The 57,505-nt window shown below is 34.7% G+C and carries 62 protein-coding genes and 1 tRNA gene (2 of these 63 only partly in view); 24 read left to right on the top strand and 39 right to left on the bottom strand.

Features of this window, described 5'->3' with window-relative positions; all coding sequences use genetic code 11:
- From GJV77_RS03785 to pdxA, 21 genes are all read right to left on the bottom strand, one after another.
- Positions 1-890, bottom strand: partial view of an NADH-quinone oxidoreductase subunit N gene (locus GJV77_RS03785; RefSeq protein WP_155035021.1) — the 5' portion only. It extends 487 nt beyond the left edge of the window; only the first 890 of its 1,377 coding nucleotides appear in the window; the start codon lies at positions 888-890; its stop codon lies off the left edge, out of view.
- A 54-nt stretch (positions 891-944) separates the two neighbouring features.
- Positions 945-2,378 carry a complex I subunit 4 family protein gene (locus tag GJV77_RS03780; protein ID WP_155035020.1) on the bottom strand — a complete coding sequence of 478 codons (1,434 nt, stop codon included), beginning with the start codon at positions 2,376-2,378 and terminating at the stop codon, positions 945-947.
- A gap of 9 nt (positions 2,379-2,387) precedes the next feature.
- Positions 2,388-4,271, bottom strand: coding sequence for an NADH-quinone oxidoreductase subunit L (gene nuoL / locus GJV77_RS03775; RefSeq protein WP_155035019.1), 1,884 nt, complete (start codon positions 4,269-4,271; stop codon positions 2,388-2,390).
- A gap of 6 nt (positions 4,272-4,277) precedes the next feature.
- The gene (gene nuoK, locus GJV77_RS03770; protein WP_155035018.1) at positions 4,278-4,598 is read right to left on the bottom strand and encodes an NADH-quinone oxidoreductase subunit NuoK; all 321 of its coding nucleotides are present in this window, start codon (positions 4,596-4,598) and stop codon (positions 4,278-4,280) included.
- Positions 4,599-4,600: 2 nt separating this feature from the next.
- The gene (locus GJV77_RS03765) at positions 4,601-5,116 is read right to left on the bottom strand and encodes an NADH-quinone oxidoreductase subunit J family protein (RefSeq protein WP_155035017.1); all 516 of its coding nucleotides are present in this window, start codon (positions 5,114-5,116) and stop codon (positions 4,601-4,603) included.
- A 2-nt stretch (positions 5,117-5,118) separates the two neighbouring features.
- Positions 5,119-5,664 (bottom strand): NuoI/complex I 23 kDa subunit family protein, encoded by a 546-nt coding sequence (locus GJV77_RS03760; RefSeq protein WP_155035016.1) that lies wholly within the window; start codon positions 5,662-5,664, stop codon positions 5,119-5,121.
- A 7-nt stretch (positions 5,665-5,671) separates the two neighbouring features.
- The gene (gene nuoH / locus GJV77_RS03755) at positions 5,672-6,703 is read right to left on the bottom strand and encodes an NADH-quinone oxidoreductase subunit NuoH (RefSeq protein ID WP_155035015.1); all 1,032 of its coding nucleotides are present in this window, start codon (positions 6,701-6,703) and stop codon (positions 5,672-5,674) included.
- Positions 6,704-6,714: 11 nt separating this feature from the next.
- Positions 6,715-7,740, bottom strand: coding sequence for a 2Fe-2S iron-sulfur cluster-binding protein (locus tag GJV77_RS03750; RefSeq protein ID WP_155035014.1), 1,026 nt, complete (start codon positions 7,738-7,740; stop codon positions 6,715-6,717).
- A 41-nt stretch (positions 7,741-7,781) separates the two neighbouring features.
- Positions 7,782-9,140 (bottom strand): NADH-quinone oxidoreductase subunit NuoF, encoded by a 1,359-nt coding sequence (gene nuoF, locus GJV77_RS03745; RefSeq protein WP_155035013.1) that lies wholly within the window; start codon positions 9,138-9,140, stop codon positions 7,782-7,784.
- 4 nt (positions 9,141-9,144) lie between these two features.
- A complete protein-coding gene (locus GJV77_RS03740; RefSeq protein ID WP_155035012.1) occupies positions 9,145-9,675 on the bottom strand; it encodes an NADH-quinone oxidoreductase subunit NuoE family protein in 531 nt (176 codons plus the stop codon).
- 4 nt (positions 9,676-9,679) lie between these two features.
- On the bottom strand, positions 9,680-10,915 hold the full coding sequence (locus GJV77_RS03735) for an NADH-quinone oxidoreductase subunit D (protein WP_155035011.1): 1,236 nt from the start codon (positions 10,913-10,915) through the stop codon (positions 9,680-9,682).
- A gap of 26 nt (positions 10,916-10,941) precedes the next feature.
- Positions 10,942-11,463, bottom strand: a complete 522-nt coding sequence (locus GJV77_RS03730; protein ID WP_155035010.1) for an NADH-quinone oxidoreductase subunit C — start codon at positions 11,461-11,463, stop codon at positions 10,942-10,944.
- Position 11,464: 1 nt separating this feature from the next.
- Complete coding sequence (locus GJV77_RS03725) at positions 11,465-12,016, bottom strand: NADH-quinone oxidoreductase subunit B (protein WP_155035009.1); 552 nt, start codon at positions 12,014-12,016, stop codon at positions 11,465-11,467.
- A 14-nt stretch (positions 12,017-12,030) separates the two neighbouring features.
- Positions 12,031-12,396, bottom strand: coding sequence for an NADH-quinone oxidoreductase subunit A (locus GJV77_RS03720; RefSeq protein ID WP_155035008.1), 366 nt, complete (start codon positions 12,394-12,396; stop codon positions 12,031-12,033).
- 210 nt (positions 12,397-12,606) lie between these two features.
- A complete protein-coding gene (locus tag GJV77_RS03715; RefSeq protein ID WP_155035007.1) occupies positions 12,607-12,807 on the bottom strand; it encodes a cold-shock protein in 201 nt (66 codons plus the stop codon).
- 215 nt (positions 12,808-13,022) lie between these two features.
- A complete protein-coding gene (gene accC, locus GJV77_RS03710; RefSeq protein WP_155035006.1) occupies positions 13,023-14,375 on the bottom strand; it encodes an acetyl-CoA carboxylase biotin carboxylase subunit in 1,353 nt (450 codons plus the stop codon).
- Positions 14,376-14,461: 86 nt separating this feature from the next.
- Positions 14,462-14,947, bottom strand: a complete 486-nt coding sequence (gene accB / locus GJV77_RS03705; RefSeq protein ID WP_155035005.1) for an acetyl-CoA carboxylase biotin carboxyl carrier protein — start codon at positions 14,945-14,947, stop codon at positions 14,462-14,464.
- 25 nt (positions 14,948-14,972) lie between these two features.
- Positions 14,973-15,971, bottom strand: a complete 999-nt coding sequence (locus tag GJV77_RS03700) for a beta-ketoacyl-ACP synthase III (protein WP_155035004.1) — start codon at positions 15,969-15,971, stop codon at positions 14,973-14,975.
- Positions 15,972-16,135: 164 nt separating this feature from the next.
- Positions 16,136-16,333, bottom strand: a complete 198-nt coding sequence (rpmF, locus tag GJV77_RS03695; protein WP_155035003.1) for a 50S ribosomal protein L32 — start codon at positions 16,331-16,333, stop codon at positions 16,136-16,138.
- Between the two features lie 9 nt (positions 16,334-16,342).
- Positions 16,343-16,930 carry a YceD family protein gene (locus tag GJV77_RS03690; RefSeq protein WP_155035002.1) on the bottom strand — a complete coding sequence of 196 codons (588 nt, stop codon included), beginning with the start codon at positions 16,928-16,930 and terminating at the stop codon, positions 16,343-16,345.
- 50 nt (positions 16,931-16,980) lie between these two features.
- On the bottom strand, positions 16,981-18,051 hold the full coding sequence (pdxA, locus tag GJV77_RS03685) for a 4-hydroxythreonine-4-phosphate dehydrogenase PdxA (protein ID WP_155035001.1): 1,071 nt from the start codon (positions 18,049-18,051) through the stop codon (positions 16,981-16,983).
- Between the two features lie 56 nt (positions 18,052-18,107).
- Between pdxA and GJV77_RS03680 the strand changes: the two genes are divergently transcribed.
- The 4 genes from GJV77_RS03680 to GJV77_RS03665 all read left to right on the top strand — a co-directional run bounded on the left by GJV77_RS03680 (position 18,108) and on the right by GJV77_RS03665 (position 20,400).
- Positions 18,108-18,701, top strand: coding sequence for a riboflavin synthase (locus tag GJV77_RS03680; RefSeq protein ID WP_155035000.1), 594 nt, complete (start codon positions 18,108-18,110; stop codon positions 18,699-18,701).
- Positions 18,702-18,768: 67 nt separating this feature from the next.
- Positions 18,769-19,347, top strand: coding sequence for an RNA polymerase sigma factor (locus GJV77_RS03675; protein WP_155034999.1), 579 nt, complete (start codon positions 18,769-18,771; stop codon positions 19,345-19,347).
- A gap of 2 nt (positions 19,348-19,349) precedes the next feature.
- On the top strand, positions 19,350-19,583 hold the full coding sequence (locus GJV77_RS03670) for a hypothetical protein (protein ID WP_155034998.1): 234 nt from the start codon (positions 19,350-19,352) through the stop codon (positions 19,581-19,583).
- Positions 19,576-20,400: a mechanosensitive ion channel family protein gene (locus GJV77_RS03665; RefSeq protein ID WP_155034997.1), complete on the top strand. Its 825-nt coding sequence runs from the start codon at positions 19,576-19,578 to the stop codon at positions 20,398-20,400. Before GJV77_RS03670 ends, GJV77_RS03665 begins: the two co-directional genes overlap by 8 nt.
- Positions 20,401-20,932: 532 nt before the next feature.
- On the opposite strand, the gene GJV77_RS03660 is transcribed toward GJV77_RS03665, so the two are convergent.
- Entirely contained in the window at positions 20,933-21,679 is a 747-nt protein-coding gene (locus GJV77_RS03660) for an endonuclease/exonuclease/phosphatase family protein (RefSeq protein WP_155034996.1), read from the bottom strand.
- Between the two features lie 237 nt (positions 21,680-21,916).
- Here GJV77_RS03660 and GJV77_RS03655 point away from each other — a divergent pair, with 237 nt between their 5' ends.
- Both GJV77_RS03655 and GJV77_RS03650 read left to right on the top strand, forming a co-directional pair.
- Positions 21,917-22,870, top strand: coding sequence for a bifunctional riboflavin kinase/FAD synthetase (locus tag GJV77_RS03655; RefSeq protein WP_162521557.1), 954 nt, complete (start codon positions 21,917-21,919; stop codon positions 22,868-22,870).
- On the top strand, positions 22,842-24,158 hold the full coding sequence (locus GJV77_RS03650; RefSeq protein ID WP_155034995.1) for an HTTM domain-containing protein: 1,317 nt from the start codon (positions 22,842-22,844) through the stop codon (positions 24,156-24,158). The genes GJV77_RS03655 and GJV77_RS03650 overlap by 29 nt, the downstream gene beginning before the upstream one ends.
- 31 nt (positions 24,159-24,189) lie before the next feature.
- On the opposite strand, the gene GJV77_RS03645 is transcribed toward GJV77_RS03650, so the two are convergent.
- The 7 genes from GJV77_RS03645 to GJV77_RS03615 all read right to left on the bottom strand — a co-directional run bounded on the left by GJV77_RS03645 (position 24,190) and on the right by GJV77_RS03615 (position 30,078).
- On the bottom strand, positions 24,190-24,972 hold the full coding sequence (locus GJV77_RS03645) for a UDP-2,3-diacylglucosamine diphosphatase (RefSeq protein ID WP_162521558.1): 783 nt from the start codon (positions 24,970-24,972) through the stop codon (positions 24,190-24,192).
- 9 nt (positions 24,973-24,981) lie between these two features.
- Positions 24,982-25,434 carry a 6-pyruvoyl trahydropterin synthase family protein gene (locus GJV77_RS03640; RefSeq protein WP_155034993.1) on the bottom strand — a complete coding sequence of 151 codons (453 nt, stop codon included), beginning with the start codon at positions 25,432-25,434 and terminating at the stop codon, positions 24,982-24,984.
- Between the two features lie 115 nt (positions 25,435-25,549).
- Positions 25,550-26,365 carry a hypothetical protein gene (locus GJV77_RS03635; protein ID WP_155034992.1) on the bottom strand — a complete coding sequence of 272 codons (816 nt, stop codon included), beginning with the start codon at positions 26,363-26,365 and terminating at the stop codon, positions 25,550-25,552.
- A 51-nt stretch (positions 26,366-26,416) separates the two neighbouring features.
- Entirely contained in the window at positions 26,417-27,184 is a 768-nt protein-coding gene (locus GJV77_RS03630; protein WP_155034991.1) for an enoyl-CoA hydratase/isomerase family protein, read from the bottom strand.
- A gap of 510 nt (positions 27,185-27,694) precedes the next feature.
- Positions 27,695-27,961: a hypothetical protein gene (locus GJV77_RS03625; RefSeq protein WP_155034990.1), complete on the bottom strand. Its 267-nt coding sequence runs from the start codon at positions 27,959-27,961 to the stop codon at positions 27,695-27,697.
- A gap of 224 nt (positions 27,962-28,185) precedes the next feature.
- On the bottom strand, positions 28,186-29,406 hold the full coding sequence (locus GJV77_RS03620) for an MFS transporter (protein ID WP_155034989.1): 1,221 nt from the start codon (positions 29,404-29,406) through the stop codon (positions 28,186-28,188).
- A 63-nt stretch (positions 29,407-29,469) separates the two neighbouring features.
- Positions 29,470-30,078, bottom strand: a complete 609-nt coding sequence (locus GJV77_RS03615; protein WP_155034988.1) for a thymidine kinase — start codon at positions 30,076-30,078, stop codon at positions 29,470-29,472.
- A 102-nt stretch (positions 30,079-30,180) separates the two neighbouring features.
- On the opposite strand from GJV77_RS03615, the gene GJV77_RS03610 reads away from it, so the two are divergent.
- The 5 genes from GJV77_RS03610 (at position 30,181) to GJV77_RS03590 (ending at position 35,353) form a co-directional block, all read left to right on the top strand.
- The gene (locus tag GJV77_RS03610; protein WP_155034987.1) at positions 30,181-31,398 is read left to right on the top strand and encodes a hypothetical protein; all 1,218 of its coding nucleotides are present in this window, start codon (positions 30,181-30,183) and stop codon (positions 31,396-31,398) included.
- A 2-nt stretch (positions 31,399-31,400) separates the two neighbouring features.
- Positions 31,401-32,075, top strand: coding sequence for a 16S rRNA (cytidine(1402)-2'-O)-methyltransferase (gene rsmI, locus GJV77_RS03605; protein ID WP_155034986.1), 675 nt, complete (start codon positions 31,401-31,403; stop codon positions 32,073-32,075).
- A gap of 96 nt (positions 32,076-32,171) precedes the next feature.
- Positions 32,172-32,594 carry an OsmC family protein gene (locus GJV77_RS03600; RefSeq protein ID WP_155034985.1) on the top strand — a complete coding sequence of 141 codons (423 nt, stop codon included), beginning with the start codon at positions 32,172-32,174 and terminating at the stop codon, positions 32,592-32,594.
- A gap of 5 nt (positions 32,595-32,599) precedes the next feature.
- Positions 32,600-34,300: a single-stranded-DNA-specific exonuclease RecJ gene (recJ, locus tag GJV77_RS03595; RefSeq protein WP_155034984.1), complete on the top strand. Its 1,701-nt coding sequence runs from the start codon at positions 32,600-32,602 to the stop codon at positions 34,298-34,300.
- A gap of 63 nt (positions 34,301-34,363) precedes the next feature.
- Entirely contained in the window at positions 34,364-35,353 is a 990-nt protein-coding gene (locus GJV77_RS03590; protein ID WP_155034983.1) for an aspartate-semialdehyde dehydrogenase, read from the top strand.
- A gap of 17 nt (positions 35,354-35,370) precedes the next feature.
- On the opposite strand, the gene GJV77_RS03585 is transcribed toward GJV77_RS03590, so the two are convergent.
- Positions 35,371-37,431, bottom strand: a complete 2,061-nt coding sequence (locus GJV77_RS03585; protein ID WP_155034982.1) for a sensor histidine kinase — start codon at positions 37,429-37,431, stop codon at positions 35,371-35,373.
- A 232-nt stretch (positions 37,432-37,663) separates the two neighbouring features.
- On the opposite strand from GJV77_RS03585, the gene GJV77_RS03580 reads away from it, so the two are divergent.
- The 4 genes from GJV77_RS03580 (at position 37,664) to GJV77_RS03565 (ending at position 41,152) form a co-directional block, all read left to right on the top strand.
- Positions 37,664-38,323 carry a response regulator gene (locus tag GJV77_RS03580; RefSeq protein WP_155034981.1) on the top strand — a complete coding sequence of 220 codons (660 nt, stop codon included), beginning with the start codon at positions 37,664-37,666 and terminating at the stop codon, positions 38,321-38,323.
- A 151-nt stretch (positions 38,324-38,474) separates the two neighbouring features.
- The gene (locus GJV77_RS03575; RefSeq protein ID WP_155034980.1) at positions 38,475-39,893 is read left to right on the top strand and encodes an MBL fold metallo-hydrolase; all 1,419 of its coding nucleotides are present in this window, start codon (positions 38,475-38,477) and stop codon (positions 39,891-39,893) included.
- A 54-nt stretch (positions 39,894-39,947) separates the two neighbouring features.
- Positions 39,948-40,799 (top strand): prephenate dehydrogenase, encoded by an 852-nt coding sequence (locus GJV77_RS03570; protein ID WP_155034979.1) that lies wholly within the window; start codon positions 39,948-39,950, stop codon positions 40,797-40,799.
- 65 nt (positions 40,800-40,864) lie between these two features.
- Positions 40,865-41,152, top strand: a complete 288-nt coding sequence (locus GJV77_RS03565; RefSeq protein WP_155034978.1) for a Dabb family protein — start codon at positions 40,865-40,867, stop codon at positions 41,150-41,152.
- A gap of 205 nt (positions 41,153-41,357) precedes the next feature.
- Here GJV77_RS03565 and GJV77_RS03560 read toward each other — a convergent pair.
- The 4 genes from GJV77_RS03560 to GJV77_RS03545 all read right to left on the bottom strand — a co-directional run bounded on the left by GJV77_RS03560 (position 41,358) and on the right by GJV77_RS03545 (position 44,436).
- Positions 41,358-41,442 (bottom strand) — tRNA-Ser (locus tag GJV77_RS03560).
- Between the two features lie 23 nt (positions 41,443-41,465).
- Entirely contained in the window at positions 41,466-42,491 is a 1,026-nt protein-coding gene (locus GJV77_RS03555; protein WP_155034977.1) for an asparaginase, read from the bottom strand.
- A complete protein-coding gene (locus GJV77_RS03550; protein WP_155034976.1) occupies positions 42,484-43,620 on the bottom strand; it encodes a 1-acyl-sn-glycerol-3-phosphate acyltransferase in 1,137 nt (378 codons plus the stop codon). The genes GJV77_RS03555 and GJV77_RS03550 overlap by 8 nt, the downstream gene beginning before the upstream one ends.
- 45 nt (positions 43,621-43,665) lie before the next feature.
- Positions 43,666-44,436: a TatD family hydrolase gene (locus GJV77_RS03545; RefSeq protein ID WP_155034975.1), complete on the bottom strand. Its 771-nt coding sequence runs from the start codon at positions 44,434-44,436 to the stop codon at positions 43,666-43,668.
- A 77-nt stretch (positions 44,437-44,513) separates the two neighbouring features.
- On the opposite strand from GJV77_RS03545, the gene GJV77_RS03540 reads away from it, so the two are divergent.
- Positions 44,514-44,951, top strand: a complete 438-nt coding sequence (locus GJV77_RS03540; protein ID WP_155035040.1) for a retropepsin-like aspartic protease — start codon at positions 44,514-44,516, stop codon at positions 44,949-44,951.
- Positions 44,952-44,957: 6 nt separating this feature from the next.
- On the opposite strand, the gene GJV77_RS03535 is transcribed toward GJV77_RS03540, so the two are convergent.
- Entirely contained in the window at positions 44,958-45,533 is a 576-nt protein-coding gene (locus GJV77_RS03535; protein WP_155034974.1) for a DUF3109 family protein, read from the bottom strand.
- Between the two features lie 866 nt (positions 45,534-46,399).
- On the opposite strand from GJV77_RS03535, the gene GJV77_RS03530 reads away from it, so the two are divergent.
- From GJV77_RS03530 to GJV77_RS03515, 4 genes are all read left to right on the top strand, one after another.
- Entirely contained in the window at positions 46,400-46,594 is a 195-nt protein-coding gene (locus GJV77_RS03530) for a hypothetical protein (RefSeq protein ID WP_155034973.1), read from the top strand.
- Between the two features lie 12 nt (positions 46,595-46,606).
- Positions 46,607-47,218: an FAD-dependent oxidoreductase gene (locus tag GJV77_RS03525; RefSeq protein ID WP_155034972.1), complete on the top strand. Its 612-nt coding sequence runs from the start codon at positions 46,607-46,609 to the stop codon at positions 47,216-47,218.
- A 222-nt stretch (positions 47,219-47,440) separates the two neighbouring features.
- Positions 47,441-47,824 carry a DUF805 domain-containing protein gene (locus tag GJV77_RS03520; RefSeq protein ID WP_155034971.1) on the top strand — a complete coding sequence of 128 codons (384 nt, stop codon included), beginning with the start codon at positions 47,441-47,443 and terminating at the stop codon, positions 47,822-47,824.
- 116 nt (positions 47,825-47,940) lie between these two features.
- On the top strand, positions 47,941-48,357 hold the full coding sequence (locus GJV77_RS03515; protein WP_155034970.1) for a DUF805 domain-containing protein: 417 nt from the start codon (positions 47,941-47,943) through the stop codon (positions 48,355-48,357).
- A gap of 70 nt (positions 48,358-48,427) precedes the next feature.
- Here the strand turns inward: GJV77_RS03515 and GJV77_RS03510 are convergent, their stop codons facing one another.
- The 4 genes from GJV77_RS03510 to GJV77_RS03495 form a co-directional block, all read right to left on the bottom strand.
- Positions 48,428-49,399 (bottom strand): PCMD domain-containing protein, encoded by a 972-nt coding sequence (locus tag GJV77_RS03510; RefSeq protein ID WP_155034969.1) that lies wholly within the window; start codon positions 49,397-49,399, stop codon positions 48,428-48,430.
- 15 nt (positions 49,400-49,414) lie between these two features.
- Positions 49,415-51,115, bottom strand: coding sequence for a phosphoethanolamine transferase (locus tag GJV77_RS03505; RefSeq protein ID WP_155034968.1), 1,701 nt, complete (start codon positions 51,113-51,115; stop codon positions 49,415-49,417).
- A gap of 22 nt (positions 51,116-51,137) precedes the next feature.
- Positions 51,138-52,304 carry a BamA/TamA family outer membrane protein gene (locus GJV77_RS03500; protein WP_155034967.1) on the bottom strand — a complete coding sequence of 389 codons (1,167 nt, stop codon included), beginning with the start codon at positions 52,302-52,304 and terminating at the stop codon, positions 51,138-51,140.
- A 145-nt stretch (positions 52,305-52,449) separates the two neighbouring features.
- The gene (locus GJV77_RS03495; RefSeq protein ID WP_155034966.1) at positions 52,450-53,649 is read right to left on the bottom strand and encodes an aromatic amino acid transport family protein; all 1,200 of its coding nucleotides are present in this window, start codon (positions 53,647-53,649) and stop codon (positions 52,450-52,452) included.
- Positions 53,650-53,851: 202 nt separating this feature from the next.
- Between GJV77_RS03495 and GJV77_RS03490 the strand changes: the two genes are divergently transcribed.
- The 4 genes from GJV77_RS03490 to GJV77_RS03475 all read left to right on the top strand — a co-directional run.
- Complete coding sequence (locus GJV77_RS03490) at positions 53,852-54,223, top strand: hypothetical protein (RefSeq protein ID WP_155034965.1); 372 nt, start codon at positions 53,852-53,854, stop codon at positions 54,221-54,223.
- A gap of 71 nt (positions 54,224-54,294) precedes the next feature.
- Positions 54,295-56,661 (top strand): TonB-dependent receptor, encoded by a 2,367-nt coding sequence (locus GJV77_RS03485; RefSeq protein ID WP_155034964.1) that lies wholly within the window; start codon positions 54,295-54,297, stop codon positions 56,659-56,661.
- Positions 56,661-56,981, top strand: coding sequence for a hypothetical protein (locus GJV77_RS03480; protein WP_155034963.1), 321 nt, complete (start codon positions 56,661-56,663; stop codon positions 56,979-56,981). The genes GJV77_RS03485 and GJV77_RS03480 overlap by 1 nt, the downstream gene beginning before the upstream one ends.
- A gap of 59 nt (positions 56,982-57,040) precedes the next feature.
- A protein-coding gene (locus GJV77_RS03475) for a DUF4625 domain-containing protein (protein ID WP_155034962.1) crosses the window boundary here: on the top strand, positions 57,041-57,505 show its 5' portion. Its footprint extends 72 nt past the window's final position; 465 of the gene's 537 nt are visible here — the first part of the coding sequence; the start codon lies at positions 57,041-57,043; its stop codon lies beyond the right edge, outside the window.

Raw genomic sequence — 57,505 nt, 5'->3', positions numbered from 1 at the left:
ATAAAACCAGCATGTGAAATTCCCGAATACGCTAGTAAGCGTTTCATATCGTCTTGACGCAACGCTATGATGTTACCTACTGACATTGTTAGAATAGTAATAACTACAATCGCTGTAGTATAACCTTCAGGCATTTGTCTAAGTAAGTGAAAACTCAATTTGTATAACGTAGCTACTGCTGCTACTTTGACTAATGTACTCATCATTGCAGTTGTCAATGTAGGTGCTCCTTGATATACATCTGGTGCCCAGAAGTGGAAAGGTACAGCTGCTATTTTAAATAGCATACCTACAATAATCATTACTACACCCAAGGAATACCAGATTGGTAGTGTACCTTGAGAGGTAATAGTGATAATTTCTGCAATATCGAATGATGAGGTTGCTCCATATACTAAAGCAATTCCAAAAAGAACAATACCAGAAGCAAATGATCCTAATAGGAAATACTTCATTGCAGCTTCGTTACTTTTAATATTTGTTCGATCTGATCCACAAAGGATATATAAAGTGATTGATAAAATTTCAAGTCCTAAGAAGAACATTGCCATATTACCAAAACAGACCATGCAGATAGCTCCCATAAGTAAAAATAATTTCAAGGAAATATAATCTGCTATCTTCGAAAATTGTGTCTGATAAAAGTCTTTACTTAATGCAACTAAGAAAATGGTTAGTGCAATAAATAAAGAGGTAAAAGCATTTGAGAATTTCTTAGTTATAAACATATTGTTATAATAAGAAACTTCTACATCGATATGACAAACTGTGTAGCCTAAAATCCCTAATAAACCAACGATGGTCATTGGAATAACAAGTTTACGCAGATTGATGATTTCTGCTATAAGTACTAAAACCGCTAATACTCCAATTGCTATTAATGTATTCATTTGTGATAATTTGGAATTAAGGGAGCTTATTAACAATAAGCTCCTTATATTTTATTACTTAATGTATGAGACGATTTCTACTAATGAAGGTGTGATTAAATCAGCTATTGGTTTAGGATAAATACCTAAAAAGATGATAGCAATAGCTAATATACCCAATATAGCACTTTCTCTAGTTGTAAGATCAGCAAATACTATTGTGTTTGTTTCTCCTAACATCGCTTTTTGGAACATTCTAAGCATATAAAAGGCTCCAAATATGATAGTAGTACCTCCAACGATAGCATACCAAATATTCACCTGAGAAAGTCCAAAAAGAAGGTTAAACTCTCCAATAAAGCTGAATGTACCTGGTAAACCAATTGAAGCAAACATTAAAATCATGAAAGCGGAAGCGAATTTAGGTGCTTGTTGACGAATTCCTCCCATTTCTCCAATCATGCGAGTTTGGTATCTTTTGTAGATAATTTCACCTACGTAAAATAGGCCTACAATAACAAATCCATGGGCAATCATCTGTAGTACCGCACCTTTAAGACCATCTAATGTCAAGGTGTATGCACCTGCTGCAATCAGCCCAACGTGAGCTAAAGAGGAGTAAGCAAAGAAACGTTTGATGTTTGCTTGCTTTAGCGCTACAATAGAACCATAAACTACACCGATAAGTGCTAATATGATAACTGTAGGCATTATTTCTTTAGCGGCAGAAGGCGTGATTGGTAATTGCCAACGAATGATAGAGTACAATCCCATTTTTAGCATAATACCAGCTAATAACATTGTTCCTACTGTGGGAGCTTTTTCATATGTACTCGCTTGCCAAGTGTGGAAAGGGAATATCGGAATCTTAATTGCATAAGCTAAGAAGAAAGCTAAGAATACCCAATACTCTTCAGTACTTGATAACTGTGCATTGTATAAGTCGTGTAGTAGAAAGCTACCTGTTTTTGTATATAGATAAATAAAACCTAATAGCATAAACAGAGACCCTGCAAATGTATAAATGAAGAATTTGAATATTACATTCTTTCTTATTTCAAAAGTGTCATTACCCCATAACAAAGCTAGAAAATAGATTGGCAATAGAGACAATTCCCAGAAGATATAGTATAAAAATCCATCCGCAGCAAGGAAAGTACCTGTCATGGCAAAGCACATAAACATGACTAGTGCGTAGAAGGTATTCGACTTTTCGATGTGATCACCAAATGATGAGAAAATGATGATAGGTGTTAATGCTGTTGTTAGCAATGTCAAGGCTAATGCTAATCCATCTGCTTTTAGTGCAATATGAATGTTTGGATTAGCTATCCATTGCGTCATATAACCAGCGTCTGTTCCTGCATTATGTTGGCAGATTAAAGCAATAGTTTCTACAAAAGCAACTAATCCGAAGAAAAGAGCAACTTTTGCAGCTGGTTTTTTACCTGATAAATAGGTCGCTATTGCACCAACTAATAATGTTAATAAAAGTATAGTTACGTTCATCTCTCTTAATTATCTAGCAATGAATAAATAGTAAAATAATATACAGATACCAAATACAAAGGCAAATAGGTAAAGACCAATGTTTCCATTTTGTGCTTTTTTACCTTGTAATGATAACTCATCTGCAATTTTTCCAAGTCCTAAAACTGTTCCTGATAAAGCAACTTCAACAAAATCTCTGAAGAATGTAGCGATAACATAAATAGGTTTTACGAAAATAACCATATAGATTTCATCGATATAGTATTTGTTGTATAGTACTTTGTGGAAACCAGTGATTTTTTCGTCTTCTTGAGGTACTTCCGAATTCTTGATATACTTGTAGAAAGCCCATCCTAATCCAATTAAGAAACCTGCAGTAGCTAAAGCCATTAAAATATAGGCTTCTGTACCTAATTCATGTGCTTTACCAGTGCTCTTCACAATGATAGGTTGCAAATAGTGATTTAACCAATTGCTACCAGGTAAATTAATAGCTCCTCCAACAATAGAGAAGAAAGCTAATATGATCAATGGTAAAGTCATTGATAAAGGACTTTCGTGTAGGTGATTCTTTTGTTCTTGTGATCCTCTGAATCCTTTTTTGAAAGTTAGAAATACCAATCTGAACATGTAGAATGCCGTCATAATTGAAGCAATAGAACCTACAATGTATAAGAATTTATTGTTTTCGAAAGCGACCATTAAAATTTCATCTTTCGAGAAGAATCCAGAAAGAAAAGGAAATCCTGAAATAGCTGCAGTAGCAATTAGGAAAGTAATGTAAGTCACTTTCATGTATTTGTCTAAACCACCCATTCTTCTCATATCTTGCTCTCCACCCATAGCATGGATTACAGATCCAGAACCTAAGAATAGACAAGCTTTAAAGAATGCATGAGTAATTACGTGAAAAACTGCAATTTCATATGCTCCAAAACCAATAGCCATAAACATTAGACCTAGTTGGGAAACAGTTGAATAGGCTAAAACCTTTTTAATATCATTTTGCACAAGACCAATTGAGGCAGCAAACAATGAAGTAAATGCACCAACGATAGCGATTGTGTTTTGAACTAATGGAGCAAGATCAAATACAAAGTTTAATCGTGTGATTAAGAAAATACCTGCAGTTACCATCGTAGCAGCATGAATAAGTGCTGATACTGGCGTAGGTCCTGCCATTGCATCTGGTAACCAAGTATAAAGTGGAATTTGTGCACTTTTACCAACAGCACCGATAAAAATAGCAAGAGCTGCAAATCCAATCCAAGTATTGATCTGATGATTTGTTCCAGTTGCTAAAGCTTCTTTGATAGTCATATAATCTAATGACTGGAATAAAAAGGCTAAAATGAATACACCAATTAAGAAACCTAAATCTCCAATACGGTTCATAATGAAAGCTTTTTTGGCAGCATCATTATAGTCTTGGTTTTTATGCCAAAAACCAATTAATAGGTAAGAGCACAGTCCTACACCTTCCCAACCGATAAAAGTAATCAATAGGTTACTTCCTGCTACAAGAACAATCATGAAGAAAATGAAAAGGTTTAAATAACCAAAGAACTTTGCGTAGTTCTCATCTCCTTTCATGTAGCTAGTAGAGTAAAGGTGAATCAATGTACCAATTCCAGTGACGAAGAGTAACCATAATAGAGATAGTTGATCTAATAAAAAACCAAAGGAGATAGTAAATCTATCTACGGCAATCCATTCGAACAAGTCTCCTTGTATGGCAACTTTTGTACTGTTTACTTGTACAAAAGCGATAACAGTAACGATAAATGAAATTAAAACAGCTATAGTAGCGATAATTCCTGAACCATTACCTAATTTTTTTCCGAAGAAAATATTAACTAAAGACCCAATCAAAGGGACTAATAATAAAAGTAAAATTACGTTTGTATCCATGCGGAATTATCCTTTTAAGTTTTTTAATTTATCTATATCAATTGATCCAATATTTCTGTAAATCGTTACCAAAATAGCAAGTCCTACTGCAACTTCAGCAGCGGCTACAGCCATGGTAAAGAAAACAAAAACTTGTCCTTCTGCATCTTGATGAAAGGTGGAAAAAGCGACTAATAACATATTAGCCGAGTTTAACATAATCTCAATGCACATGAACATGACAATTGCATTTCTTCTATATAATATACCCAATACTCCAATACAGAATAAGATGATAGATAGGTATATGTATTTTTCAATACCGATGATTTCAATTACATTTTCCATAATTATGCTTCTTTTTCGGTTTTATCTTTCTTTGATATTAGTACAGCACCAATCATTGCAAGTAATAATAACACAGCTACCATTTCAAATGGCATCACGTATTCGTTTAATAGGACTTTACCTAAAACACTTACTGATTGAAAGTCCTCTCCTGTTGAGCTGTATTCAATGTTGTATGCTTGGTTTCCACGCATAACGATAGTTAGCATTAAAATTCCAACTAGACAGAAAGCTACGGTTGCTACAAGTTTTGTAAAGAAAGGTTTAGATACTTCATGACTAATATTAAGGTTCATAAGCATGATCGTAAACAGCATTAAGATCATAATGGCACCTGAATAGACCATAATATGAACCATACCTAAGAACTGAGAGTTTAATAGGATATAGTGACCTGCTAGTGAAAAGAAACTAACAACTAACCATAAAGCACTATGTATAGGATTTTTGCTCAAGACTGTTAAAGTCGCACTTCCGAGTGTAATGGTCGAAAGGATGTAAAATAAAATTTCTATCATGATTAAGCTTGATTCTGTTGTTTAGTATTTTCTATAGCCATTTCTAGCGGCATAACTAATTTGTCTTTACCAAATATGAAGTTTTCACGACTAACATCTGCTTTAGCAATTTGTTTTGACTTTGTTAGGTAAATTGCCTGTTTCGGACAAGCTTCTTCACAAAGTCCACAAAAAATACATCTAAGCATGTTGATTTCATAGATCTCAGCATATTTTTCTTCTCTATATAAGTGTAGTTCATCTGCTGTACGCTCGGCTGCTTTCATTGTAATTGCTTCTGCAGGACAAGATAAAGCACAAAGACCACAAGCAGTACAACGCTCTCTTCCTTCTTCATCGCGCATAAGCATATGGCGACCGCGATAGACATCACTAAAAGGACGTGTTTGCTCAGGGTATGAGATTGTTACCTTTTTCTTAAACATATGTTTCAAGGTAACCATCATTCCTTTGAAGATTGCTACTAAATATATGCGTTCCGACCAAGTCAATTTTTTATCAGAGACTGTCTTCTTTCTTCCAGATAGTGAATATGTATTTGATGACATGTTTAATCTATTTTAAAAGTAAAATTACTACTGCTGTCACTACTAGGTTTAGTAATGCTAATGGAATTAATGTTTTCCATCCTAGGTTCATTAATTGGTCATAACGGAAACGAGGTAGAGTCCAACGTACCCACATAAATACAAATATGAAGAAACATATTTTGACGAATAAGGCTATAATACCTAATACGTTACCAATGTTTATTCCCCAGTTTTCTATAACCCAAGACATTCCTGGGTAGTTGTACGCTCCGAAGTACAATACTGACATGATTGTTGCAGAAATGAATAGGTTAGCGTATTCAGCGAATAGGTAGAATCCCATTTTCATTGAAGAATATTCCGTGTGGAATCCTCCAATAAGCTCTTGTTCACACTCGGCTAAGTCAAAAGGAGCCCTATTGGTCTCTGCGAACGAACAAATGATGAAAATTAAGAAACCGATTGGTTGGTAGAAAATATTCCAATTCATTCCACTTTGCTGTAAAGCAATTTCACGTAAGCTAAGTGTTTGCGTCATTAATAACAAGGCGATTAATGATAATCCCATTGCGATCTCATACGAAATCATTTGTGAAGCTGCACGAATACCACTCATTAAAGAGTACTTGTTATTCGAAGCCCATGCCCCAATCATGATACCGTAAACACCAACTGATAAAACAGCAAGGATATATAACACACCTACATTCAAATCAGCTGCTTGTAAGATTATATCTCTTCCAAACAGGTGGAATTTATCTCCCCAAGGAATAACAGCACTTGTCATTAATGCTAAAGTCATTGACAAGAATGGCCCAAATTTGAACAAGAATTTATTAGGAGTATTAGGTTCATACTCTTCTTTAGCAAATAATTTTAGACCATCGGCTAATGGTTGTAATAAACCACCTTTACCTGCACGGTTAGGACCTAAACGGTCTTGTATCCACGCAGCAATTTTACGTTCTGCTAACGTAGCATACATCGCCATTAACATTGTCACTGCAAATACGACAATGATAATAACCGCTTTATCTATAATAATAGTTTTATCCATTCTGAGCTGATTTATTCTTTAGATTCGTGTTCAGTGTAAGGAATAGCTTTCATACTAATCTTATTGCGGTCTTGTTCACGACCTTCTACGATTTGTTTTTCAGTATTCAATACTACTTTGTCTAACTTAGTTGTGTAATTGTTCTGATTGATAACAGAGAATTTTTCAAATTTTCTAGGACCTTCAATTATCCAATCTTTAGGGTCTTTATGGTCAAATCTACATGAATTACAGATGAACTCTTCTACTTCGTGAAATTCATCTTTGCGTGCAGTTACTCTTTGAATTTCTTCTCCAAACATCCATAGCGTAACTTTTCCAGAACATGTAGGACAGTTTCTGTGAGCATTATATGGTTTGTTGAACCAGACACGTGATTTGAATCGAAACGTTTTATCAGTCAAAGCTCCTACAGGACATACATCAATCATATTTCCTGAAAATTCATTATCTATCGCAGTAGAAATGTATGTGGAAATCTGGGCATGTTCACCACGGCCACAAACTCCGTGAACACGCTTGTCTGTTAGTTGCTCAGCTGTTTTAACACAGCGATAACACAGAATACAACGGTTCATGTGTAATTGAATATTTTCTCCTATATTTTCAGGAGCAAAAGTTCTCTTGTCCTCTTTGAATCGCTTTTGTTCTTTACCGTGATTGAATGCTAAGTTTTGTAAATCACATTCACCTGCTTGATCACATACAGGGCAATCTAATGGGTGATTGATTAATAAAAACTCAGTAACTGCCTTACGTGCTTCTAGTACTCTTGGGGAAGTGATACTTTTTACTTCCATGCCATCCATAACTCCTGTCTTACAAGAAGCCATTAGTTTTGGCATAGGGCGTGGATCAGCTTCACTACCTTTAGATACTTCCACTAAACATGCTCTACATTTTCCTCCTGTACCTTCTAATTTAGAATAATAGCACATTGCTGGAGGTACTGATTCACCTCCAATCATTCTTGCTGCTTGTAGAATGGATGTTCCTGGTTCTACTTCTATTTCATGTCCGTCTATAGTAACTTTCATAAACTGTGCTTTGTTTAAGCTGAGTATTTAGTCAGCGTATATTATTTATTAATCAAGTGTTTTACTGTAGAAAAAGGTTCATTGACAAAGTGATCTCTGTTTTTGACTTTTTCTGGGTATAAAACGTGATATTCAAACTCTTCTCTAAAGTGTCTTATGGCTGCTGCAACAGGCCATGCCGCTGCATCTCCCAAAGGACAAATAGTATTACCTTCAATATTGCTTTGGATATTCCATAATAGATCAATATCTTCCATAGTACCATTACCTATTTCGATACGATGTAATATCTTCTCTAACCATCCAGTACCTTCACGACAAGGCGAACATTGCCCACAGCTTTCGTGTGCATAGAATCGGGCAAAGTTCCATGTGTTTCTTACAATACAAGCAGTATCATTGTATACAATAAAACCTCCTGAACCAAGCATAGAACCTGTTTCGAAACCTCCATCAGATAATGATTCATATGTCATTAAACGATCTTCACCATTAGCGGTTTTATAAATAAGGTGAGCTGGTAAGATAGGTACAGATGACCCTCCAGGGACTAATGCTTTTATTGGTCGATCATCGATCATTCCACCACAGTATTCATCAGAATTAATGAATTCATGAACTGTGATTCCCATTTCAATTTCGTATACGCCAGGTTTTCTGATATGACCTGAAGCAGAGATAAGTTTAGTGCCAGCAGATCTTCCTAGGCCTAATTTTGAGTAAGCTTCTCCTGAGTTGTTTACTATCCATGGTACATTAGAGATTGACTCAACATTGTTTACCACAGTAGGGTTACCCCATAATCCACTAACCGCAGGGAATGGAGGTTTTATACGGGGGTTACCTCTTTTTCCTTCTAATGATTCAATTAATGCTGTTTCTTCTCCACAAATATAGGCTCCAGCACCACAATGCACGTGTAAGTCTAAAGAATAATCTGTTCCTAGAATATTTTTACCAAGCCATCCAGCTGCATAAGCTTCTTTGATTGCTCTTTCTAAAATTTTGAATACCCACATATATTCTCCACGAATATAGATGTATGAAAGGTTTGCTCCTAAAGCATAACTTGCAGTAATCATTCCTTCAATTAATAAGTGAGGAATGTGTTCCATTAAATATCTGTCTTTAAAAGTACCTGGTTCTGATTCATCGGCATTACAAACTAAGTGTCTTGGTTTACCCGATTTCTTGTCAATGAAACTCCATTTTAGTCCTACAGGGAATCCTGCTCCTCCACGACCTCTTAATCCAGAAGCTTTTACTTCCTCAGTGATTGCATCAGGAGTCATTTCTTTTAAAGCTTTTTCTACTGAAGCATACCCTCCATTTTGACGGTAAACTTCATAGGACTTTATCCCTGGAATATTGATTTTGTCTAATAATATTTTTGTTGCCATATTACTATTTGTCGTGAAGAATTATTTTACCAGCTTTACAATCTTCGATGATTTGATCTATTTTTTCTCTTGTCAGATGTTCTTTGTAGAAATCTCCTAATTGCATCATTGGAGCATATCCACAAGCACCTAAACATTGAACACCTACTACTGAGAACATTCCATCAGGTGTAGTTTCACCTGGAGCAATACCTAGTTTTTCGCAAGCGTATTCCATCATGTCATCAGCACCTCTGATGCCACAACATGAAGTTAAGCAGAATTCAAACATATATTTACCTACTGGTTTTTGGTTGTACATTGTGTAGAAGGTAACTACTTCATATACTTCAATAGGTGTTATGTTTAATATTTCTGCTACTTTGTCCATTAATTCAGCACTTAACCAATTGTCATGAGCATCTTGTACTTCATGTAGAACTGGTAATAAGGCTGATTTACTTTTATCAGCAGGGTAGTGGCTAATCAACTCATCAATGCGTGACTGCAACTCTGGTGTGATATTTATGTTTTGTTTGTATTTTTTAACTTCCATAATTTTAAGCGTCTAATTCTCCTGCGATAATATTCAAACTTGATAAAGTAATAATTGCGTCTGACAGCATTCCTCCTCTAACAATATCATTATATGCTTGGTATATGATAAAACAAGGTCTTCTGAAGTGTAAGCGATAGGGTGTTCTACTTCCATCAGTTATTAAGTAGAAACCGAGTTCTCCGTTTCCAGCTTCTACTGGATGATATAGTTCTGTGACAGGCACAGGAACTTCCCCCATGATTATTTTGAAGTGATAGATTAGCGCTTCCATATTTGTGTAAACATCTTCTTTCGGTGGTAGATAGTAATCAGGAACATCAGCGTGGTATGGACCTTCAGGCATTTTATCAATAGCCTGTCTGATTATCTTCATACTTTCCCAAATCTCCGCATTACGAACACAGAATCTATCATAACAGTCTCCATTTGTTCCTACTGGAATTTCAAATTCAAAATCTTCATATGAACAATATGGAGTAGCTACTCGAACGTCATAATCGACACCAGCAGCTCTTAAGTTTGGACCTGTAAAGCCAAAGTTAATAGCTTCCTCAGCGCTGATTCCTCCAACGTTGATTGTTCTATCCATGAATATTCTATTTCGGGTAAGTAGTCCTTCAAATTCGCTCCAAATAGCAGGGAATTCAGCTAAGAATTCTTCAATAAGTTGCCATACTTTTGGACTCCAATCTCTTTCAAATCCACCGATTCTACCCATATTTGTAGTTAGACGAGCTCCGCTAATCTCTTCAAATATTTCGTATATTTTTTCCCTGTATTGGAATACATATAGGAATCCGGTAAGTGCTCCTGTATCTACACCCATTACTGAGCTACATATAATATGATCTGCAATACGCGCTAGTTCCATAATGATAACTCGCATGTACTGTACGCGTTTTGGTATTTCAATACCTAGAGCTTTTTCTACAGTCATCCACCATGCTGTATTATTGATAGGCGATGAACAATAGTTTAAACGATCCGTTAATACATTGATTTGATAGAATGGTCTGTTTTCAGCAATCTTTTCAAATGCTCTGTGAATATATCCAACAGTTCCTTCACCATCAATAACTTTTTCTCCATCTAATAAAATGATATTTTGGAAGATACCGTGAGTTGCTGGATGCGTTGGACCTAAGTTCAAAATCTGTAGTTCTGTACCATCTTCTTGGAACTTCTCTTCAATAAGCTTAGCATAACGCTCCTCTGGAGGTAATAATAAGTTTGACATAATAATACTTTCTTTTACCAGTTTAATTAACAATTGTGAACAGTTCTTCCAAAGAATCTATCATCTTTGTCTGTACGCCCTCCATCTTCCATTGGGTGATCTTTTCTAAGAGGAAAAGATTCCATAGTGTCCATGTTTAAGATACGTTTTAGTTGTGGGTGACCTTTAAAGATAATCCCGTAAAAATCGTATGTTTCTCGTTCTTGCCAATTTGCACTTTTAAACAGATCTGTTACTGAGTCAACAGTTGGTGATTTTATATTTAAGTACGTTTTAATTCGGATTCTTACATTGTCAAACCAATTGTGCATATGATATACAACAGCTAATTGTCTTGACTCTACTTCTTCAGCATAGTTGATTCCACAAACATCAGTCAAAAAGTTGAAGTTCAATTCTGAGTCTTCTTTTAAAAATTTGATGATGTCGTGTACTTTGTCAGAAGTAGCTTCAAGCACTAGCATACCGTGTTGTTCGTGAAAATTAACTACGCTGTCATTAAATGATTCTTGTAATCTCTTCTGAATAGTGATATTATCTAGTGCCATACTATTTATTTATATTATATGATTTTAATAAGTCATCGTATTCTTGTGTACCACGTCTATTTGCAGCTTCTGATTTTACGATTTCCTGTAATCTTAAAACTCCGTCTAAAATTTGTTCAGGTCTAGGAGGACATCCAGGAACATAAACATCAACAGGAATTACTTTGTCAATTCCTTGTAGAACGGAATAAGTATCAAATATACCTCCTGAGCAAGCACATGCTCCAACAGCAATAACCCATTTTGGTTCAGCCATTTGTTCGTAAACTTGCCTTAGGATAGGCGCCATTTTCTTAGAGATAGTTCCCATTACCATCAGCATATCAGCTTGGCGAGGGGAGAAGCTCATACGTTCAGAACCGAAACGTGCAACATCATAAGTAGCTGCCATTGTTGCCATAAACTCAATACCACAACAAGACGTTGCAAATGGTAATGGCCACATTGAATTGGCTCTAGCTAATCCTACCACAGAGCTGAGTTTTGTAGCAAAGAATCCTTCTCCTACATAACCCTCTGGGGCATCAACCATATTGTAATTTTTTTCACTCATTTGTTTCGTAGATTTTAATCCCACTCAAGACCTTTTTTCTTGAATTCGTATAGTAAACCAATTAATAGTATAAATAGAAATACTCCCATTTTGCCTAATCCTTCCCATCCTAGTTCTTGGAAATTAACTGCCCATGGGTATAGGAAAATTACTTCAACATCGAACAGTACAAATAATATAGCGACTAAGAAGTACTTTACGTTAAATGGAATACGTGCATTCCCTAGCGATTCCAATCCACATTCCCAGTTGCTATCTTTTACTTTTGAGTGTTTTTTAGGTCCTAATTTTGATGATACCCAAATTGTTAAAGATACAAAGCCAGCTGCTAATGCTATCTGCATCAGTACAGGAATAAAATCAAGTTGACTTATTTGCATATAATATAGTATTTATGTTAATACAATATACAAATATAGTGCCTCGTATGCTTTCTACAAAGCTTTGGCTTTGTAGGTGTTGTCTCTATTCTTCTGATTAGCGAAATACATATTTAGATTAATTTAAAATAGAGTGTTAAGGTATATAAAAAGCCGTCTTAAATTTTAAGACGGCTTTCTGAAGCAGTATTTAATTATATAATGTTTTTCTTAACCTTCTATAATTGTAACTTCTGTAGCGATAAGGCCTTTTTTACCTTTTTCTTCAATGTATGATACTTTGTTACCTTGTTCGATATTTTTGCTATTTAATCCTGTGATGTGAACAAAAATGTCTTGTTTTGTTTCGTCGTTAGTGATAAATCCGAAACCTTTCTCTTCGTTGAAGAACTTAATTACGCCAGTTTGCATTTGTAAATAATATAAATTAATAATAATCAAATATAAGATTTGTTTTAATAATTTCGATTTTATATTTTATTTTTTTAAAAAAAATAGTCAAATGAAACTTTCTTTAGAGAGTATTTGATAGTTCTCTTGATTGTGCTGTGTGTTTTAATTTTATTGGCATATTTCAATAGAAACGTAAATGTAAAAAGCCATTCACTAGGAATGGCTTTTTACATTTATTCTTGTTCTAATGGTTTCATTTTGAATGTTTCCATAAAGGCAGTTGTGTAGTTTCCTGCAACATAGTTTGGATCGTCCATTAATTGTCTGTGGAAAGGAATAGTTGTTTTGATTCCTTCAATAACAAACTCGTCTAATGCACGTTTCATTTTATTGATAGCTTCTTCTCTTGTTTGAGCTGTTGTTATCAATTTGGCAATCATAGAATCGTAGTTTGGTGGAATAGTATACCCTGAATATACATGGGTGTCTAGTCTAACACCGTGACCTCCTGGGGCATGCAATGTTGTAATTCTACCAGGTGATGGTCTGAAGTCGTTGTATGGATCTTCAGCGTTAATTCTACATTCGATAGAGTGTAATTTAGGTGTGTAGTTTTTACCTGATATTGGTGTTCCTGCCGCAACTAATATTTGCTCTCTAATTAAATCGTAATCTATTACTTGTTCAGTGATTGGGTGCTCTACTTGGATACGAGTATTCATTTCCATAAAGTAGAAATTTCTATCTCTGTCAACTAAGAACTCAATAGTACCAGCTCCTTCATACTTGATGAATTCTGCTGCACGTACTGCTGCTTCTCCCATTCGATCTCTTAATTCATCTGTCATGAATGGTGAAGGGGTTTCTTCCGTTAACTTTTGGTGGCGTCTTTGAATAGAACAATCTCTTTCTGATAAGTGACATGCTTTACCATATTGATCTCCAACTACTTGAATCTCGATGTGACGTGGATCTAAGATTAGTTTTTCCATGTACATTCCGTCATTTCCAAAAGCAGCAGCAGCTTCTTGTCTTGCACTTTCCCAAGCTTTAGCTAAATCTTCTTCTTTGAAAAGCTCACGCATACCTTTTCCACCTCCACCTGCTGTAGCTTTCATCATAACTGGGTAACCAATTTCTTTAGCTGTCTTTTTGGCGTGATCTAGTGATGTTAATAATCCGTCAGATCCTGGTACTGTTGGTACTCCTGCTTTTTTCATAGTTTCTTTAGCAGTTGCTTTATCTCCCATTTGTTCGATCATCTCTGGAGCTGCACCAATAAATTTGATACCGTGCTCTTGACAGATTTTAGAGAATTTAGCATTTTCTGATAAAAAGCCATAACCTGGATGGATAGCATCAGCATTCGTAATCTCTGCAGCGGCAATGATATTTGCCATTTTTAAGTAAGATTGGTTACTTGGTGCAGGACCAATACATACAGCTTCATCAGCGAAACGTACGTGTAAGCTATCTGCATCTGCAGTAGAGTAAACTGCTACTGTTTTAATTCCCATTTCTTTACATGTTCTTATTACACGTAAAGCAATCTCACCCCTATTTGCAATTAATATTTTTTTAAACATCTCTTGAAATTTTGATTTAACTTTTGTTGTTCACTTTTTTACCTTTAATGGTGATCAGTGAAATTGAATTGTATGTATAAAATTTCTTAAGATGGATCAACTAAGAATAGTGGTTGATCAAATTCAACTGGTGACGCATCGTCAACTAGTACTTTTACGATTTTTCCTGAAACTTCTGATTCTATTTCATTGAATAGTTTCATCGCTTCAATCACACAAACTACATCTCCTGTTTTGATTGTTTTTCCAACTTCAGTAAATGGATCTTTATCTGGTGCAGGTTTTCTGTAGAATGTACCAATGATAGGCGATTTTACCGTGATGTATTTAGAATCTTCGTCAGCAGCTTTAACTTCTGTAGCTGGAGTAGTAGCAACTGTGTTTGCTTGTGCTGGAGCAGCTGTTTGAGGTAAAGATGAAGCAACTGGTACTTGTTGAATGTAAGTAGTTTCAGTGTTTCCAGTTTCAGTCGTTTTAATGGTGATTTTGAAATCATCCATTTCTAATTTTACTTCTGTAGCACCTGATTTTGCTACGAACTTAATCAAATTTTGAATTTCTTTAATGTCCATACCCAATGAATTGGTTAGTTGTTTTTTATTGTTTTGTATAAGCCCACTTTAGGTAAATTGAACCCCACGTGAAACCACCTCCAAAAGTAGCAAAAATTATATTGTCTCCTTTTTTAAGTTTGTTTTCGTAATCACAAAGTAATAGGGGTAAAGTGGCTGATGTTGTATTCCCGTATTTTTCAATATTCATAAGTACTTTATTGTCATCTAAGCCCATTCGATGCGCTGTAGCGTCAATAATTCGCTTATTTGCTTGGTGTGCAGCTAACCAAGTTACGTCTTCATGGCTTAGGTTGTTGCGCTTCATGATTTTTTCACTTACGTCAGCCATGTTTGATACAGCATATTTGAATACAGATTTACCATCTTGAAACACATAGTGTTGTTTATTGGCTACTGTTTCAGCGCTTGCAGGCATAATCGAACCTCCTGCATCAATTTTCAAGTACTGTCTTCCGATTCCATCACTTCTTAGGTATTCATCTTGAAAACCTAAACCTTCTGTATTAGGTTCGAATAATACTGCACCTGCAGCATCTCCAAAAATAATACAAGTGGCGCGATCTGTATAGTCAATAATTGAAGACATTTTGTCTGAGCCTATTAATAATACTTTTTTATATCTACCTGACTCAATATATGCAGACGCTACTGACATTCCGTAAAGGAAGCTAGAACATGCTGCTTGTAGGTCAAAAGCAAAAGCATTGGTTGCTCCAATTTGTGTCGCAACATATACTCCTGTGGTTGCTACAGGCATATCTGGTGTAGCAGAAGAAAGTATTACTAAGTCTATATCTTTAGGATCTAGATTAGCTTTTTCCATAAGGTTTTCCGCGGCTTTAATAGCCATGTATGAAGAACCTTCTCCAGGTACTTTAAGAATTCTACGTTCTTTAATACCTGTTCGTGTTGTTATCCACTCATCGTTAGTGTCAACCATTGTTTCTAAGTCCGCATTCGTTAGCTTGTCTTCTGGTAAGAAGCACCCAACTGCAGTAATGGCTGCGTGTATTTTTGTCATATGGTGTTGCTTTACTTTATAAAAACATTCCAAAAAGAAGCGAAAATTACAAAAAAAAAACCAATTCAAGTCATTTTCAGCTTATAAAGTGTGTTTTTTCGTCTTTTTTGACCAAAAAAAAAACTCTCACACATTGTGAGAGTTCTTTAATACTTTTCTCAAGGTTATGCCTCTACTTCAGTAGTTTTGTCGATAACAACTTGACCTCTGTAGTACATTTTCCCTTCGTGCCAGTAAGCTCTGTGGAATAAGTGAGCTTCTCCTGTTACTGGGCAAGTAGCGATAGTTGGAGCTACTGCTTTGTAGTGAGTTCTTCTTTTATCTCTTCTTGTTTTCGAGGTTTTTCTCTTAGGATGTGCCATTTTACTATATTATTTATCCGTTAATAGTTTTTTTAATTCTGCCCATCTAGGGTCTATTTCTTCATTATTGTCTTCGTCAAGATCTTCTTGATCGTCGAATTCATCATCTAATTCTTCTAAAAATTCATCTAAATCATCATCATTGCTATATCCTAAGATATCTAATGCTTCTGATTCTAATGTACCATCTAGTACACCAGGGTGTACTCTTTTTTGTGGAATAGATAGTACTAACATTTCATATACGTATTGACCAATATTGATTTGGTGCTCGGTAAATGGGATTATTAGTAGTTCATCGTGATCGTCATTGTATTCTTCTCCAAATTTCACAACTAAATCTAGTGTATTAGTTATGGGTAAATCGAAGTCTAAATTTGTAACATCACAAGGTACATTAGCTATTCCTTCACTTTTAAGATTTAACTCTAAAAGCGTGGTCTTTTTATTTAAAAGAACGGTTATGGTAGCATTGATGCTGTTGAAATCTCTGTAATCATAGCTTTCGAAAAAACTATTATCTACTTGAAATTCAAATTTATGCTCTCCATTTTTTAATCCTGTGAAAGGAATTAAAAATTTGTTTTCAATTTTCATGAAATACATGATTTGAGCGTGCAAAGATAAAAAAATATTATAATTACAAGCTAGTTATCAAATTTTTTTGTAGCAAAATCTTTTTCCTGAGGCTGCAATGGATTGGAGGAAGCTTCTAAATTAAAGTTGCGATTGTTGAAAATATCAATAGCTAAATAGATAGCTTCTCTAAATGATGTAGCATCAGCAATTCCCTTACCCGCTATTTCATAAGCAGTTCCGTGATCAGGAGAAGTGCGGATTTTATCTAATCCTGCAGTGAAATTTACTCCTTTACTAAACGATAGTGCTTTGAACGCAGTTAGGCCTTGGTCGTGATAGCAGGCTAAAACTGCATCAAATTTTTTATAGGTCTCCGAACCAAAGAATCCGTCGGCTGGGAATGGACCAGAAACTAAAATGCCTTCTTCATGTAGTTTTTTAATGGTTGGTGTCATTACTTCTTGTTCTTCAGTACCAATTAATCCATTGTCACTAGCGTGGGGATTTAGACCCAAAACAGCAATTTTTGGTTTAAAGATATTGAAGTCATTGATTAACGATTGGTTGACAATCTTTACTTTCTTCTCAATGAGCTCTGGTGTTATTGCAGCTGCAACATCTTTAAGAGGAATGTGATCCGTTAAAAGTCCTACTTTTAATTCATCAGTAACTAATAGCATTAAGGCTTCTCCTTCTAGCTCGCTGTCTAAATAACCTGTGTGTCCTGGGTGTGTAAACTCCTCATCGTTACTGTTGTATTTATTGATAGGAGCTGTGACTAGCAGATCAATTTCTCCATTCTTTAATGCTTGGGTCGCTTCTACAAATGATTTTATAGCATATTTACCAACTTGTGGGTCGTTTTTACCAAATGAAATGTTGATGTTCTCTTTCCAAAGATTATATACATTTAATTTGTTTGGTACAACTTGAGTTAAACTGTCAATTCCTTGTAAGGTTGTTGAGTTGTTTATACTCTTTTTTACATATGATAAAGGCTTTGAATTAGCAAATATGATTGGTGTACAGATTTCTAGCATTCTGTTGTCTTCAAAAGACTTAAGGATTACTTCGGCACCAATACCGTTCAAATCGCCTATTGAAATTCCGACTTTTATATTTTCCTTTTTTTGGGTCATAGTATCGCTTAATTATTGCTACTTTTGAAGCAAATTTAATAAAAATAAATGGAGTTATGTTTACAGGTATTGTTGAAAGCATCGGAAAAATAGAAAAAATAAATAGTGATCGCTCAAATTTGCATATTACGGTTGATTGTAATTTTACACAGGAATTAAAAGTTGATCAAAGTGTTTTACACAATGGTATCTGCTTGACTGTGGTATCTATTGAAGGTCAACAATATGTGGTGACAGCTGTCAAAGAAACAATTGATATTACCACAGTAGGTACTTGGACGGAGGGAATGCATATTAATCTAGAGCGTGCCATGTTGTTTAACGGACGCTTAGATGGGCATATAGTGCAAGGGCATGTGGATCATATCGGTACGTGTGTAGGGATAGAGGATGTAGATGGAAGTACGTACTATCATTTTGAATATAAAGCAGATTCGTTACATACAACTATTGAAAAGGGCTCTGTTACCATAGATGGAACTAGTTTAACTGTGGTTGATTCAGGTGTGAATACTTTTAAAGTAGCGATTATACCTTATACAAAAGCACATACTATCTTTCAATATTACCAAGTAGGTACACAAGTAAATCTAGAGTTTGATGTGATAGGTAAATATGTGACTAAATTAATGCAGCTAGGAAAGTTATAGTTTAGTAAAGTAAACAAACAAACAAAGGTATATGGTCTTATATTTGTAGTATAATTAAGGGGGGAATATGAAAGTTAATCTACAGAATAATAACTTTACCACCATGTCAGATGAGGACTTAGTTCAAATAATTGTACATAGTGGTAATACTAGTCTGTTCGGAATTCTTTATGACCGGTATGCACAGAAGGTTTATTCAAAGTGTTTAGGTTTTGCAGAATCTCGTGATGTAGCGGAAGATTTGACGCAAGATGTATTTGTGAAGTTGTATTTGAATTTAAAGAAGTTTAGAGGGGAGTCTAAGTTTTCCACTTGGCTATATTCTTTTACATACAATCATTGTGTGAATTACTCTAAATTGGTACTAAAGAAGAGAAGAAACGAGGAAGACCTAAATGATGAGTACCAGCATTTGATGGTTGATGAGGAGATTACTGATGAAGAAATTTTCTCTTTAAGTGTTGAGAAATTACAAGAGGCTTTGGCTAAGATAGATGCAGAAGATAAAATTATTTTATTGATGAAGTATCAAGATGATAAGTCCATTAAAGAGATTTCTCAGCTGTTAGAGTTAGGTGAAAGTGCTATTAAAATGCGTTTGCACCGAGCGAAAAAGAAAATTGTTGAAATATATAACTCACTGTAATTATGGATAATCCTTTCAAAAAAATACTTCAGGACGAAAAGTTACCTGTCTATATAAAGGATAGAGTAATTGATAATTTGAATTTTATCAAACTATCCTTAGATGTTTCTGAGTTATATGCTGTCAAAGTACCACAGGCATTGGGTAGTATAGCTTTAGATAACAATAAAAAGAGAGAAGAAGAACTTATTAAGAAAATTATAAACGAAAAAAACAACGAGAAAAAAGATGAATAAACTTACTGACTTTGAATACCCTACAGATATGCTGAATACAGTTGTCGATTCTTTCGTTAAAGGGGCACTTGGGTTTGTACTTATCTTAGGATATATTTTACTATGCTGGGTGTTGGTTAAATTTTTTGCTTATTTGTTGAAAAAGATTTTCCATTTTTTTCGCTTACAAAGTATCCAAAAATTGATTGATGAAAACGAGTTTCTGGCTCGTACAAATGTAAATATTAAAATAGACGCTGTCATAGTCTTTTTTATGAAGGTGTTTTTAATCTTCTTAATGGTTGTGATAGGAGCTGAAATGTTTGGACTAACCATTGTTTCTAAAGAGATTGGGAACTTAATGTTATACATCCCTCAGGTGTTTATAGCTTTATTAATTTTTGTTGGAGGTCTTTATTTAGCTACGTGGTTAAAGAAGGCAGTAGTAGGTGTATTGAAAGCTGTTGACTTCAGTGGAGCGCGCATGATAGGGAATATAGTGTTTTATTTTTTATTGGTTTTCGTTGTTATAACAACTTTAAATCAAATTGGTATTAATACATCCATTATTACGAATAACATATCGATTATTGTAGGTGCTGTTTTGTTGACAGTAGCGTTGTCAATTGGATTAGGTGCAAAAGATGTAGTTACACGTTTACTGTTTTCATTTTATACAAGAAAGAATTTAGAACTAGGTCAATTAGTTAAGATTAATGGATTAGAAGGATATGTAATCTCGATTGATAATATTTACCTGTGTTTACTAGTTGATGGTAAGAAGCATTACTTACCTATCAAAACTGTTTCGGAAAGTCATATTGAAATCGTTAAGTAGGTAAAGATGAAATAGTGGCTGATACTCTTGTCACTTTAAAAGAAAAAGTCGCTAGTTTTAATTAAAAGCTAGTGACTTTTTTTATAAATAGGCCTCTTTGTTTTTATCCTATTTTAGGAGTCAATATCATATGTATAGACTTTTTATAAAATGTTTATACAGAGATAATTGTCTCTGAAAGATTATTAATGTACTTTGGTTAGCGTTTTACAGGATTTGAATTTTCAATTTTGAAGAAGAAAGGTTGATGCTTTCTTTACTATTAATAGATGGGTTTTTCTAGTAGTCCTTTATCACCGATTGGCCTGTTAGTGAAGGGTGTTTTCTTCATGGATATCTTTTTTCCATGCTTTCTTGACCTATACTTGCAGTATACGAGCACTTTGCTTGCTAAGAGGTGCTTGTGGGCTAGTAAACTGCAGGAATGCTGCACCAATTGTGGAAACTTGGTAACAGCTGTAGTCTTTTAGTATATCCAATAACAAAAAAGATTGGTGTAAGTATTTAGAGGGAGTTATCGCGATAGGAGATATTATTGTTCTTTAAATTGAATTTTAACTAACAAAGGAATGTGGTCAGAGATTTTTCGAGCCATTTGTATATTCTCTAAGTTTTCAAAAAAATATATAGCCTTCGTTTCTATGATGTCAAATAGATAGAGGGGTATAAAAATGTTGTCATATTCAGAGGCAAGACAGTCACCATTGATACACTTTTGTTTTAGACTTGTTTTTTGATCAGTAAAAGCAGGAGTGTACCCTTGTTTTTTCAAAGGATTAAATACGTTGTTGTATTGAGGGGTGTTGAAATCTCCCAAAAAGATTAAATTCATGTCTGGGTATAAGTCTGGTAGGAATTTAAAATATTTAATTTCTTTTTCAGGCTGATGTTTTTTAGGAAGGGCGTGAAAATTACTCAAAGTAAATACGTTGTTTTTATAGCTAAATGTGGCGATATAGGGCTCTCTTTCTATTTCCTGTTGAAATGTTGGGTCTAGAAAGGCTTTCTTTTTCAATTTGACTTTATTCGTTTTCCAAATGTAAGCATATCTTTCAGAGCGATAGGGAGAACTATTGGTTGGATCACTCACGGTGTAATCCCATTTTACACCAGTAGTATTGTTTAGTGTCTGCTGTATTTTTGCAATTGTTTGTATGCCTGAGGGGTTGGTTACCACTTCTTGGATAGCTACAACATCTGTTTGACTAATGACTTTTGCTATGATCTCAATTTCTGCCGTAGATTTACTCTTTCCTAAGTTTTGTAAGTTCCAAGTCATGATTGATACTTGAGCATGTATGGAAATATTCAGGATTAAAAAAGTAGAAAAGATTAGTTTACAGAAAAGTTTAGTTAGCATATTGGATAATAATGTGTTAAACCTAAGAAGTAGAAAAGGAATTAAAAGGGTTTTATAAATGCAATTTATAAAAATGCCGTATTTTTACGTTCCCTGAATCTAATGAGGTGATATTGGGATAAAACTAAGACAACAAAATTAAATTAAATAATTCACGTGAGAACATTTTCTTCAATTAATGAATTTCAATCGGAAAAGAAAGTTGTAGCGACTTTGGGGACATTTGATGGAGTACACAAAGGGCATCAGAAGATTATACAGCGTATTGTATCTGCTGCGCAAAAAGAGGGTGCAGAGAGTCTTGTGCTTACTTTTTTTCCTCATCCAAGGATGGTGTTAAATCAAGATAATAGTATCCGGTTGTTAAATACTTTAGAGGAAAAAAAAGAATTATTAGAGCACTTAGGCTTAGATAATCTCGTTGTACAGAAGTTTGATTATGATTTCTCTCAATTAACAGCAGAGCAGTTTGTAAAAGAAGTACTGGTAGATACTTTTAATATCTCTAAGATTATTATAGGTTATGATCACCGATTTGGCAAGAATCGTACAGCTGATATTAGTGATTTAAAAGCGTTTGGTCAGAAATATGCTTTCGAAGTTGAAGAGATATTAGCAGAGGAAGTTGATCACGTATCCATTAGTTCTACTAAAGTGAGACAGGCATTAGCGATAGGTGATATGGCATTAGCTAATGAGTTTCTTGGATATGCTTACTATTTTACAGGAACTGTTATTCACGGTAAGAAGCTAGGGCGAACACTTGGTTTTCCTACAGCTAATTTTCGCGTTGATGAAACGTATAAATTGATTCCTAAGAACGGAGTATATGTTGTCGAATCCACAATCAATGGGAAGCGTGTAAAGGGAATGATGAGTGTCGGTATAAATCCTACTTTTAAAGATCATCCTTATAGTGTTGAAGTCAATTATCTCGATTGGGAAGGTGATTTGTATGGGCAAGTGCTAAAAGTTCGTATCTTAGATAGAGTTAGAGATGAATTAAAGTTTAGTAACTTAGACGAGTTGGTAAGTATGTTAAAAGATGATGAACGCATCACTCGTGAATTTTTTGAACAGTATGTGGAAAAAAGCACTACAACCTATTGATAATAGCCCACTAATTCTATTCCGTATTTTTTTTGGCTTTTTATTCGCTTGTGAGTCCTTTGGGGCAATTGCGACCGGCTGGGTTCGCACTAACTTAGTCGATGTACAATTGACCTTTTCTCATATTCATATGGATTTTCTGCAAGTATTAGTTGGTCCACAGATGTATATTTATTTTGCAGTTATGGGGTGTGCTTCTTTAGCAGTGATGTTGGGGTGGCGCTATCGATGGAGTATGATTCTATTGACTATTTTATGGGCAGGGGCTTATTTTATACAAAAGACTTCCTATAACAATCATTACTATATGCTGCTGGTGATTTGTTTTTATATGTGTTTTTTACCAGCTAGTTCTTATGCTTCTCTAGATGAACGAAGTCATCGGGTAACGCGAAGCCTAACCATGCCAAGGTACTTTTCGTGGATTTTTATTTTTCAGGTTTCAGTCTTGTATTTTTATGGAACAGTTGCTAAGTTTTATCCTGATTGGTTAGATGGTACATTCACTCGACTGATGTATGAGGGTGCTTATGTATCAGATACAATTAAAGAAGTATTAACGACCAAGTGGTTCACGATTAGTATCGCTTATTTAGGTGTTTTATTTGATGGACTGATCGTACCGATGCTTTTATGGAAGCGTACACGTACACTTGGGGTGGTAGCAGCGTTAGTTTTTCACTTGTTTAATTCTGCTACATTACACATTGGTATTTTTCCTTATTTTGCTCTGAGCTTCTCTGTGTTCTTCTATGAACCAGAGAAGATTCGCCGTTTGTTTTTTAAACGAAAGCCTTGTGTTTCTACAGATGTTTTAGTTGAGCGAATAAGATATGGACTGACAAAAGGACAATTATATGTAATCGCTGTGTTTATGTTCATTCAATTGGTATTGCCTTTACGTATGTATTATATTGAAGGAGACACATTGTGGACGGAGGAAGCTCACCGTTTGAGTTGGCGGATGATGTTGAGATCAAGGGGAGGGTACACAGACTTTATTGTTGAAAATAAACAGACAGGAGGAAGGAGTTACTACCCACTTTCGGACGTGCTAACCCCAAAACAAGCTGCTAGATTGACTTCACCTGATATGATTTGGCAAATGGCTCAGTATATCAAGAAAGAATATGCAGATAAGGGAGAAGACGTATCAGTATTTGCAGATAGCTTTGTGTCAATAAATAATAGGCCTTATCATCGATTTGTCGATAACACTGTAGATTTGGGTGCTGTCAAATGGGATTATTTTTGGCATTCGGATTGGATTCTCGATAAACCGTTTTAAAAGGATATAAAAGAAAAGAGGGCACTACAGGTTAGTCTGTAGTATCCCTTTGTTTTATTTCTTGCTCATAAGCGATGAGTTTTATGTCATTGTCAAAAACCGCATAGGTGAAATAACTAATCCAGTCCCCTAGGTTTACGTATTTTGCTTGTTTACCAAGGTCAAGTATCATTGGTAGGTGCCTGTGTCCAAAGACGAAGTAATCATAATGCGATGATTCTAGTTTTCTCTTTGCATACAAAATAAGCCACTCTTTATCTTCTCCTAGGTATTTAATGTCTTCATCTCCTGAAATAAGCTTATTTTTAACCGATAAGTATGAGGCTAATCGTACACCAATATCAGGGTGTAACCAGCGGAATAACCATTTTGAGAATCGATTTGTAAAGACCTTTTTCATTCTCTTGTATCCATAATCACCTGGGCCTAATCCATCTCCATGACCAATAAAAAAGCGTTTACCATTGATATTAAATATCTTTGGTTCGTGATAGACAGGTATTCCTAACTCTACTTGAAAGTAGTCATCCATCCATAGGTCATGGTTACCGACAAAAAAGAAAACAGGTACACCACTATCTTTAATTTCAGCCAGTTTTCCTAATATTCTAACAAAACCTTTTGGTACTACTGTTTTGTACTCGAACCAAAAATCAAATAAATCCCCCAAGATAAAGAGTGCGCCCATATCTTGTTGTTTTTCATTTAACCATTGGAGAAAAAGCTTTTCACGTGGGATACTTAATTCACGTGTAGGCGCTCCAAAGTGATGGTCAGAAGCGAAATAAACCTGTTTATTTGTTTGAATATTTATCTCCAATTCCTATAAATTGTCTGATTGATGCCATTCAGCATATGATGATTCTGTTTCTTGTAAGCGTAGCGTAACTAAGTCAATGTCTTTCGGTAATCGACTTTTAATGCGTTGTGCAAAATCAACAACCATGTTTTCACTTGTCGGTTGATAATCAACTAGTATTACGTGGTGTCCACGTTGTTCTAATTCTTTAGCTAGCTCTACATGAGGGGTATTCTTGTTAAAAACAGTTGCGTGATCAAATTGATCAACAACTTCCTCTTTTACTATCTTTTTTAAATCTCCAAAGTCGATAACCATTCCGAACTTTACATTATTAGTGTCTTCTATAGGGCTACCGATTACAGTTACTGCTAGTTTATAACTATGTCCGTGTACATTTTTACACTTTCCATCATACCCGTATAGAGCGTGTCCAGTTTCAAATGTAAATTGCTTTGTGATTCTAATCTTTGGCATAACTAAAAATTTTGGCAAAGGTAAGCAAAAAAAGTGCTCTTGTATAAGGAACTTATACAACTGTTTTTCCTTCTTTGCTGAAACTATTAAATGCTGTAAAGGTTGTTTATTATTTTTAGAAAATGCGATAGTTTAGGCTTAACGATACTTTTGGCCACCAATTTAGCCATTTTGTGTAATCTTCTGTATCAGTTACATAAAGGTCAGCTTCTGTTCCACTTGGTTGTGTGTTAGCGTGTTTTGTAATTGTGTAATCTCCTTGATACAAAACACCAAGTTCAAATTTTACTCCGAACCTTCTTTTTGAAACAGCTCGTCCTAGTCCAATCCCTACATATGGCTTTATAGTGTTTCCTAAGACTATTTCTTCGTTTAGTTTTCCCTCGTTCAAGCTAATAATGTTTCCTTCAAAGTCCAAGGTTGGCCAGTCTTGGCCATTTAGTAAATCTACTGGATTTCCTAGATGATCTTTTAGTTCACCAGTGGTCTTTACAGAGGTTTTACCAGCATATAGACCTGCTGTTATAAAAAATATTCCTTTTTTTGCTGGATAAAAATCTACTAACGCATGCCCATGGAATAAGTTAACTTTTCCTCCTGCATCTAAGTTAGGTGTGTACCCTAAAGCTTGTTGGAAATAGCCATTATTGTCTTCTAAATCTATGTTATGCCCTGTAGAATTATAATTGAAGTAATTCAATCCTGCTCTTAGTTTTAAGTGGGAAGCTATAGGTGTTGCTACTTCTACAGTCAAACCTAGTGTTGAAATTCCTGCTGATACATTTAAATGCTCTAAAAATTCAGTAGCATAATGTGCATTGCGGTCTCTACCTTTTTCGGCGAATAGATCTTTTGTTGTTGTGGCGTGTGTAGTAGGAACTGCTAATAGTGCAATTAATGACGCATAGAGAGCTTTAGTAATTAATTTCATTTTTATTATTTAATTATTTGGGTTAAAACAGTATTATCTATTAAAGAGAAATTATTTCTTTTTGAATTGGTTAAGGGCGTTGACTGTAAATTCAGAGAGTACTAAGCGACCTGAAATCTCGGCTCTTTTATGTAATAGCTCAGTCCAGTTTTCGGTCCCTTCCCAAAATATTGTTTTCATTTCTACAAGTGCTTGAGGGTTATAACTACTAATACGTTTAGCAAACTCATTCAATTCTAAATCCATACGCTCGTTATCATCATATAATTCAGAATACAACCCGTGATTTTGTGCCCAAGTGGCCGTCTTCCATTCATGAGCAGCTAATGACATTTCAGTAAAAGCTGTTTTTCCTATTTTTCTTGATACCGCTGGTTCTATGACAAATGGACCAATTCCAATTGCTAATTCGGATAGTTTGATAGCTGCTTTATCTGTTGCAAAGCAATATTCACAAGCAGCTGCTAGTCCTACACCTCCGCCGACTGTTTTCCCGTGTATTCTTCCAATGAAGATTTTAGGACTTCTGCGAATTGCGTCAATAACTGAAGCAAATCCAGAGAAAAATGCTTTACCTGTTGCTTCATCTTTGATAGATAGTAGTTCGTCAAATGAGGCTCCAGCACAAAATGCACCTGTACCAGCACTCTGCAAAATGATAACAGTAATTGATTCTAGCTTGCTAAGATTCTCTATTTTGTTAGTTAATTCCTTTAGTTGTGAACTCGGAAATGAATTGCTTGCAGGACTATAGAAAGTGATGGTTGCTATAGCCCCTTCGATACTTGAATTCACATATGGGGTATTATTCTGTTGCATAGTTTTTATTTGATTGTATTTTCAAATGTAACAAAATAATTTAATCTAGTCTTTTATCGCTTTTTATGGAGGAGAAATTGTTTTGGTATGTGATTTGTATAGGGTAATCTCGATGATGTCGTTTGATGGATGAGGGATACATGTTTTTATGTGTCAAAATAACTTTACCCCACTTTAAAAGCAGGTTTATTTTAGAATGGATTAGACCTTTTCACCTTGCGTATATTGATTGCGTATAGCACTTTTCGGTCTTTCTACTTTACTAATTACCTGCTTTTGTACTTTTAGTTAACCTATTATTGTTTTAACAAGGTGTTTTTTACTTGTATAAGAAGCTTTTCTGCTTTGAATAAAATTCTTTCAAGTATTATGTATAGGAGTACATTGATATGTATGTGACCAATACGGAATTATCAACGATAAATCGCTGTATTCTATCAAGTCTATTTAAGTTTACTGAATAGTTTACTTGTGTTAATTTTTGAGCAAAAAAAATAGCTTAGAAAGCTATTAGAATAAAGAACCTGATTGTATTGGTGGAGGGTCTATTAGTGTTATATATGGTGTCGAATGGATACGTTGTTTAAAATAAAAAGGAGCGAATAAATCAGTACTTTTTTGTTCTGTTAATTCAATGTCAGGGTTATTGTTGATAAAGAAAGTTTCACAGATTATATTTGTTAACTTAGTTGTATTGCAGTCGCTATCTTCTTTATTATTTGTTGATTGTAGTATATTGTAAGTGTATAAACTAGCCGATGGACAGTATGTTGCCATCTTGCTGCAATTGTTTTCAAAAGCATAGCTTACTTTCTCAACTCCTAGAAGAGCAAAGATTAGGCAAAGAAACCAAGCTATATGTTTACTGTGTTTATACATCAATTACAAAGATATTTAAATATGTTTTTTAGCCTAATTAAGCGATATTTTTGTGTCAAACTTTAACAAAGTAAGTATTTCACGATGTTCTTTAATTAGTTTTTTCTTGCTGTAAAAGAAGATTATTCAATCATTTTTTTGACTGAATAATGCAATCCTATAGAAGATATAACTACTAAAGTAGCAGTACACACCCAAAGATATTCATATCCCCATATAGCTGCAATCTTGGTTGACAAGATAGGAGATACGATAAAGCCAATAGCAAAAGTAAGTCCATTAATTCCCATGTATGCCCCTTTATTATTTGCTTCTGCACGCATAGCTGTTACCGTTGACATATATGGCATTGCTAACATTTCCGATACACATAGAATAGTCATAGATATGTAAATTGTAATGATACTATGATTAAAAGCAAGTATTAAAAACGAGGGAGCACTAATCAAAACACCATAAAATATTGTTTTGCGTATTGTTAAATATTTTTCGGCTAAGTGAACAAGTAGCATTTCGGTTAAGAAAATTAAAAGACCACTATACCCAAGTACTAAACCAATTTGCGATTCATCTAATCCTCCCATTTTTTCGTAAAAGAGAGGTAGAGTACTGAAAAGTTGAAGGAATACAATAGCATATAGTGTACAGAAAAAACTATAAACAAGGAATAGTTTGTCCTTATATGGCGATTTTTTGTTGGTTATTAATTCGTTTGTTGTTTCCTCATTGAAATCTTCTGCATAGATTTCTTTATTTGTCTTCTTATTTTTAAAGAATTGGATGAAAACAATAGCTGCAACGAAAGCTGCAAAAGCATTAATGTTGAATAAAAGGGAGTAGGAGATAGCAGCTAGTAAACCTCCCATGGCAGGGCCAATTGAAAAACCTAGATTAACAGCCATCCTATTTAAAGAAAAAGAGCGTGTAATATTTTCTGGTTTGGCATACATGGTAATCGCAACTGAGTTAGCTGGCCTAAACATTTCACTAATTGTGCTTTGTAGTAATATCATTAGCCCTAGAGTTAATACAGTAGTGAAATACGGTAATAAAACAAAGATTGGAATACTACACAACAAACTAAGGTACTGTACTTTGTAGTTTCCTATTTTGTCGGTAACCCAACCGCCCAGTGTAGAACCAATAATCGATCCAATACCATAACAAGCAAGTACATACCCCGCTTGCTCTTCAGTAAATAAGAGTCTTTTTGTCATATATACCCCTAAAAAGGGAAATACCATCGAACCGGCTCTGTTAATAAGCATAACGATGGCTAACATCCATGAAGCAGAAGATAATCCACTATATGAATCAATATAGATTTTATAGATTTTTTTCATAATTGGAGAGGAAAGAATTGGTTGTAGTGTTGGTTAGTGTGGTTGGTTAGTTAGTGTGGTTGGCTACTCTTCCCTCTTGTTCTTTTCGCGTAGAGCTTCTCGCATAGCATTGTAGTAAGCAGCTCTACTTAGCGGTTCATACTCTTGAGTTTCTCCAAGGAGTACTAAATCCTCATTAGCTGCTTTTCGGAAGCTATAGTTAGCAAGGTTTCCTGTACGAGTACAAATTGCATGAACTTTTGTAACATATTCTGCTGTTGCCATTAAGGCAGGCATAGGGCCAAAAGGTTTTCCTTTGAAGTCCATATCTAAACCAGCAATGATTACGCGAACACCAGAATTGGCTAGGTCATTACATACACTTACAATTTCATCGTCAAAGAACTGAGCTTCATCGATACCTACTACATCACAGCTGTCTCCAAGTAGGCGTATGTGTGCTGCTGAAGGTACTGGTGTGGATCTAATCTCATTAGAGTCATGGGATACGACAGATTCTTCATCATATCGAGTGTCGATAGACGGTTTGAATATTTCAACTTTTTGTTTGGCAAACTTAGCTCTTTTTAGTCGACGGATTAGTTCTTCAGTTTTACCAGAGAACATTGAACCGCAAATAACTTCTATCCAACCAAATTGCTCTTTGTGATTAACGGGATTTTCGAGAAACATTTTGTAAATTTCAGGCTGAAATCAGCGTTTAATTTTGTTATTTTGTATAAGTGCAAATTTATCAAAAAAAGCTAGGGAAATCACTAATGCAAATTAAAAGTTATGAAGAAAGTCTTAGAAGGGGAGCTGATCAGTATTGTCCATCGTGTGCTACAGATGAAAGACAAAGATGTAAAAAGTCTCTTAAAGGAAACTAAGAATTTATATGAAAAGCTATTAATCCTACAGTTTTATCAGGACTGTTTTGATAAAGGGCTAACTGATGGAGTAACAAGAGAAGATATAGAAAATAAGTTAGCTTTACTTCCTGTAGAAGATGATGAGCCAAGTCTAATTGATTATAGTGAACGTGATCAGATGCCTTTAGACTTAATAGAAGAGGATTATCCTCTTGTAGTAGAAGCCGAGAAAGAAGATGTCATATCTACTTCTGATGATTTTATATCTGAGGTAGTCCGAAAAATTGCTCCGGAAATATTAGAAGATGATATACCAATCACTTTACCAATTGAATATACGACTGATTTATCTATTACTCCTGTAGAGGAGACACTTTCAGCAGATAAAGTGGCACTGTATAGTATACTTGAAGAGCAAGATGAAATAGTTGCTGATGAGGAGTTTATAGATCGTAGAAAGGAAGAAGAAGTTGAGAAGGTGGTAATGGTTGAAAAGGAAACGGTAAACGAGGGTGTTCAGACTACACAACCAAAAGAACTTGAAATAGCAAGAGATGAAATACATCATATTTCAATGGAATATAAACCATTGGAGGAATGCGGTGTTACAGATGGTTGTAATATTGGATCTACTGAGTCTGATGAAAATACAGAGGAAGAACCTTTAGCGCCTTTGAAGAAAGAAGAGGATCCTTTTTCGGGATTTAACTTTCAAGATTTAGACTTCCAACGTGTGGATAGTGTTCAAACAAAGGAGATATCTCAGGAAGTAAAAGGGACGGAAGAAGTAAATGATTCGGTAAATGGAGAAGATAAAGAGAGGGAAGGTCAAAGCACTTTATTTAACTTAGAGTCGATGTCTGTCAAAGAGCCTGGAATAGCGAAGACAAAGTCATTAAATGATATATATAACTCATCTATTACAGTAGGATTAAATGATCGTATCGCTTTTGAAAAACATTTGTTTGGGGGGAGTGCAGAAGACTTAAATCGTGTTTTATCTCAACTAAATACGGTTAGTAATTTTGAAGAAGCGATGAGTTTGATTGATCACTTAGTTAAACCTGAATACAATAACTGGGAAGGAAAAGAGGAATATGAAAGTCGCTTTTTAGCGATTGTAGAGAAACGTTTTATATAAGTATGAGTAAATTATATTTGGTTCCCACACCAATCGGGAATTTGGAAGATATTACATTTAGAGCAATTACCGTTTTAAAAGAAGTGGACTATATCTTAGCAGAAGATACCCGAAATAGTGGTAAACTTCTCAAGCATTTTGAGATTAATACACCAATGTTTAGTCATCATATGCACAACGAGCATAAAACTGTAGAGGGTTTGGTTCAGCGTATGTTGTCAGGAGAAACATTTGCGTTGATATCAGATGCAGGAACACCAGCTATATCAGATCCAGGTTTTTTATTGACAAGAGCATGTGTAGAAGCTGGCGTGTCGGTAGAATGTTTGCCAGGAGCGACAGCTTTTGTCCCAGCTTTAGTGAATAGTGGTTTGCCAAATGATAAATTTGTCTTTGAAGGTTTCTTACCGGATAAGAAAGGAAGACAAACTCGATATTTAGTATTAGCTGAAGAGGAACGAACGATGATTATCTACGTATCTCCTCATAAGTTAAATAAGACACTAGGAGAGTTTAGAGAATATTTTGGTTCGGATCGACAGATTTCGGTATCGCGTGAATTGTCAAAACTGCATGAGGAGACGGTGAGAGGGAGTGTAGATGAAGTATTGGCGCACTTTGAGGCGAAGCCAGCAAAGGGAGAAATTGTTGTCATTGTCGCTGGAAAAAAGAAGTAACTTAGTTGCAAAATATGTTAAGGTCAATGTATGCTGTGATTTAGCGCAGTATACATTGATTTTTTTTGATACATTTGATAAAAACGGAAATAAATTATGTCACATAAAGTAACTACAAAATGGATTGAGAATATGCAATTTGAATCTACTAATCCAAGTGGAGGAACATTGCGAATAGATGCTGGACCAGAGAATGGAGGTGATAATATGGGGCTAAGACCAAAAGCCTTGATGTTATCTGCACTTGCTGGATGTAGTGGGTTGGATATTGCTCATTTAATAAAGAAGATGCGTTTGGAGGTTGAAGATTTTGTCATGGAGACAGAAGGTTTATTAACAGATGAAGACCCATCGACGTACCATACAGTAATTTTAGATTACCATTTTTATGGCTCTAATTTAGATAAAGATAAGCTGAAAAGAGCTGTTGATTTATCAATTGAAAAATATTGTGGTGTTATGGATATGTTTAAAGAGTTTGCAAAGGTTGAGACTAATATTCATTACCATAATAACTAATATAGATGCGTTGGAAGTTAAAAGAGGAAATAAATCCTGAGATAGTCGCACATCTCCAAGAAGTATTAAAGGTAGACTATGTTATAGCTAAATTATTAGTTCAACGAGGTATTAGTACTTTTGATGAAGCAAGATCGTTTTTCCGTCCTTCACTAGAGGAACTTCATAACCCTTTTCTGATGAAGGATATGGATAAGGCTATTGATCGAATATCAAAGGCAATAGCAGCGAATGAACGTATCATGATCTTTGGCGACTATGATGTAGATGGAACGACTTCTGTAGCGATGCTAGCATCCTTTTTTAAGAGTTTTTATCCGTATGTCGACACATATATACCAGATCGATATAATGAAGGATATGGAATCTCACACCTTGGAATAGAAGAAGCTTTTAAGAATGATGTGAAGTTGATTGTTTCTATTGATTGTGGGATTAAATCAATTGGAGAGATTGACTATGCTTCGGAGTTAGGTATTGACTTCATAGTTTGTGATCATCATTTACCTGGAGAAACACTGCCTAATGCTTGTGCAGTATTAGATCCAAAGCGCGAGGATTGTCATTATCCGTTTAAGGAACTATGTGGGTGTGGGGTTGGATTTAAATTAATGCAAGCTTGGCTTGAATATTATAAAAAACCTTTAGATTTAATAACCCCTTACCTTGATTTGGTTGCGACTGCTATAGTTGCAGATGTTGTGCCGATGGTAGGAGAAAATAGAATATTGACTTACTTTGGTTTAGATGTTATTAACTCTAGCCCACGGCCTGGGTTAAAAGCGTTGCTGAGCTCTTATAAGCAAGAACATTTCTCTATAAGCGATATAGTTTATAAGATTAGCCCAAAGATTAATGCAGCAGGTAGATTAGAACATGGTAAGTATGCGGTGTCATTGTTGTCAACGAATTGTATTGAGACAGCAAATAAATTGGCTGATTATATTTTAGAGATAAATAGTGAACGCAAACATCTCGACCAGCGTATTACAGAGCAAGCATTGCAAATGATTGTAGAAAATAAGGAGGTTTTTAATAAATCGACAGTAGTCTATAATCCAAATTGGCACAAAGGGGTAATAGGAATAGTTGCTTCTAGGTTAATAGAAACTTATTATAGACCGACTATTGTGTTTACTGATAGTGGAGATCATTTGGCAGCGTCAGCTCGTTCCGTTAAGAATTTTGATGTTTATCAAGCTATTAAAGCGTGCTCTGAATATCTGATACAATTTGGTGGACACAAGTACGCAGCAGGGTTAACACTTTATAAGGATCAGTTTGAAGCATTTAAAGAGAAGTTTGAAAAAGTGGTATCGGAATCGTTAAATGAGTCAGATCTCATACCTGAGTTAGTCATTGATGCTGAAGTTGATTTCTCTGTGTTAAATCCTAAGATGATTAGGGTTTTGAGACAGTTTGAGCCTTTTGGTTCTGGCAATGAAAAGCCTTTGTTTATTTCTAGTAATGTATATGATACTGGAGGAAAGCGCTATATAGGCAATAGAGATGAACATTTGTATTTGTACGTCAAACAGAGAGGTAATTTAGATCGGTCGTTTCCGGTATTAGGCTTTCATTTTGGTAAATTTTATAAAGAACTCGATAATCGTCGCTTTTTTAATTTTGTTTATACTGTAGAAGAGAGTCATTGGAAAGGGAGTATACGAACTCAGCTTTTTATGAAAGATATGCAGTTAGTCTAAAAAAATACTTTCAAGTTTTATTGTAAACGAATAAATTTGTAAGAATCAATTAAATATATAAAAATGAAAATAGCAGTAGTAGGGGCTACCGGAATGGTAGGCGAGATCATGCTAAAAGTTTTAGCAGAGCGTAATTTTCCAGTGACGGAATTAATACCTGTGGCATCAGAGAAATCTGTTGGAAAGGAAATTGAATATAAAGGTAAGAAGTATATCATCAAGTCCATGGAAGAAGCGATAGCAATGAAGCCTGAAATTGCTTTATTTTCAGCGGGTGGAACTACTTCTCTTGAATGGGCTCCAAAGTTTGCAGAAAATGGAACAACGGTGATTGATAACTCTTCAGCATGGCGAATGGATCCAACGAAGAAACTTGTTGTACCTGAGATTAATGCAGATACTTTAACGAAAGATGATAAGATTATAGCTAATCCAAATTGTTCTACAATACAATTGGTAATGGCACTAGCTCCATTACATAAAAAATACGGTATTAAACGTGTGGTGGTTTCTACTTATCAGTCTATAACAGGTACAGGAGTAAAAGCAGTAAGACAGTTGGAGAACGAGTATCAAGATATCAAAGGAGATATGGCTTATAATTATCCTATACATAGAAATGCAATTCCACACTGTGATGTTTTTGAGGACAATGGCTATACTAAAGAAGAAATGAAGTTAGTCAAGGAAACTAAGAAGATACTATGTGACGATAATGTATTAGTTACGGCTACAGCAGTCCGTATTCCTGTTGTAGGAGGGCATAGTGAAGCGGTAAATGTTGAGTTTATCAATGATTTTGATGTTCAAGAGGTAAGAAGATTGTTACATGAGACTGCAGGGGTTGTAGTTCAGGATAACCTAGATACGAATACCTATCCAATGCCTTTGTATGCTGAAGGGAAAAACGATGTATTTGTAGGACGTATACGTAGAGATGAAACACAGCAAAATTCATTAAATATGTGGGTAGTAGCAGATAACCTTCGTAAAGGGGCTGCAACAAACACAATTCAAATTGCTGAATATTTGATGGCTAATAAGCTAGTATAATATAAAAGAGCTAATCATTATCGATTAGCTCTTTTTTTGTGCTTATTGTAAATATCAAGTTCTAAGATTATTTTTACTCCCTCATTTGGTTTGGTAGTAGTAGAGATACTAGCTCCAAGTCTTTTAGTACGTTCGATGATATTCTTAAGACCTAATCCTTTGTTTTTTACTTTATTGACATCATAACCAATTCCGTTATCTTTGATAATTAGTTGGAACTTACCTACCATAAGTTTTACGATAGTGATGATTACCTCAGTAGCTTGAGAGTGTTTGTTTATATTTTGTAAGATCTCTTGTAATATTCTGTATAAATTTAATTTCTGTTCACTATTTAAACGATCCCATTTTAAGTTTTCATCAGCTTTGTAATAAAATTTTGTATTGAACGCGTTTTGTTGATTAGAGATTAAATCATCTACAAGTTGGTCAAAACGGCTTTGGTCAGATAATTTCTCTTGATTTAGTAAATAAGAGATTGTCCTAATTTCTTCCTCTGCTTTATGCAATTCGTTTATTAACATCAAACGCTGTGATTCCTCTGAGTTACAATTGATTTGCATTAAGTGAAAGCGCGTTGTAAAAATACGATTTATTACACCATCATGTAGTTCTTTAGCAATTCTTTTTCGTTCACTGAATTTCGCATTTTCCGAGAGTTCTTTTTGCTCTAATATAAGTTTATATATCTTTTCATCGTTGAGTTTGTTTTTGTGCTGAAACAATAAGTTTTTGTTCTTAATGTACTGAATTAAGCTGATAATAGTACCGATGAAAATCAGGATTAACAGACCTCCAATAATTAAAATAATTCGTTTGTCAGCAATTAGTTTTTTGTTTTGATTTGATAAACTTTCTACTTCATATTCTATTCTGGCAAAGGTGTTTTTGCTATGCCTGTTAAGTTTTATTAAACTATCATTTAGTTCCATAAAGTGTTGTATATGAGATAGAGTGTTTTCGTGGTCATATTTAGCTAGAAAACTTAACGCTTCTTTTGCTGGTTGATATTTCTTTTCATAAGTAGCTCTTTTATATGCCTGTGTGCCATAGAATATAGCGTTCTCTAAATCATTTTTGTGTAGATAGTACTTAGCTTTGACTAATAGTGTACTAGGTAGTCCTCCACTATATGGGCCTTTTTTGTTTTTACTAGTTTCAATTGCGATAATCTCTTCAATGATTTTATTAGTGTCTTTATACTCATTTAATTCAATTTTAGCTTTTATTAGATTGGTTAATAAAATAGTATAAAGTTGTGAGTCTTTTGATAAAGTAGGAGATTCATAAATTCCTTTTAAAGCAAACTTCTTAGCATTTTTATAATCATTCTCATAATAATATAGGTGAGAAAGGTTATTATTGAGGTTTGCTAAGAAATATTCTGCTTGTTTTTGAGAGATGGTTTTGTCTTCTAATAATTCTTGAATTAGAACACGTGTATTGTCAAAGTATTTTCTCGCTTGTTCAAATTCAAATAGTTCAGTCAAGTTAATTGCTAGTAGATGGTTTGCCCTATAGAGTATCCGTTTCTCATTAGATGTTTTTAATAATTTAAGCCCTGTAAGGATCTCTTTTTCGCTTTCTGTGTATACGCCGTATTCAAATAGTATTTGTGCCTTGGCAATTGCAGTTTTTCCTAGTTCTATGCTGTCTTTTAGAAAAGTAAAACCTTGTTCAGCCTTTACTAGGTAATGGTATGCACTGTCTAATTGTGATGAGTAGTAACTGCGCATAGATTTTATTTTATAAACACGGCTTACGATAGCATCATCATTTGCTTTTAAGGCTTTAGATAATAATTGATTGATTAACGAGTCATATTTTGAACATTCTGAGAAATGGTCTAAGCTGTATAACTTTTTGAGGAGTTCGTAGCTATAAAATCTGTTTTTTTGGTTATTGTTCAGGGATAGAGCCTGAGTCAGTAAACTATCCGCCTTTGTAATTGTTTTAATAGAGTCTTCTTTAGTGATATCTAGGTCGTTAAACACATAGTTGTTCTTATTTTCTTGCTTACAGCTAATTGTAAGTAGTAGTGCAACTAGTATTAGTAACAAGTATTTTATAAAATTCATGTAAGTGTAGATAATGGGGGCAATTGTTAAGTCATAAAAATAACTAAAATTTATACAAATACTCACTTGTTTACCTAAGGATTTTTGTAAAATGCGATGTTTTTAGAAGAACTGTTTTTTATTTCTGTAATAGTTTGTCTAATTTTGAACGACTTGAATATGGTAAAAAGAAGTTTTGTTTAATTTTTTATTGAATAATTCTTACCTTTAAAGTTAATTTATAAGTTAATCTATGTGTAGTATATTATTAGTTGATGATCACCCTTTGATTGTAGAGGGGTATATTCTGGCCTTAAATAAGGATGAAGGTTTACTAGGGAAGTCAAAATTTACGAAGGCTTTTGACTGTCTCTCTGCGAAAGAGATTATAGATGAAGCTGTAGCGAATGGTGATTTCTTTGATGTCGCTATCGTTGATTTTTCGGTGCCTTCTAATGAAACTTTCAAGTGGAATGACGGTGGAGATATAATATTATATCTAAATAAAGTTATGCCGGAATGTAAGACACTGATGATTACAGGGCACACTGAGGTATTGACTATTTACGAAATAGTGAAGAATATTCGCCCTGATGGATTGGCTAGTAAACATGAAATATCTCCAGATAGTTTAATAGGTATTGTTAAAGAGGTACTTAATGGGACCCGTTATCAAAGTGAGATTGTAAAGCATTGTCTTAGTGAGATTGTTAGAAAAGAGATGATGTATGATGATTACAATCGCGCTATTTTAGTTTTGTTATCGAAAGGGTATAAATTACAGGAACTCGATGAGCATATACCTCTTTCTAATCCAACTATAAAGAAAAGATTGGCTAAGATGAAGCAAGTCTTCGAAGTGTCTGATACTGCAACTTTAGTTCAAAACGCAATTAAGTTAGGGTTTGTATAAGCGAAAGTAAGTCTAGTGAAAGCTAGGCTTTTTTTATTGAAAGAATTGGAAGTAGAAATAGATTTAATACATGGTTCTTATTTTTTTGATGATATATGTCATTTTTGTTTAATAATCAGAGTGTTAATTTTACATCTGAAAAATAAGTTATATGAAGATAGAACAAATTTATACTGGTTGTATTGCACATGCTGCATATTATTTAGAGAGTCAAGGAGAGGTAGCAATATTTGACCCCTTGAGAGATGTACAGGCTTATATTGATAGGGCAGATGCTGCAGGTGCAAAGATTAAGTATGTTTTTGAGACGCATTTTCATGCTGATTTTGTCAGTGGACATTTAGATTTAGTGAAGAAGACTGGAGCAAGTGTTGTATTTGGTCCTACCGCTAATCCTAATTATGATGCTATTATAGCAACAGATAATCAGGTGTTTGATGTTGGAGGAGTTAGAGTAAAGGTTTTGCATACTCCTGGACATACGATGGAAAGTACGACTTATTTGATTTATGATGAGCAAGGATTAGAGCATGCTCTTATTACAGGAGACACACTTTTTATAGGTGATGTGGGAAGACCAGATTTAGTACAGTTGGTTAAATCTGAAATAACAGAGGAAATTCTTGCAAGACATTTGTTTCATTCATTGAGAACTAAAATAATGCCTTTGTCAGATCATTTAATTGTTTACCCTAATCATGGGGCAGGATCTGCTTGTGGAAAGAATATGAGTAAAGAGACTTCGGATACATTAGGTAATCAAAAGATGACCAACTATGCTTTGCGTGCTGATATGACTGAAGACGAGTTTGTAAGTGAACTATTGAGTGGTTTAGCTAAACCTCCACAATACTTCCCCAATAATGTTTTGATGAATATTCAGGGGTATGACCATTTAGAAAATGTTTTAGATCGCGCTAATCGACCAATCGAGCTAGAAGATTTTAAAGCATTATTGAATGATGATAGTATACTTGTTTTGGATACAAGAGACCCTCAAACTTTTTCTGAAGGATTTATACCGAAAAGTATAAATATTGGATTGAAAGGACCTTTTGCTGTTTGGGTAGGTGAGATGATTTCGGATATAAAACAAAAGATTGTCTTGATTACTGACGAAGGAAAAGAGGAAGAAAGTATGATTCGCTTGTCCCGTGTAGGATATGATCAAACGATTGGTTATTTGGAAGGAGGGTTTGATACTTGGAAGAAAGCATCATTGCCTGTTGACGTAATTGAGCGCATTGATGTTAATGAAATGGAAGGTGTTATTATTGAACGTAACGCGATTCTCTTTGATGTAAGAAAGATTAACGAATACAATGCAGAGCACTTGGAAAATTCTATTAATCTATCGCTTAATCAGTTGGTTGATCGAATAAATGAGGTTTCAGATGACAATTTATTGATTATATATTGTGCGGGGGGGTACCGAAGTATGATAGCAGCATCAGTATTATATAAATATGGCATTCGCAATTTAGTGGATGTAAAAGGTGGGTTTAATGCTATCAGAGATAATAGCGCATTGCCTAAAACAAAATATGTCTGTCCTTCATCTCTATTATAACTAATTGATTAGTATTTTAGACTTCTTAATTAGTTTATTGGATAAAGAAAGTATATGGGAAAAATAATTGGACTAGTCGGCGTTGGCTTGATTGGTGGGTCTATGGTTTTAGACTTGAAAGAGAAGTCTTTTGCTTCTAAAATTATAGGAACTGATTTATCAGAAAAGAATTTAAATAAAGCATTAGAATTAAGTATTATAGATGAAGCTGTTGGATTGGATAGTTTGATAGAACATTCTGATATTATTGTTCTTGCAACTCCTGTGAATGCTACAGTGGAATTGGTGCCCTACGTATTGGATAGAATAAGAAAAGATACATATGTACTTGATGTAGGGTCGACAAAGTCGCTCTTGTCAAGGAATGTTGCAGAGCATACTATGCGTGGTAATTTTGTGGCAACACACCCTATGTCTGGAACAGAATATAGTGGGCCAGAAGCTGCATTTAAAGGGCTGTTTAAGGATAGAGTGGCAATTATTTGTGACCCTGAGAAGTCTTCACCAAAAGCACTAAACCTTATTTCAGAATTGTATTATCACTTGAATATGCGTTTGATTTTGATGGATGCAGATGCTCATGATGAACATGTAGGTTATGTTTCACATTTGTCTCATGCTATTTCTTACGCTCTAGCTGTGGCTGTCCTGGACAAAGAAAAAGATGATTCGGCTATATTCAACCTAGCGGCTGGTGGATTTGCTTCGACAGTTCGTTTAGCGAAGAGTTCTGTCGATATGTGGTTGCCTATTTTTGAGCAGAATGCGGATCATATCTTACCTATTTTAGATATTTATTTAGATAAGTTAAGCGCGTTTAGAGACCACTTAAAGGAAAGAGATACTGAGCAATTAGCTGGATTTATTAAAGAAGCGAATAGGATAAAAGGCAAATTGAATAAGTAAGTAGTATCCATTTTTCAATAGATGTGATTATCTTTAGCTAACGTAAAATTAAAATTAGTAAACGAATGATTACACATATTGTTTTGTGGAAGTTAAAAGAAGAGAATAAGGATCAGCATGCTATGGAAATGAAGAAGCAGCTATTAGCTCTAAAAGGAAAAATAAAGGAATTAATAGGTATACAGGTAATGTTTAATATGGAAGGGACTGATATTTCTAATTTTGACGTTATGTTGCATACTACCTTTGCTAGTTTGGAGGATTTAGCAATATATGCAGCGCATCCTGAACATCAAAAAGTTGTTAGTTATATTAAAGAAGTTGTTATACAACGTATCGCAATCGATTACTAACGAGGTAATTATATAAGTTATATTTAAGGTTAGTTATTAGTGGTCTGCAATGGAGTAACTGACATAGTCAGGCCTAGGTTAAAGTTAGTTATAAAGTAATCGATTTTACGATGGAAAGGGTGGTTCTATATTTAGGATCACTCTTTTTTTGTACCTCAAACAAATATAAAAAGTCTTTAGTCATTTGACTAAAGACTTTTTGATGCAGAAAGGAAGGGATTCGAACCCTCGATACATTGCTGTATACACACTTTCCAGGCGTGCGCCTTCAACCACTCGGCCACCTTTCTTTTTTGGACGTGCGAATATACTATTAATCTTCCATTTCTCCACAAATAGGTGTTTCAAAACGTGATTTAAAGTCATCTACACGAGGTTGTTTAAGTAAGAACATTAGTTTAGTAATCGCCGCTTCTGTGGTAATATCTTTACCAGAGATTACACCTATTTCTTTTAATTCAGTGCTTGTTTCGTATTTACCCATCAGTACACTGCCACTTGGGCATTGTGTAACGTTGATTACTTTTAATCCCCTTTGTATTGACTTTGCCAGGGTGTTAATGAACCAAGATTCTGTAGGAGCGTTTCCTGATCCATAAGTTTCTAGAACTAACCCTTCTAGGTCTTCGATGTTTAATACTGACTCAAATAGGCGTTGCTGAATACCTGGAAATACTTTAAGAATCATAACATTCTGAGACATTTCTTTGTGAATGCTAAATGTACTACCTACTCTAGGTCGGTGTAACAAGGCTTTGTTTATCTTCAAATTCACACCTGATTCCGCTAGATGAGGTATATTTGGAGAGGTAAAAGCATTGAATAATTCTGCACTTACCTTAGATGTTCTATTGCCTCGGTAAAGCTTGTACTCAAAGTATAGACATACCTCTTGAATGACGGGTTGATTATTTTCGTGTAACGCAGCAATTTGTATGGCTGTGATGAGGTTTTCTTTTGCATCTGTTCGTAAGTCTCCGATCGGAAGCTGAGAGCCGGTTAGAATGACTGGTTTGCTAATATTTTCTAACATAAAACTTAATGCAGACGCTGAGTATGACATTGTATCTGATCCGTGTAGTATCACAAAACCGTCAAATTGATCATAATACTGTTCTATAACTTCAGCCATTTGAACCCACATGACTGGCTGCATATTTGATGAGTCAATAGGAACCTCAAAAGAGTAGGTGTCTATTGAGCAGTCTAATAGATGCAATTCAGGAATGCGATCAACAAGTTGGTCAAAGTTAAAGGCTTTTAATGCGCCTGTTTTAAAATCTTTGACCATCCCTATAGTACCTCCTGTATAGATTAGTAATATGTTTGGCTTATTCATGCTCTGTCAATTTTAGTTTATTAACTACAGGATTAGCATACATCGCTAAGAAGCTCTCTACGACAATAGGGTTACTTTTATCTACGCGTAATTCTAAGCGTCTTTCAAAGAGAGAACGTTCTTGTTGAGTGTATTTATCAGCAAATTTATCAGTCTTATACATCATATCATAAGCAATATAATTTGTTGGCCACAAATGATAGTTTGTAACGATCGAATGATCAATTACAGATGTTAACGCTTGTATTTGTTTGTTTGCTTTATCAAAATTAGCTTTAATATCATCTAGTTCGGTGTTTATTACATCTCCTAGATGAATATGAATACCTCTTTTCTGGCCTATAATTCCACTGTATAAGTTAGCGAAGTCTTCATTTTTGTTTTTGATATAGTCTTCATTTTTTGCCTTAGCTATAATTTGAGGCATTTTCATCGCATCTGTAGGATCGTATTCATAAGAAATCGAAACAGGTACTATCTTTAAATTTTTAAAGTAGTCCATTAATTCCTCTTGATCTGAGGCCATTCCTAACATTTTTAAGACACCTTGATGCGTAGCATCATTTCCGTCTTTTGTTCTTCCTTCTCTTTGTGCTATCCATACTGAACGGTTTTCATCAATAATTAAATGACGAATGTATTCAGACATTAGTTTAGAGCTTTCTAGTAACTCTCTAGGAGGTAATCCTCTTTTTACAAGAAAATTTCTATTGACTTTTGCTAGAGCTAATAAAAATGATTTTTGAACTAAGTTGTCTCCTACTGCCGAGGCAGTCATTATCATACCGTGATCTTTTAGTAATACATTCAATAAGGATGTATCCATGATGATATCACGATGATTAGAAACATATAGGTATGAGGTGTTTTTATTTAATTTTTCAAATCCAGATGAGCTCAATCCACTTGAACTTTTTTCTAGTATTTTTTGTATTGAATGATAAACAAAATCATGTTGAAATTGCTGTATGGACTTTACTTCTTTTAAGGCTTCCATCCAGTCGTTTTCCGATTTGTTTGGAAAAGTAAAACCCATTAAAGCTTTGACCATTGGGTGTTTCGAGATCTGTTTAAGTACCTCATTTACCTCGTGGTCATGGTAATGGCGTATTTCGTCAAATTTAGACATTATCGTGCTTTATTATTATAACTAGTGTTTAAGTATGTTTTTTATTTAGATACCAAAGACATCTTTGGAGTTTGCCGTCGTTATATTGGCAATTTCTTCAAGTGATACATTGTATATTGCAGCTAGTTTTTCTGCGATATTTACAATGTATGCACTCTCATTTCTCTTCCCTCTGAAAGGCGTGGGTGCAAGATACGGAGAATCAGTTTCTAATACGATGTGTTTCAAATCTATTTTGCTTAGAAACTGGTCTATTTTCCCATTTTTAAAAGTAGCAACCCCTCCGATTCCTAGTTTTAGATTATAAGAAATTGCCTGTGTTGCTTGTTCTTCTGTTCCTGTAAAACAATGGAATACTCCACGAAGGTTTTCGTCTTTCTCTTTTTCAAGGACCTCAAATACTTCATCAAAGGCATCTCTACAATGTATATTGATGGGTAAGTTGAACTGTTTGGCTAATTGTATTTGACGTTGAAATGCTTCTTGTTGAATTTCTAATGTCGATTTATCCCAATATAGGTCAATGCCAATTTCTCCTACTGCATAGTACTTACGTCGTTTCAATTCGCTTTTTACGAAAGCTAGTTCATTTTTATAAGTTTCAGACTTTACGTCTGTTGGGTGTAGACCCATCATCAGGAAGATATTGTTTGGAAATTCACTTTCCAAGGCAAACATACTTTTGGCATATGTAGAATCAATAGCAGGTATAAAAAAACGAGTGACTCCATTCGAGATCGCTCGATTTATTGTTTCTTTGCGGTCATCAGCAAATGCATCAGAATATAAGTGAGTATGTGTGTCTGTAAAAATCATTTCTTTTGATTTATTTATTTGCAAGTTTGCGCGTACAAAAGTACCTTAATAAAATGAATTAAAAATAAAATTTAGTGATGGAAAACTTAAAAGAGATTCTGAAGAAAGAAAAATACAAAAGTGTGAGGTTTAAAATTTCATCTACACAACATCTTTTTGTAAGGGCTAAGATTAATGGTGTGTGGGGAGATTTTATTTTGGATACAGGAGCATCAAATAGCTGTATTGATTTTTCTCATATTGAAATGTTCGGTATTACAGCCTCAGAGTCGAAGACAAAAGCAACTGGTGCTGGAGCTAATGGGTTATTTACCCAAGTTTCTTTTAAGAACCATCTTCAGCTGGGAAGATGGCACCAAAAAGACTTTAATTTTGTTTTATTAGATCTATCGCATGTCAACGCTGCATTGACAGAATACAAGACTAAAAATGTACACGGCATTATTGGTTCAGATGTTCTACTTTTGGGTGAAGCTATCATCGATTATAAGGCGCGTGTTCTTTATATTAAGTAATTTGTGTTACTTTTTTTGCTTGTTCCACTCAGTAGCAACTTCTTCTAATTCTTTATACCAATCTTCACCGTATTTACGGATAAGAGGGTCTTTTAAGAACTTATATACAGGTACTTCTAGTTCTTGGCCTAAAGCACAAGCATCACTACAGATATGCCATTTGTGGTAATTAACAGCTGCGAAAGAAGAAAACTCTTTAATGCGTATTGGGTATAAATGGCATGAAATAGGCTTTTTCCAATCGATCAAGCCTTCTCTGTACGCTTTTTCAATTCCACATAGAGCCATTTGGTCTTCGTAGATGACATAAGCACATTCTCCTCCTTCTATTAGTGGGGTTTCTATTTCTCCATCTTCTCCTAGAACTGTTGTTCCTTGATTTTCAATCGCTTCCACTCCTTCTGCTCTCAAGAAAGGTTTGACTGTCTCGTAGATTGACTTCATGATAGCTACTTCTCCTTCTTCTACTGGAGCACCTGCATCTCCATCTATACAGCATTGGCCTTTGCATGCAGTAAGATTACATACAAATTCTTTTTCTAATACATCTTCTGATACAATTGTTTTACCTATTTGAAACATGTTATGAATTTTAAGAGAGGTTTGTCACCGTTTTATTTAAAGTACAAAGGTAATCTATATTGTAGTTAATTGTAAATAGTTTGTTGTTTTATGAGAATGTTTCCGTGAAATAACTACTACTTTTTCTATTAATTGATTAGTACGATAAAGAATAGGGAAACATATTTCTTTAAAAAAATACGTAAATTGTCTTAGCTCATCGAGAGTTAAAATAATAGTATAGGGTGCCAATCTACTGCTATACGTGCAGTGTTCCTGCAGTATAGTTGCCCAGAAGTGCTTTCTTGGCAAGAAAAGGTCAAGCAAACTGCACGTATAGGTCAAGAAGGGATGGAAAAGTAAGGTCTGTATGTTGGTAATCTGTTGTAGTAACCTGATCGATGAAAAAATGAAATGCCGGCTAGATTATTAGCTAACGTGATTTATAGAATGTTTTTGAGTATCTCTTTGATGTAAGGAGGGTAGATGCTTAATTATTTTCTGAGGAAATAACGTTAAACTGTTCTTTTTTGAAGTAGATATAATAGTTAGTTATTTTTTTCAAACGACTACTTGTTTTCTCACAAAGTCATGGTTAGGTTTTAAAGAATGATACATAATGCTTTCTCGCAAAAGCTGAGTGTGATGCAATTGTTTTAACTTTTTACTATCATTCAAACAGACTTGTTTTTAGCTTGATAGTGATTAATCTTATTTCTTGGAATATTTATTAAGTTTCCTTGTTTCAGTCGATTACTTTTGAATTGATTTATTGTGAAATCCTTTTTTGTGCTGTTAAATTGTTTGGAGGCTTTGTTAAATAGAGGTAGGAATAGATAATAATTTTGTACTTTCGGCCAATTAAATCAAATTCTTTATAACAGAAAATGAAAATATTTACTTATGTTGTATTAGTTGTTATTGCAGCGCTAATCGTGTTTAATTTAACGATATTGGACTTCAATAACCTTTTTCAAGGGGATAGCTTAATTGCTATAATCGGTATAGTAGCTCTACTATGTGGAGCGTGTATTTTGTTGATTTATCGTACGTCTAAGATTATTCACGATAAAACAAAATAATTAAATATTAAGATGGTTTACGATGTATTAATTATTGGAGGAGGTGTATCAGGTGTGTCTTGTGCGCAAGTGCTTGGCAGTGCCTATAAGAAGGAGTTTGTCAAAGATAAACAGGTAGGAATAATAATGCACCAGAAATCTTCGATGCTTCAAGAGGCTGTTTTTTTTAATGCGTTTGGCATTGAGCCAGGAACACTAGGGAGTGATTTGTTAGATAAATCAAAGGACTATTTAGCTCAATATCCTCATATCAATCAGATAGAGGGTGAAAAAGTTATAGCAGTAATTAAGAAAGGTGAGATTTTCGAGATTTCGACAAACAAAGAGCTCTATTGTGCAAAAAATGTAGTGGTAGCTGTCAATTCTAGTTCTACCTTTTACATTGAGGGGTTAATGGATTATGTGATGCCACATGCAAAATCATTAGCAACAAAGAATCGCGTACAACTTCACAATCATGATCACCTTGTCGCTGAGGGGTTATATGTAGTGGGCACTCTAGCTGGGCATCGAAGCCAATTAGCGATCGCTGCGGGTAGTGGTGCTGCAGTTGCTACAGATTTACTTACGCTGTGGAATGGTGGTATAGAAACACATAGCCACGATAGTTTACGGAAAAAATAATATATATCATATTTGTATAGACCTTCAGCCATTGAAGGTCTTTTTTTTTGAATGTATCGGACTTCTTTTTGAACTTAAAGAATAATTTACTCGAATGTTAGCAAATAATCATTTTTTAAGCCGTTTTTTGAGTGTTAAAAAAATTAAGAAACAATTTGCAAATGTTAAATTTTATATTGTACATTTGTTTATTAAAATTGTAAAACATATAGAATAGAAGTTATGGAATGGTATTTAAAAGTAATTAAAGAGCACTATGCTGACTTTAACGGTAGAGCAAGACGTCAGGAGTATTGGATGTTTGTTTTATTTAATACGCTGATTGGTATTGCGATAGGGGTAGTTGAGTATATTATTGGTACAAACTTTATTGGAACAGTATATAGTCTGGCAGTATTAGTACCGAGTATTGCTGTAGCTGTTCGTCGTCTACACGATATTGGAAAAAGTGGTTGGATGTATTTATTAGTGCTTCTTCCGATTATTGGTTGGATTATATTAATCGTATGGTTTGCTACTGAAGGAAATGCTGGAGCAAATGAATATGGAGCAGATCCAAAGAATCCTCATGACGAGATTAACGAAATTGGTCAGAATCAATTCTAATTTGTAGAAATTAGATTGTAAATTATATAAAGAGAGTTAAGGGCTATAGTTAGTGCTGGCTCTCTTTTTTAGTAGCCTATTTGAAGGCATTTTATTGAGAAAAAATTTGAAAATGTATGGAATGGTATTTAAAAGTTTTAAAAGAACATTACGCGGATTTTAATGGTCGAGCAAGACGTCAGGAGTATTGGATGTTTGTATTGTTTAATACATTAGTTGCTTTTGGTATTATCATAGTAGGAGGTATTTTAACCGCTTTAACTGATACGGATGCAATTATGCAGTTCTTTGTAGGACTATACATCATTTATATTTTGGGTACCTTTATTCCTTCTATCGCGGTATTGGTACGTCGTCTTCACGACACAAATAACAGTGGAGCTTATTATTTTATGTCTTTTATTCCTCTTGTAGGGCCTATTTTATTACTGGTTAAATTAGTAGAAGATGGAACAAGAGGTACTAATCAATACGGTGTAGATCCTAAGAACCCTAATGATGAGATTAATGAAATAGGGCAACCTAAGATTTAATGAAATAAACGTAAACGATATACAAAAAGCCCCTTTCTTCTAATAAGTAGAAAGGGGCTTTTTAGTTGTATTATTTAATGTCATAGACAAGTCCAATATTGTCTATCCAAAAGCGGCTATCCGTATTGCCTATATAAGGCCCTCCATTACTTGAGGAGAATTGAACGATAAGATGGGTGACTTCATCAGTAGCGTTTCCCCAGCCTTCTTCTAAGATAGGCACCATCTTTCCTTTACTATTTCTAGTGTAGTATGCCATGTCTCCAGTGCGCAGCTGCATATAGTTTTTGTAATAATTCTCTTTAGTGATGTCTCCATAATGAACTGGAATGCGGTGATTGTTTTGCCAATTGGAAATCGTCTTGTCAAAGCGTTGCCAACCCGTTGCGATGCGTTTTGCATGGATGTTTCCATCTTTGTCTTCCCATCTACTTTGAAGGAGTATTTGTACTTCAGCCATGTCATTTCTATTTGCATCAGTACCTTTTCCCATACCATTGACACGTCTTGATGGGCCACCCGTTATAACTTTATAGTCAAATTGTAGTGCTTTAGGCTTTTTAGAGAATGGAATTCCTGTCACTAACTTACTTTGCGGATCTTTTGTATCTGTTATCGGTTCGAGCATTTCACCTAAAAAGATTGTTCCACTTGCTAAGACATTAATGTTTATTACACCTAGTACTTTTACACGTTCGATTCGTGTCTCTAGTTTAGCAGCATAGCCTTGTCCGCGTTTTTCTGGAAAAACGGTAACACTTCCTTTAGTAATTCCACTTACAGTAGCTAATACAGAGGAAGTCGCCCACGGTGATTTAGTACTTTTATATGGGGTGTTGTCTTTTAGGGTGTCCTTTTGATCAGTTATTGCATAAAGGTATTGAGTGTTTCCTCCGATAACGAAAGACTCTTTAATTTCTCTGACCATCCATTTATTCATATCTCCATACGGGAGTAGCTCAAACTTTTCTTTCTGTGCAAAGATAAATGTCGGAAGCAGTATAATTATCGATAGTATGGTAAGTTTTATATTGAGTTTCATTGTTTTTAATTTCAATTATTGAATGTTGTTTTTGTTTAGCATTTCGACGTCTTCTTCTTTAAGATTCATCTTCCGATAGGGTATTGCGACATCGTGATCATTAAGGTAAACACGCTGCTTCGGTTTAAACATTGGATTCACTAATGAGAGGTCGTATTCCAAATGCGTAGTCTGTATATCCGCTATGTCAATTAATGTATGAAAAACTGTGTTTGTAGAAATAGGTTTATCGCTATTGGACTTTGCTACTCTTACCTTTTGTTCATTAGCCAATTCATATTTATCAGAAAACCATAAAATAAAGGGAATTCTAAGTTGGTAGTAGGTTGGAGTAGGTGAAGCGTGTAAGAATTTACCACGTGTGTCATCGAATAAATCTTCTCCATGATCAGAAGTATATAATAGAGCGGTTTGTGCTTGAGTCTTTTTTAGAGCATCAATTGTTGCATTTAAGAAATGATCTGTGTAGAGAATAGAGTTATCATAAGCATTGACTAAATGCTCCTTCTCTGATTTTCTTACTCCTGCTATTTGATCTGATTCGAAAACTTTGAAGTTAGTCGGGTAGCGCTCCATATAGTTGAAGTGTGATCCATAACTGTGCAAGAGAATAAAAAGATTTCCTTCAGTTTTGTTGATTAAATCTTCCATCAAAGGAATTAGTTCTTCATCATAATGGTTTTGCGTTAACCTCGTTTTAGAATCCGTTGTTCGAATGGTCTTGTAGATATCAGCTTCCTTGGTGAAGTATTCAATAAAAGAGGAATTCTCAGCTTGATTAGAAAGGCTAATAGTGGTAAATCCAGCTTCTTTAAATGCATGTACAATCCCTTTTCTATTGTAGATGACAGGGTAATTAGTAGCTTGTGCATCAGATAGGATAATCGAAACACTTTTGTGTGTAGTATTAGATTGTGTTAGTGCATCTTTATAAACCAGTAAGTTGTCTTGTCGAGCAAGCTTTGGTGTAGTCTCTCTTTGGTAACCATACAATCCCCAATTATCTGCTCGACTTGTCTCTCCTACAACAAGAACATAGATTTCTCTAGGACTATTTGCTTTAACCTCTTTTGTGGCGTGAAAGGAGAAGTCCTTTGATGTATTAGGGTATCTACGAATGTTATCCCATTTGTTTACAGCAAAACCAAGGTTGTGAATCGCATTAATAGGATAGACATCTTGATAGTAGGCGAAAGTTTTTGTATTAATATTTTCACTCCAGAATGAACCAATAAAGCTAGCCAATAAGAGGATAAACGAAGACTTGAATATTCCTTTTCGAAATGACCAATCAAGGTATAGTTTCTTTTTCCATTGTCTGATGGATAAGATTATCGGCGGTAGATACAAAGCACAAACAAGTGCAATAGAGGGTAGTAAGCTACCTAGTAATTCATTTATTTCGCTAGTATTTGTCGTGGCCACATTGAGAAACATATCAGCAGCGATAACATCTTCCCCAAACAGATAAAACAGTACAATCTGAAAAGCGTGTAATACGAAGAAAGGAATATAAATGCATTGCCACTTTCCTGTGTTTTTGAAGGCAGATAAAAGAAGTAAATAAAAACCTAAAGGAAATAATAGAATAGTAATTTTACCTATTACATTCAATGGTGCGTGTAAAGCAAAATAGAAAGAAGGAACCATATTAATAATAATATAGAACCAAAAGAGCGCTTTAGCATTGTTAATTACTTTCAATAGTGTATTCATTATTCAATAGTGTACTCTTTGATTAAAATGACTCATTAATGTTGAAGTAAAAACCGCTTTGCCCTTTTCCAATTCCATAGTCTAATCGGATATTTACTCTGTTTTTAAACTCCCAACGGTAACCTATACCATAGGCAGGTAGGGTTTTATCCCAATCAAATTGATTAAAGTTTTCAAATACATTACCTGCACCTCCCCATAAGGCGATGCCGTGGCGATTGTATATTTTTTGTCTAAGTTCGACTTGAGCGTTAATTTGCTTTTTATCTCTAAATTGACCAATAAAATATCCTCTCATCTGACGTGAACCTCCAATTTGAGACAACATATTCCACGGTACATCTCCGTTGTTAAAACTGCCATTCAAATCGAATGCCAAAATACCTTTTTCCCAAACTTTTTGATAGGTTCTTGCTGTGATATCTGTTCTGCCAAAGTTGTGGTTACTACCTAGTGCTTTAGTGAAAAAGACTTGTTCATATTTTAGAAACCAACCTTTTGCTGGATTAGGAATAAAGTCTCTAGAGTCATATTGAATAATAAAACCTCCACCAATGGCGGTTGCATTTATAGGGTCATTAGGTCTCATATCTGCGATTTCAAAGTTGTCTGCTTTGAAGTGTTGAGCCGAAAAGGTCGCTCCGATATAGGTGTTGTTTAGTACTTTGCGTAGGGCATCTAACTTTAGTGATAGACGATACTCATCGTATTTGGTATATAGTCCATTATTTCCAGCTTCAAAGCCAATACCATAGAATTTGCTTGGCATAAAAGCGAAGTTCATATCGTAGTTGATACGGTACTTATCTTCAGGAAAGATAGTAGTGTTTTCTACTCCTATTGAAAAAAAGCCACTGGTAGTAAAGTTCGTATATATAGAAACAGCAGAAGGTTGTAGATTCATATTCTCTTTGTCTAAGCGGTACAAACCTGATGCTACGATTCCTAGACCTAATTTGGTATCTACCGAGTAGCTTGGACCTCCTATAAATGAGATATCAAACTTCTTGTTTGACTTATCTTTTTTTGCCTCTTCGAAATAACTGATAATACGTTCTGTAAATTTCTTCTTACTTGCTAGGCTATCGGATACAGTTGCATGTGTATTTGAGCCTTGTGTCTGTTGAGCAGAGGATAGCATAGAAACAAAGATCGTCATACCAAGCACTAACCAATGTTTTTGCTTCATATTCCCAAAAATGATTAAGAGGGCAAAGATAGTGAATATGTCAATCGTACGGTCTTAAACAACCGTCTTAAAAAAGGAAAAACAAGTGATATTAACTCTTTTTAGCAATGTTTTGCTTAATGTTAAGAGTCTAATTTCTATTTGTTTAAGATTGAAAAACCTTAAAGACAATTAGAAATTGACTAATAATAATCGTGATTGAGATACTGAGTGTTAAGGCAATCGCGATTTTGTGAAAAAGATTAATCTGTTGTTTGTGGTATTGCATGGCTTTGATATAAAGAACAGTGGGTATAATTAATGCAAGGATTACTCCAGCAATAGCAGCAAAACCTAAAGCTTTAATAAAACCCTGCGGGTAGAATAGAGCAAACCCTAAAGGAGGTAAGAAAGTAAGTCCTCCAGCGAGTGGCGTCAATAGATTTTTTTTCTTGCCTTTGAGTAAGTCTTTGTAATAGTCAAATAATCCAACACTAACACCAAGAAAAGAAGTCCCAAGTGCGGCGGCTGCAAAAAGGCTAAAAAGAGTCTCAATGTATGCAGATTCTGCAATTTGTCTAATACTTAGGATTAGTCCATTTAGTTGTTCTTCTTCTTTGAGAATTTCCATAAAGCTTGTTTGGTCGAGACTACCCAGCACAACTATTTGCCATACCAAATAGATAACTAAAGGTAGTAAGCTACCGTAAAGAAATACTTTGTTTAATAGTTTTTTGTCTCCGCCCAGGTAATTAACTATTGTAGGTATACTACCGTGAAAACCAAATGAAGTAAAGATAGGAGGAATAGCTGTTAATAATAGTCCTTGATGTAAAGGTAAGTTGAGTAAATTGTCAGATTGAACCAATGGAAACATCAAAAAGATTAACAAGGCTAAAAAGACTAGTTTGATACTAAAGAGGCCTTTGGTAATGAAGTCTATTGATTTGGTTCCAATTACAACAATTCCACCAAATAGAACAGCGAACAATATTATTGCTAAATGTCTATCTAGTTCAGTTTTAAAAAGAGAGTCGATAGAAGTTTTAAGGATTGTTCCTCCTCCTGTCATATAGGCTGCTGTTAGGGCATAGATAAGAAACATTAGACTTAATCCTGCTATGCGATTTACAAAGAAGTTAGTGTACTTCCTGGTTAGTGAATCAAAACCATCAGAAGCGGGATTGTACTGATAGACCTTCACCATCAGTATCGCTGTATAATAAGTAATAAACCATAAGAGTATTAATAGTAGTGTGCTAATAATAAAACCAATTCCAGCAGTCGAAATTGGCATGGCTAACATACCAGCCCCAATCGAAGATCCTGCAATAATTAAAATACTACCTAAAAGTTTACTATTCATTCTTAGAGTTATTAAGTTGCAAAGGTAAGAAAAGCAATGGTTATAAATAGCTTTGTCTGTCTTCCTTCTAAAGATAACACGATTCACTTTATTTGTAAAAGACAGTTATTATCTCAACAAGCAATGTATATAAAAGTATACTTAATCATAAGATAATAGTTGTATTCGTTTGATTTTATTAATTCTTATTTATATTTGCACTATGCGCGAAAGAAAAAACATAGCGGGAGTATTGCTAATAGTGACAATTATGTTTACTATGGTATTCCAGTTCATACACAGTTATGAGCATATAGCTACGTTTATCTCATACGAAAAAGAACACGGTACGCATGCCCACTTTCATGAGCAAAGAGGAGATAGTAAGGTTGCCCTGGAGTATAAGGTAAATCACAACGACATTGAAAAGTGTTTTGCATGTGATACATTGATTCCAGCTAATACGGTAGCTATATATACCTTTTCGCCTAATCTTTTCTTGTCTATTGAGAAAGTACAAAGTGAAGTGATTGATACTTTCACGCCACTTTCTCATGTGTATTATTCCCTTAGGGCTCCGCCAGTGATTGTTTAATAATTGGACCTTTATTTCTATAAATTTAAATCTATAGAAATACTTTTTTATTAAATATAATCAATTAGAATATGAGAATATCACTAGTAGTGTTCTCTCTATTGTTGACTATTCAGTCGTTTGCACAAGCATTTTCAGTGCGTGGGCATGTTTCGGATATTTATGGTTCAGCATTAGTTGGAAGTACTATACAATTGGGGAGTCAAGCTGTAGCTACGGACTTAGATGGCAATTTTTTAATTCCTTCTGTAGAAGGAGGAGAATACGTTTTGGCGATTACTTATATCGGATACGAATCAGTCAATCAAAAAGTTTTTGTCAATAATAATTTAGATTTACATTTTCACTTAAAAGAGGATACAACCTTGTTGGATCAAGTGGTTATTTCTTCTGAAGGTGTTCAATCTATTAAGAATGCTGAGAAAGTATCTAATCAAAAACTTATCGAACAATATGCTGGTTCGCTAGCCAAAACATTAGAATATGTACCAGGAGTGAATGCAATGGAAATCGGTGCGGGATCTTCTAAACCGATTATTAGAGGTCTTGGATTTAACCGTTTAGCAGTAGCTGAAAATGGAGCGAAACAAGAAGGGCAACAATGGGGGGCAGATCATGGACTAGAGATAGATGCCTTTAGTACAGAAGAAGTAGAAGTTATCAAAGGAGTTGGTACTATTGAATATGGTAGTGATGCTATTGCTGGTGTAATTAAAATTAATAATGAGAAAGTACCTGAGGTACATTCATTTAATGGAAGTGCAACATTATTTGGCAAAACTGTTAATGACTCTTATGGAGCTTCTGTTCAATTGAAGGCTAGAGAAGACAAGTTTTTCTTTAAAGTTAAAGCAACTGCCCAAGAGTATGGAGATTATAGAGTGCCTACAGAAGAAATATACTATTTGGGTACCATTATTCCAATTTATGAGGGACGTATGAAAAATACGGCAGGTAAAAACGTATCTTTATATGGTCAAGTTGGATATATCGATGGTTCAGTTAAAAATGTATTGAGTGTAAGTAACGTTTATGAGAAGAGCGGTTTCTTTCCAGGTGCCCATGGGTTACCAAATATTACTACTGTTGTACACGATGGTAATCATCGCAATATAGGTTTGCCTCATCAAAATGTTAATCACTTTAAGGTAACTAATAACTTTACCTATGATTTGACAGGTAAGAGTAAATTAAATGCTTTGTTTTCTTTTCAGAATAATAAACGTCAAGAGAAAAGTATTTTTCATTCACACTTTGAAAATCAGACTCCTCCAATTAATGATCCAAACTTAGAGTTAGAGTTTAATCTAAATACGTTTGACGCTGCTTTTAAGTATGAGTATTTATCAGATAATAATCACAAATCGGTAATTGGCTTACAATATACTTATCAAAACAATACTATAGATGGTTATGGTTTCCTATTGCCAAAGTTTAATCGCTTTGTAGTAGGTGCATTTGCTATACATGAGCATTATGTAAATGAGCAACTAACTTGGGAAGCAGGTGTGCGAGCTGACTATGCAGAGATTCATATTAAGCCTTTTTACGATGAGGTTTTATATGATTACTTAATAGCAAAAGGACATTCTCATAATTTCGCAGCGGATTATGCACAACGTAGTCATCAGACAGATAGAGACTTTACTAGTTTTAATGCAATGCTAGGTGCAAAATATGCCTATACAGATAAAGTGAAGTTTGCTGCTACTATTGGAACGAACTTTAGATTTCCAACAGCTATTGAGTTAGCATCTAATGGCGTTCATCACGGTGCTTTTCGCCATGAGAAGGGAAATCCTAATCTAGATCCAGAGCAAGGGCTTGCTTTTGATTTTAGAGCGAGTTATGTAGGTAAGAATTTCAAGACTACCTTTAGTCCTTATGCTTATTACTTTACCAATTACATCTTCTTAAAGCCTTCTGGTAAGTTTTCAGTACTTCCAGATAGTGGACAGATTTACGAGTACACGCAATCAGAAGCCTTAATTACAGGCTTTGAGTGGAGTGTAGAGCAACGATTTTTAGAAAGCTTTGCTTTTAAAGGAGTCTTAGAGTATATCTATAATAAACAGTTGATGAACGGAAAGAGTGGTAATTATCCACTACCTTTTACCCCACCTGTGAATTTTTATGGTGAATTAAGGCATTCTTTTAATGATTGGAAAGTTTTCAAAAGAACAGAATTGTTTGTCAATGGTAAATGGTATGCTGAACAGCAACGAATCGCTCAAGGTGAATCTATTACTCCTAGTTCGTATAGTTTCGGTGCGGGGGTTAGTTCTACCATACGTTTAGGTAATGTAGAAGCAAAAGCTAATCTATCTGCAACGAATATTTTTAATGCCAAGATTCTAAACCATATGAGTTTTTATAGACCATTAGAAATTCCTGAGCTTGGGAGATCAATTCAATTAACTATTCAAGTACCCTTTTAATGAAAACTAAGAACATTCGTGTTCTGTGGCTTGTGTTATTATTAGGAGTATTTGTTATTCCACATACGAGTAATCTTCTGCATTTTGTCATTATAGAGCATGACTTTAATAAAAGGAGTAATGCCGTGGAATACTTGAATAGCAATACGGTACACTATTGTGAACAGTATTTGTTTAAGTATGCTCCATTACTCGATTTTGATGTATTTAATATTGACTTTTGGGTAGATCAAATGTATTTGCCTATTTATGTAATAGATGTACGGCTGGAATATTTGGATTTCTTTTATTCGTATTATTTAAGAGGTCCTCCATTTTAATAATCACTCTACGAACACACAACTAATTACAGATGATTAACAATTTAAAATTTAAAAAAATGAAAACTATTAAATATATCGCCTTTTACTCATTATTAGCTTCAGCATTCTTTACTTCATGTACGTCAAGTGATGATAATCTAGATACAGAGCCTCCAGTTGTTGATTTAATTGCACCAGCTGATGGAGCTAAGTTAGAAGCTGGAAAAGACATTCATTTTGATATGAATGTATCAGATAATGTTGCTTTAGCTACTTATAATGTTGATATACATGGCAATTTTGATGGACATGGACATGGTGATGGTAATCACACACATAGTATAACTGTGTTAGCTGGTGATCATACTCATGATGCAGAAAATGAAGCGCGTAAAGAATTCAAGTTTAATGAGACTTGGGACGATATCTACGGTAAGAAAAATGATAATGTTCATCACCATAAGATTATTATAGCTGCTGATGCAAAAAGAGGAAACTATCACTTTGCTGTAAAAGTATTGGATAAAGCTGGAAATCAAACG

The organism is Myroides pelagicus, assembly GCF_009711055.1.
GTDB classification, from domain to species: Bacteria; Bacteroidota; Bacteroidia; order Flavobacteriales; family Flavobacteriaceae; genus Flavobacterium; species Flavobacterium pelagicum.
The sequence above is the reverse complement of the archived record's forward strand: the minus strand, read 5'-3'. Positions and strand labels throughout refer to the sequence as shown.

Coding starts and splice junctions, on each gene's coding strand:
- GJV77_RS03780 (WP_155035020.1), bottom strand. CDS start 2,378: ATGAACGTAACTATACTTTTATTAACATTATTAGTTGGTGCAATAGCG.
- nuoL (WP_155035019.1), bottom strand. CDS start 4,271: ATGGATACAAACGTAATTTTACTTTTATTATTAGTCCCTTTGATTGGG.
- nuoK (WP_155035018.1), bottom strand. CDS start 4,598: ATGGAAAATGTAATTGAAATCATCGGTATTGAAAAATACATATACCTA.
- GJV77_RS03765 (WP_155035017.1), bottom strand. CDS start 5,116: ATGATAGAAATTTTATTTTACATCCTTTCGACCATTACACTCGGAAGT.
- GJV77_RS03760 (WP_155035016.1), bottom strand. CDS start 5,664: ATGTCATCAAATACATATTCACTATCTGGAAGAAAGAAGACAGTCTCT.
- nuoH (WP_155035015.1), bottom strand. CDS start 6,703: ATGGATAAAACTATTATTATAGATAAAGCGGTTATTATCATTGTCGTA.
- GJV77_RS03750 (WP_155035014.1), bottom strand. CDS start 7,740: ATGAAAGTTACTATAGACGGACATGAAATAGAAGTAGAACCAGGAACA.
- nuoF (WP_155035013.1), bottom strand. CDS start 9,140: ATGGCAACAAAAATATTATTAGACAAAATCAATATTCCAGGGATAAAG.
- GJV77_RS03740 (WP_155035012.1), bottom strand. CDS start 9,675: ATGGAAGTTAAAAAATACAAACAAAACATAAATATCACACCAGAGTTG.
- GJV77_RS03735 (WP_155035011.1), bottom strand. CDS start 10,915: ATGTCAAACTTATTATTACCTCCAGAGGAGCGTTATGCTAAGCTTATT.
- GJV77_RS03730 (WP_155035010.1), bottom strand. CDS start 11,463: ATGGCACTAGATAATATCACTATTCAGAAGAGATTACAAGAATCATTT.
- GJV77_RS03725 (WP_155035009.1), bottom strand. CDS start 12,016: ATGAGTGAAAAAAATTACAATATGGTTGATGCCCCAGAGGGTTATGTA.
- GJV77_RS03720 (WP_155035008.1), bottom strand. CDS start 12,396: ATGCAAATAAGTCAACTTGATTTTATTCCTGTACTGATGCAGATAGCA.
- GJV77_RS03715 (WP_155035007.1), bottom strand. CDS start 12,807: ATGCAAACTGGCGTAATTAAGTTCTTCAACGAAGAGAAAGGTTTCGGA.
- accC (WP_155035006.1), bottom strand. CDS start 14,375: ATGTTTAAAAAAATATTAATTGCAAATAGGGGTGAGATTGCTTTACGT.
- accB (WP_155035005.1), bottom strand. CDS start 14,947: ATGGACATTAAAGAAATTCAAAATTTGATTAAGTTCGTAGCAAAATCA.
- GJV77_RS03700 (WP_155035004.1), bottom strand. CDS start 15,971: ATGACAAAAATACACGCAGCCATTACTGCAGTTGGGTGCTTCTTACCA.
- rpmF (WP_155035003.1), bottom strand. CDS start 16,333: ATGGCACATCCTAAGAGAAAAACCTCGAAAACAAGAAGAGATAAAAGA.
- GJV77_RS03690 (WP_155035002.1), bottom strand. CDS start 16,930: ATGAAAATTGAAAACAAATTTTTAATTCCTTTCACAGGATTAAAAAAT.
- pdxA (WP_155035001.1), bottom strand. CDS start 18,051: ATGACCCAAAAAAAGGAAAATATAAAAGTCGGAATTTCAATAGGCGAT.
- GJV77_RS03680 (WP_155035000.1), top strand. CDS start 18,108: ATGTTTACAGGTATTGTTGAAAGCATCGGAAAAATAGAAAAAATAAAT.
- GJV77_RS03675 (WP_155034999.1), top strand. CDS start 18,769: ATGAAAGTTAATCTACAGAATAATAACTTTACCACCATGTCAGATGAG.
- GJV77_RS03670 (WP_155034998.1), top strand. CDS start 19,350: ATGGATAATCCTTTCAAAAAAATACTTCAGGACGAAAAGTTACCTGTC.
- GJV77_RS03665 (WP_155034997.1), top strand. CDS start 19,576: ATGAATAAACTTACTGACTTTGAATACCCTACAGATATGCTGAATACA.
- GJV77_RS03660 (WP_155034996.1), bottom strand. CDS start 21,679: ATGACTTGGAACTTACAAAACTTAGGAAAGAGTAAATCTACGGCAGAA.
- GJV77_RS03650 (WP_155034995.1), top strand. CDS start 22,842: ATGTGGAAAAAAGCACTACAACCTATTGATAATAGCCCACTAATTCTA.
- GJV77_RS03640 (WP_155034993.1), bottom strand. CDS start 25,434: ATGCCAAAGATTAGAATCACAAAGCAATTTACATTTGAAACTGGACAC.
- GJV77_RS03635 (WP_155034992.1), bottom strand. CDS start 26,365: ATGAAATTAATTACTAAAGCTCTCTATGCGTCATTAATTGCACTATTA.
- GJV77_RS03630 (WP_155034991.1), bottom strand. CDS start 27,184: ATGCAACAGAATAATACCCCATATGTGAATTCAAGTATCGAAGGGGCT.
- GJV77_RS03625 (WP_155034990.1), bottom strand. CDS start 27,961: ATGGCAACATACTGTCCATCGGCTAGTTTATACACTTACAATATACTA.
- GJV77_RS03620 (WP_155034989.1), bottom strand. CDS start 29,406: ATGAAAAAAATCTATAAAATCTATATTGATTCATATAGTGGATTATCT.
- GJV77_RS03615 (WP_155034988.1), bottom strand. CDS start 30,078: ATGTTTCTCGAAAATCCCGTTAATCACAAAGAGCAATTTGGTTGGATA.
- GJV77_RS03610 (WP_155034987.1), top strand. CDS start 30,181: ATGAAGAAAGTCTTAGAAGGGGAGCTGATCAGTATTGTCCATCGTGTG.
- rsmI (WP_155034986.1), top strand. CDS start 31,401: ATGAGTAAATTATATTTGGTTCCCACACCAATCGGGAATTTGGAAGAT.
- GJV77_RS03600 (WP_155034985.1), top strand. CDS start 32,172: ATGTCACATAAAGTAACTACAAAATGGATTGAGAATATGCAATTTGAA.
- recJ (WP_155034984.1), top strand. CDS start 32,600: ATGCGTTGGAAGTTAAAAGAGGAAATAAATCCTGAGATAGTCGCACAT.
- GJV77_RS03590 (WP_155034983.1), top strand. CDS start 34,364: ATGAAAATAGCAGTAGTAGGGGCTACCGGAATGGTAGGCGAGATCATG.
- GJV77_RS03585 (WP_155034982.1), bottom strand. CDS start 37,431: ATGAATTTTATAAAATACTTGTTACTAATACTAGTTGCACTACTACTT.
- GJV77_RS03580 (WP_155034981.1), top strand. CDS start 37,664: ATGTGTAGTATATTATTAGTTGATGATCACCCTTTGATTGTAGAGGGG.
- GJV77_RS03575 (WP_155034980.1), top strand. CDS start 38,475: ATGAAGATAGAACAAATTTATACTGGTTGTATTGCACATGCTGCATAT.
- GJV77_RS03570 (WP_155034979.1), top strand. CDS start 39,948: ATGGGAAAAATAATTGGACTAGTCGGCGTTGGCTTGATTGGTGGGTCT.
- GJV77_RS03565 (WP_155034978.1), top strand. CDS start 40,865: ATGATTACACATATTGTTTTGTGGAAGTTAAAAGAAGAGAATAAGGAT.
- GJV77_RS03555 (WP_155034977.1), bottom strand. CDS start 42,491: ATGAATAAGCCAAACATATTACTAATCTATACAGGAGGTACTATAGGG.
- GJV77_RS03550 (WP_155034976.1), bottom strand. CDS start 43,620: ATGTCTAAATTTGACGAAATACGCCATTACCATGACCACGAGGTAAAT.
- GJV77_RS03545 (WP_155034975.1), bottom strand. CDS start 44,436: ATGATTTTTACAGACACACATACTCACTTATATTCTGATGCATTTGCT.
- GJV77_RS03540 (WP_155035040.1), top strand. CDS start 44,514: ATGGAAAACTTAAAAGAGATTCTGAAGAAAGAAAAATACAAAAGTGTG.
- GJV77_RS03535 (WP_155034974.1), bottom strand. CDS start 45,533: ATGTTTCAAATAGGTAAAACAATTGTATCAGAAGATGTATTAGAAAAA.
- GJV77_RS03530 (WP_155034973.1), top strand. CDS start 46,400: ATGAAAATATTTACTTATGTTGTATTAGTTGTTATTGCAGCGCTAATC.
- GJV77_RS03525 (WP_155034972.1), top strand. CDS start 46,607: ATGGTTTACGATGTATTAATTATTGGAGGAGGTGTATCAGGTGTGTCT.
- GJV77_RS03520 (WP_155034971.1), top strand. CDS start 47,441: ATGGAATGGTATTTAAAAGTAATTAAAGAGCACTATGCTGACTTTAAC.
- GJV77_RS03515 (WP_155034970.1), top strand. CDS start 47,941: ATGGAATGGTATTTAAAAGTTTTAAAAGAACATTACGCGGATTTTAAT.
- GJV77_RS03510 (WP_155034969.1), bottom strand. CDS start 49,399: ATGAAACTCAATATAAAACTTACCATACTATCGATAATTATACTGCTT.
- GJV77_RS03505 (WP_155034968.1), bottom strand. CDS start 51,115: ATGAATACACTATTGAAAGTAATTAACAATGCTAAAGCGCTCTTTTGG.
- GJV77_RS03500 (WP_155034967.1), bottom strand. CDS start 52,304: ATGAAGCAAAAACATTGGTTAGTGCTTGGTATGACGATCTTTGTTTCT.
- GJV77_RS03495 (WP_155034966.1), bottom strand. CDS start 53,649: ATGAATAGTAAACTTTTAGGTAGTATTTTAATTATTGCAGGATCTTCG.
- GJV77_RS03490 (WP_155034965.1), top strand. CDS start 53,852: ATGCGCGAAAGAAAAAACATAGCGGGAGTATTGCTAATAGTGACAATT.
- GJV77_RS03485 (WP_155034964.1), top strand. CDS start 54,295: ATGAGAATATCACTAGTAGTGTTCTCTCTATTGTTGACTATTCAGTCG.
- GJV77_RS03480 (WP_155034963.1), top strand. CDS start 56,661: ATGAAAACTAAGAACATTCGTGTTCTGTGGCTTGTGTTATTATTAGGA.